Below are 54,968 nucleotides of genomic sequence, written 5' to 3'. Positions count from 1 at the left end.
CCACCAGCGAGGCGGTGTGGGCGGCGGCGAGCGTCGAGAGCACCGAGAGCCCGACCGCGCCGCCGATCTGGCGCGAGGTGGTGACGAGCCCACTGACCAGGCCCGCGAGCCCGCCGTCGACCCCGCTGGTCGCCGCCGTCGTGACCGCCGGGAAGACGAGGCCGATCCCGAGGGTCACCGCGATGCCGGGGCCGAGGATGCCGGCCGCCCAGCTCGTCGTCGGGGTGAGGAAGGCGAACCACACGTACCCCGCCGTGGTCAGGATCCCGCCGCCGACGAGCACCGCCCGGGGTCCGTAGCGGGGCAGCAGCCGGGACGAGATCTGCGAGCCGAGCACCACCGACGCCGACTGCGGCAGGAACGCCAGCCCCGCGGTGAGCGGGTCGAAGCCCAGCACGTCCTGCATGTGCAGCGAGACGAAGAACCACATCGAGAACATGGCCGACGTGATGAGCAGGATGACGACGTTGGCGGTCGACACCGAGCGCAGGCGGAACACCGACAGCGGCACCAGCGGGTTCCGCCCGCGCAGCTGGGTGAGCACGAACGCGGTGAGCAGGACCACCGCGACGGCCAGCGCGCCGAGCACCGGCAGCGAGGTCCAGGGCTCCGACTCGAGCGACACCACCCCGTAGACCAGCGCGACCAGGCCCGTCGTCACCAGCACGGCGCCCGTGACGTCGAGGCCGGGGCGCGCCTCGTCGCGGGTCTCGCGGACGACGGCGACGGTGAGCACGGCCGTCAGCACCACCACCGGCACGTTGACCAGGAAGATCCAGCGCCAGCTCAGCAGCCCGACGAGCAGCCCGCCCGCGAGCCCGCCCGCGGCGCCGCCGATGCCGCCCATCGCCGCCCACCACCCGAACGCCCGCGAGCGCGCCGCACCCTCGGGGTAGGTCGTCTGCAGGATCGCCAGCGAGGCGGGGGAGAGGACCGCCCCGCCCAGCCCCTGCACCGCGCGGGCGGCCAGCAGCAGCGCGGGGTGGTTCGCGAGGCCGCCGATGAGGCTGGCGAGCCCGAAGAGCCCCAGGCCCACGAGGAACACGCGGCGGCGCCCGAAGAGATCCGCCGCGCGGCCCCCGAGCAGCAGGAACCCCGCGAAGGCGAGCGTGTAGGCGTTCACCACCCAGGCCAGGCCCTCGGCGTCGAACCCGAGCGCGGTGCGCATCGAGGGCAGCGCCACGTTCACGATCGAGACGTCGAGCACGACCATGAACTGCGCGAGGCAGCTCGCGAACAGCACGAGCCCGGTCCGGCCCTCGGTGCGCACGACGGTCCAAGCTAGCCCGACGGGAAGTCGCGCGCCGGGTGGCTCCTAGGGTGGTCGCCCGTGGCACGCAGCGACGGCAGGGCGGACGACGAGCTCCGCGAGATCACCATCCAGCGGGGGTTCCAGCAGCACCCGGCCGGCTCGGTGCTCGTCTCCTTCGGGCAGACGACGGTGCTCTGCGCGGCGAGCGTCACCGAGGGCGTGCCGCGCTGGCGCCAGGGCAGCGGCCTGGGCTGGCTCACCGCGGAGTACGCGATGCTCCCGTCGGCGACGCACACCCGCAGCGACCGCGAGTCGGTCAAGGGGCGCGTCGGCGGGCGCACCCACGAGATCAGCCGCCTCGTCGGCCGCGCGCTGCGGGCCGCGATCGACCTGCGCGCGCTCGGGGAGAACACCATCCAGCTCGACTGCGACGTGCTCCAGGCCGACGGCGGCACCCGCACCGCGGCCATCACCGGTGCCTACGTCGCCCTCGCCGACGCCGTCACCTGGCTGCGCGCCCACAAGCGCCTCGCCGACCCCCAGCCGCTGTCGTGCTCGATCGCCGCGGTCTCCGTCGGCGTCGTCGACGGCCGGGTGCGCCTCGACCTGCCCTACGAGGAGGACTCGCGCGCCGAGGTCGACATGAACGTCGTCGCCACCGACACCGGTACCCTCGTCGAGGTCCAGGGCACCGGCGAGGGCGCCACCTACACCCGCGCCACCCTCGACGCGATGCTCGACAGCGCGCTCGCCGGCTGCGCCCGCCTCACCGAGCTGCAGACCGCCGCGCTCGCCGAGCCGTACCCCGGGGAGCTGCCGTGAAGGTCCTCCTCGCGACGAGGAGCGACGCCAAGCTCGCCGAGCTGCGCCGCCTGACCGGCGGCCTCGACGTGGTGGGGCTCGACGACGTCCCGGCGTTCCCCGAGGCCCCGGAGACCGGCGCGACGTTCGAGGAGAACGCCCGCGCCAAGGCCCGCGACGCGGCGTCGGCCACTGGACTGCTCGCCGTCGCCGACGACTCCGGGCTCGCCGTCGACGCGCTGAACGGGATGCCGGGCGTGCTCTCGGCGCGCTGGTCGGGACGCGGGGGCTCACGCGTCGAGCGGGACGCCGCGAACCTCGCGCTCGTGCTCGACCAGATGGCCGACGTCCCCGAGGAGCGCCGCGGCGCCGCGTTCGTGTGTGCCGCCGCCGCCGCGCACCCCGACGGCCGCGAGATCGTCGTGGTCGAGCGCTGGCCCGGGCGTCTCATCCGCCTCCCGCGGGGCACCCACGGCTTCGGCTACGACCCGGCGTTCGTGCCCGAGGGCGAGTCCCGCACGGCGGCCGAGATGGAGCCCGACGAGAAGGACGCGGTGTCCCACCGCTCGCGGGCGCTCCGGGCGCTGATCCCCCGCCTGTCCGAGGTGTCGTGACCGACCAGTACTTCTCCGAGCAGCCGACCTCGCCGTCCGACCCGCTCGGTTTCCGGCTCGAGATCGGCGGGGTCGCGCTGGACCTCACCACCGACTCCGGGGTGTTCTCCCGCGGGCGGCTCGACAAGGGCACGCGGGTGCTGCTCGAGAACGCCCCCGACCCGGTCGAGCGCGGCGACGTGCTCGACCTCGGCTGCGGCTACGGCCCCATCGCGCTCTGGATCGCCGCCCAGCGCCCCGCGGTGACGGTGTGGGCGGTGGACGTCAACGACCGCGCGCTGGACCTCGTGCGGGCCAACGCGGCGGCCGCCGGCCTGACGAACGTGCGGGCCTGCCGGCCCGACGAGGTGCCCGGGGACCTCCGTTTCGCCGAGCTGTGGTCCAACCCGCCGATCCGCTCGGGCAAGGCCGCGCTGCACGAGCTGCTGCTGCGCTGGCTGCCGCGCGTGGACGGGTCGTCCTACCTGGTCGTGAGCAAGAACCTGGGCTCGGACTCGCTGGCCCGCTGGCTCGGGGAGCAGGGCCACCCGGCGACCCGGCTGTCGTCGCACGCGGGATTCCGGGTACTCGGCGTCACGTGATCGCGTACGCGCACGAGGGCAACGGCGTCCCGGTGGTCTGCCTGCACGGCTGGCCCGGCGCCGCGTCCGACTACCGCGCCCTGCTGCCGCTGCTCGAGCGCGACGCCCAGGTCGTCGTCCCGGACCTCCTCGGGTTCGGCGCGTCCTTCCGCCCCGACGACGTCGAGCGCCCCGCCACCGACTTCGGCCGCGACGCCCAGGGCGCCGCGGTGCTCGAGCTGATGGACCACCTCGGGTTCGACGACGCCGTCCTCGTCGGCTACGACGTGGGATCCACGACGGCCACCCACCTCGCCCGGACCTCGCCGGAGCGGGTGCGGGCCCTGGTGCTCGGCAACGCGATCCACCCCGGGGCGGCCGCGGCGTCGCTCGACGACGACCACCGCGCCGAGTTCTGGTACCAGGACTTCCACCAGCTCGAGCTCGTCGAGAACCTGGTGGACGGGTCGGCGGCGAACGTGCGGGCGTACCTGGGGCACTTCTGGTCGCACTGGGGCCACCGGGGCATCGCCTCGGTCACCGACGAGCTCGTGGACGCCTACGCGCGGCCGGGCGCGTTCACCGTGTCGGTGAACTGGTACCGCTCCGGCTCGGCGACCCTGCGCACCGCGCTGGCCCTGCGCGGCCAGGACCCGCCGGCCCCGGTCACCGTGCCGACCACCGTCCTCTGGGGCGACCTGGACCCGCTCTTCCCGCCGCGGCTGGCGGAGGGCCTGGAGCGCGCGTTCACCGACCTGCGCGGGGTGCACCACCTCGAGGACGTCGGCCACTTCGTGCCCCTGGAAGCGGCGAACGAGGTCGCGGCGGCGGTCCGGGCGTTCCTGTAGCAGTTCTGCGAAACGACCCCTGTTCGAACACGCGTTCGACGACGATGGGGTCATGCCCCGAGCGCGATCCTGGACCGACGATCAACTCCGCGAGGCGGTCGCCGCCAGCACCACCCTCGCCGAGGTGCATCAGCGCCTCGGCCTCAAGCCCGGCAGGTACGCCGCGATGCTGAAGCACATCCAGCGCCTCGACCTGCCGCACGACCACCTCATGGCCACGGTGAACGGCAAGACGCTCCCTCGTCGCTCGAGGACGTGGTCGGATGAGGAACTCCTCGACCTCGTCGCCCGCTCCGACAGCCTGGCCTCGGTCATCCGTGCCGTCGGCCGCGAACCCAACGGGGGGTTCCACCGCTGGATGTCCGGTCGATTGAAGGCGATCGGCGCCGACACCTCGCACTTCACCGGCCGGGGGTGGGCGAAGGGCCGACGTTTCGGGGGTCGTGGCCTGCCCCTCGCCGAGGTCCTCGTCGTCGGATCGACGATCTCGTCGGGCAAGCTGCGCGCCCGGTTGATCAAGGAAGGGTTCAAGGAGGCTCGCTGCGAGGTGTGCGGCCTCGACGAGTGGCGAGGCAAGCCGCTGCCGCTCCAGCTCGACCACGTCAACGGCGACCACACGGACAACCGTCTCGAGAATCTCCGTATCCTCTGCGCCAACTGTCACTCGCAGACCGACACCTGGTGTCGGTCACGGTCGTAGAACGAGGCAGAGCCGGCGTAGCCCAAAGGCAGAGGCACACCTCTTAGGAGGGTGGCAGTGCGGGTTCGAATCCCGTCGCCGGTACAGCTCAGAGCTTCAGATCGCGCAGCAGCCGGCCCACGTGGCCGGTGGCCTTCACGCCGTACTGCGCCTCTTCGATCTTCCCGTCGGCGTCGACGAGGAAGGTCGACCGGATCACACCGGTCGTGGTCTTCCCGTACATCGTCTTCTCGCCGAAGGCGCCCCACGCCTGCATGACGGACTTGTCGGGGTCGGAGAGCAGCGGGAAGGTCAGCCCCTCCTTGTCGCGGAACTTCGCGAGCTTCTCCGGCTTGTCCGGCGAGATCCCCAGGACAGCGACGTCGGCGTCGTTGAACGTCGCCAGGTTGTCGCGGAAGTCGCAGGCCTCCTTCGTGCACCCCGGGGTCATCGCGGCGGGGTAGAAGTACACCAGGACGCGGTGCCCGCGGTGGTCGGCGAGCGACACCGTCTCCCCCTGATCGGAGGTCAGCGAGAAGTCCGGCGCGGGTTGACCGGGGGCCAGGCGGGTATCGGCGGTCACGGGCGGGCAGGATAGCCGCCGACCACCGGCCGGTCGCGAACAGAGCGACGGTCAGCGCGACCGACGACCACACGGGGAGGTGCCGTGGCACGGGACACGGACGCCATCGAGAAGGAGATCCAGCAGGCGCGCGAGGCGCTGGCCGGAGCGCTCGACGAGCTGTCGGAGCGGGCGAACCCGCAGCGGCTCTCGGAGCAGGGCAAGGAGATGGCGGCGCAGAAGTGGGCCGACCCCCGCGTCAAGTACGCCGTCTACGCCGCCGGCGCGCTCGTCGGGCTGATCATTCTGCGGAAGCTGTTCAGGTAGCGGGGGCCGACGCCGGTGGCGAGGTGGTAGAACCGCCTCGCCATCGGCGTCACGGAGGAGGTCACCGCAGTGCCCGAGCTCAGCAAGGCCGCGACGGAGTTCCGACGGGCGCGCGACGAGCTGCTCGAACGGCGCACCGACTACGACGCGGCGCTGCGTGACTTCCGCTGGCCGCAGCTCGACGAGTTCAACTGGGCGCTCGAGCACTTCGACGCCATCGGGGCCGACCCGGGCTCCGCGCAGCGGCCCGCGCTGTGGATCGTCGAGGAGGACGGTCGCGAGGCGAAGTACTCCTTCGCCGACATGAGCGAGCGGTCCAACCGCGTCGCCAACTGGCTGCGAGCGCAGGGCGTGCAGCGGGGCGACCGGATCATCCTCATGCTCGCCAACCAGGTGGAGCTCTGGGAGACGATCCTCGCCGCGATGAAGCTCGGCGCGGTCCTCATCCCCTCGACGCCGATGCTCGGCCCCGCCGACCTGCGCGACCGCATCGACCGCGGCAACGCGCGCCACGTCGTGGTGCGCGATGCCGACGTCGACAAGTTCGACGACGTGCCCGGCGACTACACCAGGATCGCCGTGGGTGACCGCCTCACCGAGCCCTGGCTCGACTTCGCCGCCGCCTACGACGCCCCCGCCGAGTTCACCGCGGACGGGCCCACCAAGGGCAGCGACACCCTGCTCCTGTACTTCACCTCGGGCACCACGGCCAAGCCGAAGCTCGTCGAGCACACGCACACGAGCTACCCGGTCGGGCACCTCTCGACGATGTACTGGATCGGCCTGCAGCCCGGGGACGTGCACCTCAACGTCGCCTCGCCGGGCTGGGCCAAGCACGCGTGGTCGAACGTCTTCGCGCCGTGGATCGCCGAGGCGACGATCTTCATCTACAACTACACGAAGTTCGACGCCGACAAGCTGCTCGACGTCATGGTCGAGAAGGGCGTCAGCACCTTCTGCGCGCCGCCCACGGTGTGGCGCATGCTCATCCAGGCCGACCTCACGCGCGTGCAGGTGCCGGTGCGCGAGCTCGTCGGCGCCGGCGAGCCGCTGAACCCCGAGGTGATCGAGCAGGTCCGCGAGTCCTGGGGCATGACGATCCGGGACGGCTTCGGCCAGACCGAGTCGACGCTGCAGATCGGCAACCCGCCCGGGCAGCCGGTGAAGGACGGCTCGATGGGCCGCCCGCTGCCCGGCTACCCGATCGTGCTGGTCGATCCGGTCACCGGCGAGCGCGGCGACGAGGGCGAGATCTGCATCGACCTCACCGACCGCCCGCTGGGCCTCATGATCGGTTACAAGGACGACCCGGAGCGCAACGACGAGGTCATGACCGGCGGGGTGTACCACACCGGCGACGTCGGCTCGCGCGACGAGGACGGCTACATCACCTACATCGGCCGCTCCGACGACGTGTTCAAGGCGTCCGACTACCGGATCAGCCCGTTCGAGCTCGAGAGCGTGCTGATCGAGCACGAGGCGGTCGCCGAGGCCGCGGTCGTCCCGTCGCCGGACCCGCTCCGGCTGGCCGTGCCGAAGGCGTACGTCGTGCTGTCGTCGCGCTACGAGCCCTCCCGCGACACGGCGCTGGCCATCCTGCGCCACGCGCGCGAGCACCTGCCGGCCTACAAGCGGGTGCGCCGCCTGGAGTTCGCCGACCTGCCCAAGACGATCTCCGGGAAGATCCGCCGGGTCGAGCTGCGGGGCCGCGAGGAGGAGCTGCGTCCCGGGACGGGCTCCGACGTCGCGCCCGAGGGTGAGTTCCGCGACGAGGACTTCCCGGAGCTGCGGCAGTGACCTACTCGTTCCCGGTCGTGCCGCGCTATGCGGAGGTCGACCAGCAGGGCGTGGTGTTCAACGGCCACTACCTGACGTGGTTCGACGAGGCCTTCACCGGCTTCCTCGACCACGTCGGGCTGACCTACCCCGACCTCATCGCCTCCGGGGTCGACGTGATGGTCGTGCACTCCGAGCTCGACTACGGCGGCTCGGTCCGGTGGCGCGACGACGCGCGCGTCGAGGTCGCGTGCGAGCGGCAGGGGACGACGAGCTTCACGCTCGGGTTCACCGTCTACCGCTCGGCGGAGGAGGTCGCGGTCACCGGCCGCAACGTCTACGTCGTGGTGGTCCAGGACCCGGAGACGAAGGCGTGGTCGAAGGCGCCGGGCATCCCGGAGAAGCTGTCGGCGGCGCTGTCCGCGGCGTAGGGAGCCGGTGGTCCCGGCGACCCGTGTCCCGAGGACACGGGTCGACGGCCGCGTCAGGGCGCCCGGAGCGCGAACGGCAGGATCGCGCCGCGGCGCAGGGCGTCGGCGTCGATCGAGGTCAGCGCCGGGAAGCGGCCGAGGCGCGAGATCTCGAGCTCGACCGGGTCGTCGACCGGGTCGACGCGGCCGGTGAGGTACGCCCACTCGTGCTCGTCGGAGCAGTACGGCAGGACGGTGGCGAAGACGTCGCCGAAGCGCCGGGTCATGCGGGCGAGCGTGTCGTTGCGCCACAGCGTCGGACAGCCCGCCTGCGAGCAGACGACGCCGCCGGGGGCCAGGACCTCCGCGCACCGCCGCAGGAACTCCTCGCCGTACAGGCGGGCGTGCTGGGCGGGGTCGGTGATCTCGACGGGCTCGTCGGGGAGGTCGACGATCACGACGTCCCACCGGTCGCCGCGGGCGGCGGCGTCGACGAGGAACTGCCAGCCGTCGGCGTAGTGCATGCGCACGGGGCCGCGGCCGGCCTCGGCGTCGGCGAGCTCGTCGGGGGTGTAGCCGTAGGGGAGCAGCTCGGCGCAGCGGCGGACGCACTCGGTGTCGATGTCGACGTGGTCGACGCGCGTGGCGCCCGCGGCGACCGCGATCTGGGAGACGACACCCTCCGACGAGCCGACGACCAGCACCGAGTCCAGGCGGTCGGCCAGCAGCATCGGGGGCACGGCGAGCGCCTCGTGGTAGACGAGCTGGCTCGCCTCGGTGGACTGCCGCTCGCCGTCGCAGAACAGCGAGATCCCCTGGGCCGTGCGGGCGACCATCATGTCCTGCCACTCCGTGCGGCCCCGCCAGAGCACCTCGTCGAGCCGCCAGCGCCGGCGCATGCCCGCGGCGAGGGGCTCGTCGACCTCGCGCCCGCCGGCGGCCGGGGCGAGCCCGGCGCCGCGCGCCACCACCTGCGCGCGCACCTCGTCCGCGCCGAGCTCGCGGCCGAGGGCGTCGACCACCAGCTCGGGGTCGGCGTGGACGCCGCAGGTGAAGACGTCGACGAACGCCGCCGAGGCCTCGGGGTAGGCGTGCACCGACGCGTGCGACTCGGCGAGCAGCGCCAGGACCGTGGTGCCCTGGGGCTCGAACCGGTGTGCCACGACGTCGAGGACGGTGGCGCCGCCGGCGTCGAGCGCGCGGCGCAGGGCGTCGCCGACCTGCTGCTCGTCGCCGAGCACGGCGGGGTCCACGCCGCGCAGTTCGGCGAGGACGTGGCGTCCGGCGAACGTCACGGGGTCAGTGCTGGGGGGTGTGGTGGTCAATTCCACCTTCCTCCGGGGTCTCGTGGGGGACGTGCTGGACCTGCCGGACGTGCGTCGGCAGGGGCGGCAGGCCGTTGAAGCCCACCGAGGCGTAGCTCGAGGTGTAGGCGCCGGCACCGAGGAACTCGACGACGTCGCCCGGCGCGAGGTCGAGCGGGAGACGGACGTCGGCGTCGCGGTAGAGGACGTCGTCGCCGTCGCAGGTCGGCCCGGCGAGCACGACCGGCCCGGTTTCCCCGTCGCGGCCGGGCGTACGCAGGCGGTACACGATCATCTCGCCCTCGGTCTCGGCGAGGCCCTGGTAGCGGCCCACGTCGAGGTAGACCCAGCGGCGCCCGGCGCGCTGCGCCACGAGGACGACCTCGGCGCGCAGCACCCCGGCGTCCGCGACGAGGGCCCGGCCGGGCTCGGCGAACGGGCGCGGGCGCCAGTGCGCTGCGTGGGCGGCGAGGGCGTGCCGGATCGCGGCGGCGCAGGCGTCGACGTCGGGGGTGGGGCCACCGGCGTGGGTGGTGGGGAAGCCGCCGCCGAGGTTCAGCTCGCGCGGGGCGTGTGCGCCGAGCCGGGCGGCCACCCGCGCCGCGGCGTCGACCGCGCGGGCCCAGGCGCGCGGGTCGCGCTGCTGGGAGCCGACGTGGAACCCGATGCCCGCGGCGTCGAGGCCCCCGGCCCGCGCCCGCTCGAGGAGCGCGACGGCCTCGTCCTCGCTCGCGCCGAACTTGCCGGCGAAGGGCGTCGCGGAGCCGTCGTCGCCGACGGCGAGCCGGACCCCGACGGTGGCGCCCGGGACCTCGCGCGCGAGGAGGTCGACGTCGGCCGGGGCGTCGGTGGTGAAGCGGGTGACGCCGGCGGCCCGGGCCGCGCGGACGTCGGTGACCTTCTTCACCGGATTCCCCCAGGACAGGCCCGCGGGACGCGCGCCGGCGAGCAGGCAGAGGTCGAGCTCGCCGACGCTCGCGAGGTCGAACGAGGCGCCCTCGGCGACGAGGAGGGCGAGGACGTCGGGGTGCGGGTTGGCCTTCACCGCGTAGCAGAGCTCGATCCCGGGCAGGACGTTGCGCATCGTGCGATAGGCGCGGCGCACGGTGGCCAGGTCGAGGTCGAGGTGAGGGGACGGCCGGTCCGCGGTCACGGGACGCGCGCCCTCACGACACCCACAGGCTCCATGGTGCCCGCCGATTTCTTCGCGGACACCACGAAACGGCTGACCCGGGACAGGGCGGCGGCGTACCGTACGGATCTCCGGGGCCGCCGGCGCCCGGGACCGCTGTCGGGGGCGGGCATGTTTCGAAGGGGGTTGCATGCCGTCCACCTCGTCCCGAGGCTGGAACCCGGCACCGCGTCCGCGACCGTGGCCGTTCCGCACACCGCGCAACATCGTGATCACGAGCCTGTTCACGGTGGCGCTGGTGGCGGCGCTGTTCGGCGTCGGGACCGCGGTGGTGCCGGGTGGCCCGCGGGACGACGCGACGGGGCTCACGGGCAACGCCAGCGACGTGCCGACCACCTCCGAGGAGGTCCCCTCGTCCGGGTCCTCGGAGCCCTCGGGCGACGACGACGAGGCGCCCCGGGTGCTGCCCCCGACCGACGCGGCAGCACCGGAGAGCTCCCTGCCCGACGACGTCGCGCCGCCGCTGACCCCGATCCCGCTGCCCGGGTCGCGGGCGCTGGGGCCCTCGCCGGCGGCGCCGGCCGCGCCCGGCGAGCCGGCGTACCCGGGCGCCGAGCAGCCGGCGACGCCGCCCCCGGGCTTCGACGAGCTGGTGCCCGGCCTCGACCCGGTGCCGCTGCCCGGCGCCGACAGCTCGCCCGGTCCGGCCCCGGCGCCCGAGCCGGCGCCCGAGCCGGTCACCCCGCCTGCCGTCCCGGAGTCCTCGGACCCGCCCCGCACGGCGACGACCGACGACGACCCGGGTCCGGTGCTCGACCTCCCGCTGCTGCCCGACCCCACGCGCGACGAGCCGACCGGGTCGCCCGGGGGCCGGGGCGGCAACGGCGGCAACGGGGGCGGGAACGCCGCGCGCGACGACGACGGGCCGGGACGCGGCGGGGGCGGGGGCCTGCTGCCCGACCTCCTGCCCGGGAACGGCGGCAACGGCGGCGCCGGGGGCGGGAACGCCGGCGGCGGGAACGCCGGTGGCGGAGCCGGACGTGGCGGCGACGCCGACCGGGGCGGCGAGGCCGGCCGCGGCGGCGGCAACGGCGGCGGCACGGATGGCGACCGTGGCGGCAACGGCAACGGCAACGGCAACGGCAACGGCAACGGCAACGGTGGCGGGGGCTACGGCGGCGCCGGCGGTGGCGGTCGTGACGGTGGTCGCGACACCGGCCGCGGCGACGAGGGCCGCGGCGGCGGCCTGGTCCCGGACCTCGTGCCCGACGCGGCCGGCGACGAGACCGCCGCGCGACGCACCGGCGAGGCGACGACGAGCGCCGCCCCGTCCGCTGGCGAGCCGACGCTGGAGCTGCCCACCGACGCCGCGACCCCGGAGGGGACGCCGGAGGGCTGGCCCACGTACGGCGCCCCCGGCGGCCCCGGCGATCTCGCCGAGGACACGACCCCCGGCAGCACCGCGCGCCGCACCGAGCCCGGCGCGCGGCCGAGCACCACGCCCGAGGGCTGGCCGCTGCCGACCGACGCCACGGAGGTCTCGGAGGAGGACCGCTCGGCGCCGGTGACCACCACCGACCCGTCGACCGGGGTCACCACCACCGTCGACCGCGAGGCGGGCACGACCACCACGGTCGACCCCACCACCGGGGCGTCGCTGACCACCCGCAACCGGACCACCACGGCGCCCGACGGGTCCGCGGAGCGGACCGCCGACCGGCGCTCCGGCGACGACGGGGACGACGGGGACGCCACCGCGGAGTCCACCCGCGCCCGGACGACCACCGGGTCGCCCGACGACGGCGACGAGACGTCGACCGCCCGCTCGCGGACCCGGTCGGCCACCGCGACCCCGACCAGGTCCTCGGAGTCGTCGTCGGAGTCGTCGTCGGACTCCTCGTCGGACTCCTCGTCGGACCCGAGCACCCGCCCGAGCGCGCGGTCCAGCTCGTCCACGGCGTCGGACGGCGACGACGGGACCTCCGATCCGACGACGCGGCGGTCGACCTCCCGGTCCACCGCGAGCAGCGACTCCGACTCGTCCGACTCGTCGTCCAGCTCCGGCCCGACCTCGCGGCGGAGCACCTCCTCCGGTGGGTCCGGCGGGTCGAACGTCGTCAACGAGTCGATCGACAACGGCGAGTCGTCCGGCGCCGCCGCGGTGGAGCCGCAGATGGCGATCCCGACGACGTCGCCGATGGACCCCCGCTTCTGGGCGTGGATCGCCACCGCCGTGACGCGCACCCCCGCCCCGGGCGGGTGATCACGGCGCGGGGCACCATCGCCGTATGTCCCCGACGCCGACCGTCACGCCGTCCGATCTGCGCGCCCGCGGCGAGGAGTTCGCGCAGTTCTGGCGCGACCACCGCGTCAGCACGATCACCACGCTGCGCCGCGACGGGTCGCCGCACGTCGTGCCCGTGAACTGCACCCTGGACCTCGACACGGCCATCGCCCGGGTCCTCACCTCGGGGCACAGCGCCAAGGCCCGTCACGTGCGTCTGGGCGGCGAGGAGGGCGCACGGGTGGCGCTCAGCCAGGTCGATCGCGGGCGGTGGTCGACGATCGAGGGGCTCGCGGTGGTGCGCGACGACCCCGAGTCGGTCGCGGACGGCGAGCGCCGCTACACCGAGCGCTACCACCCGCCGCGGGTCAACCCCGCCCGCGTGGTGCTCGAGATCGCGCTGACGCGGGTGCTCGCGAGCCGGGGCCTCTGACCCCTAGCCGACGATGCCCTGGGTCTCGAGCGGGACCAGGTGCTCGGCGAACTCGTCGAGGAACCCCGGCCACGAGGCCGGCGCCACGGCCGGGCGCACGACGAACTTGGTGATGCCCTCGTCCACGAAGCGGCCCACCCGGGCGCGGGCGTCGTCCCACCCGTCGGCGACGAGGTCGTGCGGGTCGAGCTCGGGGCGCCGGACGACCGAGGAGGCGCGGGCGCGGTCGGCGTCCTGCTCCGAGGTGCCGGGCGGCAGCACGAGGAGGTTGGTGCCGTAGTGGTCCTCCTCGACCTCGCGCCCGGTCTCGGCGGCGGCCGCGGCGATCTTCGCGCGGGCGGCGCCCGCCTCGGCCGGGGTCACGAACGAGGCGAGCCACCCGTCACCCAGGCGTCCGACGCGGTCCAGCGCCGCCGGCACCAGCCCGCCCAGCCACAGGTCGAGCGGGCGCGCCGGGCGGGGCTCGACCGTCGCCTCGTCGAGGGTGAAGAACTCCCCGTGGAACGTCACCGACTCCTCGGTGAGCAGCCGCCGCACGACGGTCAGGGCCTCCTCGAACACCAGGGCGCGCGGACCGGGCACGGGATAGGCGGTGCGCTCGCCGGCCGTGGCGGGCCGCAGGCCGAACACCGGCAGGATCCGCTTGGGCGCGAGGGCCGCCAGCGACGCGAGCTGGGCGGCGACGACCGCGGGGTTGCGGCCCGGCAGCACGATCACGCCGCTGCCGACCTTGAGCGACGTCGTGCGCCCGGCGGCCCAGCCCATGGCGACGACCGGCTCGACGGCCGGGGCCGCCATCCGGTCGGGGAACCACACCGAGTCGATGCCCCGCGCCTCGCAGCCGTCGACGAGCTCGAGCGTCGCCGCGGCGGGGTCGTGGCGCGACGGGCCGGCACCGATGCCGATGCGGACCTTCATGTCCGGGGCGGCCGTCATCGCACCGCGGGGTCGGGCAGGAGGCCGGCGCGCTCGGCGAACGCGTCGAAGAGCACCCAGCTCGCGGCGCGCGACTCCTCCGCGCGGGCGGCGGTCTCGGCGCGCAGCGCGTCCTGGTCGACGCCCACCTCGGGCAGGCGGGCCTCCAGCGGCGTCCCGCTCCATCGCGCGATCCACGTCTCGAGCTCGGCGGGGGTGACCTCGGGGTGGAACTGGACGCCCAGGTGCGCACCGAGGCGGAACGCCTGCGTGCAGCGCTCCGAGGTCGCGAGCACCTCGGCCTGCGGCGGCGGGGTGAACGTGTCGAAGTGGAACTCCATCCACGGGCCGGGCGACACGATCTCCGGCGCGGACGTGGTGATCTCCCGCCAGCCGTTCTCGTGGCGGCCGTCGGCAGCGTGCGCGGTGCCGCCGAGGACGCGCGCGAGCAGCTGCCCACCGAAGCAGAACCCGAGCAGCGGGACGCCGACGTCGACCGCCGCGTGCAGGTAGGCGATCTCGTCGGCGAGCCACGGGACGTCGTCGTCCCACGCGCCCTCCGCCGACCCGAGCACGGCGATCGCGTCGAGGGTCTCGGGAGCGGGCAGCGGCCCGCCGGCGACGCCCGGCACGATCTCCACCCCGTGCTCGGCCGCCCAGCCCACCAGCGTCCCGGCCTGCACGAGCGCCGTCTCGGGGGAGACCTCGTGGCCGATCACCAGCAACCTCGGTGCACCCATGTCCCCTCCAACGTCCGGGCCTCGCGGATACGTCCCGACGGTCGTGACAGGCTCGGCCCGTGCCTCCGCGCAAGACCAAGCCCTGCGCCTTCTGCGCGGTCGTCGCCGGCGACGGCCCGGCCGACATCGTGCACGACGGCCCGTCGACGATGGCGTTCCTCGACACCTCGCCGGTGTTCCACGGCCACGTCCTGCTCGTCCCGCGCACCCACGTCACCACGCTGGCCGACCTGCCGCCCGACGAGCTGCCGGGGTTCTTCGCGCTCGCCCAGCGCCTCGAGCGCGCGGTCGAGACCGCGATGGAGGCGCCGGGCTCCCTGATCATGATCAACAACGTGATCAGTCAGTCGGTGCCGCACCTGCACCTCCACGTCATCCCGCGGCGTCCGAAGGACGGCCTGCGCTTCTTCCTCGGTCCCCGCCATCCGTACGGCTCCCCGGACGAGTCGGCTGCGATCGCCGGCCGTATCGCCGCTGCCCTGGACGCCACCTGAGAACGCGTTCAGTCGAGCACCCGGAATCGCGGCGAACGGAGTATGACCGGCGACGAACGGCGGTGCCACGGCCGTCGACGGTCGTTCTGGCGCGGTGAGTGGTCGAAGTCGTGACGTCCGATCGAGTGAGAGCGGCCCCGCCGCCGCGTCCGGGATGTCATCCTCAGGGCAACGCACGCGGTGGGCTGCCGGGCACGCTCGGTCACCGCGGTCCGCCCCCCACCCCTCGGAGGTGCTCGTGCCGGTCCTCATGTGGGTCGCTGTGCTGGTGGTCGGCTGGTGCCTCGCCTCGGTCGCCACGGCGCTGGTGCTCGGCACCTGGCTGCGACGTCGCACCGAGGCCACCGACCCCGAGGGCGCGCTGCGTCCCCTCGACACCGGGCCGCTGCGCCTCTGGCTGGGCGAGCTGCCCGAGGTGCCGGCGACGCCCGGCGAGCTGGGCCGTCGCGCCGGGTGGGACGAGCTGGTCGACGAGCTCCCCGCGCCGCGCGGCCACGCCGAGGCGGACCGCGCCACGACGTCGCGCTAGGACGCCTCAGACCTCCACGCCGACGGCGCGCCGCACGCCCCGCAGCGTCCGCGCGGCCTGCTCGCGGGCGATCTCGCCGCCGCGGGCGAGGATCGCGTCCAGCTCGCTGCCGGGCGCGACGAGCTCCTCGTAGCGGGCGCGCAGCGGCCCGAGCTGCGCCTCGAGCACGTCGGCGAGCTGGTTCTTCAGATCACCCCAGCCCACTCCGCCGGCCTCGAGCCGCTTGCGGGTGTCCGCCACGACGTCGGGCTCGGCGAACTGCGCCAGGATCTGGAAGACCGCCGACGAGTCCGGGTCCTTCGGCGCGTCGACCGGCGTGGAGTCGGTCGGGATGCGGCGCACCAGCTTCTTGAGCTTCGGCGCGGGCAGGAAGAGCGGGATGTAGTTGTCGTACGACTTGCTCATCTTGCGGCCGTCGAGCCCCGGCAGCGTGTGGCCGGTCGTCTCGGGCGGCACGACGGCCTCGGGAATGCGCAGCCGGAAGCCCGCGCCGTAGCGGTGGTTGAAGCTGCCCGCGACGTCCGCGGCGATCTCCACGTGCTGGAGCTGGTCGCGGCCCACCGGCACGAGGTCCGACTCCATGATCAGGATGTCGGCGGCCATGAGCACCGGGTACTCGTAGAGACCCATGGTGACGCCCGCGTCCGGGTCCTCGCCGGCGGCGACGTTGCGGTCGCGGGCCGCCTTGTAGGCGTGGGCCCGGTTCATCAGGCCCTTGCCGGTGACGCAGGACAGGATCCACGTCAGCTCGAACGTCTCGGGGACGTCGGACTGCTTGTAGAAGACGGTGCGCTCCGGGTCGAGGCCGGCGGCGATCCAGGTCGCGGCGACCGAGCGGGTCCACGCGGCGATGTCGCCGGCCGCGGGCGTGCCGGTGAGCGCGTGGTGGTCGGCGATGAAGTACCGCGACTCGAAGTCCGACGTCCGCGCCAGCTCGAGCGCGGGCCGGATCGCGCCCACGAAGTTGCCCAGGTGCGGCTCGCCGCTGGGCTTGATCCCGGTCAGGGCGATCTTGCGCCGTTCCGTCTCCGCCACACGCCGAGCCTATCCGCCGCCGTCCAGCGCCTTCGGGGCCAGCGCCGGGCGGGTCCGGCTCGATGGTCGAGCTCCGCTGCGCTGCGTCTCCGGCACACTGCCCGGTGTGTCGAGCTTTCCGCGCCGCCAGGCCGCCACCCGCCGGTTCACCCTCGGCGCGCCGCGACGTCCGACGGTCTCGCCGGACGGCGCGCGGGTCGTGCTGCTGCGCAGCCGCGGCGGCGACGACCCGCTGACCTGCCTGTGGCTGCTCGACGTCGCGACCGGCGAGGAGCACCTGCTCGTCGACCCGCGCGACCTCGACGTCCCCGGCGAGGAGGACCTCCCGCCCGAGGAGCGCGCGCGTCGGGAGCGCGTGCGCGAGCAGTCCGGCGGCGTCGTGGAGTACGCCCTCGACGCGGCCGCCCGCCTGGCCGTGTTCGTGCTCTCCGGGCGGGCGTTCACGGTCGAGCTCGTCCCCGGCGCGCAGGCCGCGCCCCTGCCCGTCGAGGGCCCGGTCGTCGACCCGCGCCCCGACCCGACGGGCGCCCGCGTCGCCTTCGTCCGCGCGGGCACGCTGCACGTGCACGAGCTCTCGACGGGCACCACGCACGTCGTCGCCGGCCCGGCCGACGACGACGGGCCGGGGGTGAGCTGGGGGCTCGCCGAGTTCGTCGCGGCCGAGGAGATGAACCGCTACCGCGGGTACTGGTGGTCGCCCGACGGCTCGCAGCTCGCCGTCGCCCGCGTCGACGACGACCCGGTGACGCGCTGGTGGATCGCCGACCCGGCGCACCCCGACCGCGCCCCCGTCGAGAACGCCTACCCGGCCGCCGGCACCGCGAACGCCGACGTGACGCTCGCGCTGGTCGACCTCGACGGCACGCGGGTCCCCGTCGACCTGGGGGAGGGCGCCGAGTACCTCGCCGCCGTCACCTGGGACACCCACGACCTGCTGGTCACCGTCTCGACCCGCGACCAGCGCCGCGTCGACCACCGCCGCGTCGACCCCGACACCGGCGAGTCCACGGTGCTGGTCACCGACACCGACGACGTCTGGGTCGACCTCGTGCCCGGCGTCCCCGCCCACCTCGGCGACGGCGCGCTCGTGCGCTGCGTCGACAGCGACGACACGCGACGGCTGGTGGTCGGGGACGAGGTCGTGACCCCGCTCGGCCTGCAGGTGCGCGCGGTGGCCGACGTCGACGGCGACACGGTCCTGTTCACCGCCTCCGAGCGCGCCGAGGACGTGACCCTGTGGGCCTGGTCGCGGCACGGGGGAGCGGCGCGCGTCGGCCCGCAGTACGGGGTCTGGGCGGGTCGCCGCGCGGGCGGGGTGACGGTGCTCGCGGGCGGCGACCTCGACAACGACGGCGTCCGCACGTGGGTGCTCCGCGGTGACGGGCGCACGGTCGGCGTCACGTCGCACGCGGAGTCACCGGGTCTCCAGCCCGCGGTCCGCCGCATCGCGACCGACCGGGGCGGCCCGTCGGTCGCCGTCCTGCTGCCCACCGGGCACGTGCCGGGCTCGCGCAGGCTCCCGGTGCTGCTCGACCCCTACGGCGGGCCGCACGCCCAGCGGGTCCTCGCGACGCGGGCGATGTTCCTGACCTCGCAGTGGTTCGCCGACCAGGGCTTCGCGGTCGTGGTCGCCGACGGCCGCGGCACCCCGGGGAAGGGGCCGGCCTACGAGCGGGCGGTGTGGGGCGACCTGGCCGGGCCGGTGCTCGACGACCAGGTGGCGGCCCTGCACACGGCGGCGGAGCAGGTCGGCGACCTCGACCTCGACCGCGTCGGCATCCGCGGCTGGTCGTTCGGCGGGTACCTCGCGGCGCTCGCGGTGATGCGCCGCCCCGACGTCTTCCACGCCGCGGTGGCCGGCGCGCCGGTGACCGACTGGCGCCTCTACGACACGCACTACACCGAGCGCTACCTCGGCCACCCCGACGCGTACCCGGAGGCGTACGCCCGCTCCTCGATCACCGAGGACCCGGGTGCCGCATCGCCCGCGCGCCCGCTGATGCTCGTGCACGGGCTCGCCGACGACAACGTCGTCGCCGCCCACACCCTGCGGCTCTCGTCGTCCCTGCTCGCGACCGGGCACCCGCACACGGTGCTGCCGCTCTCGGGCGTCACGCACATGACGCCGCAGGAGGTCGTCGCCGAGAACCTGCTCCTGCTGCAGGTCGCGTTCCTGCGCGACGCCCTGGGCTAGCGGGGGGTGTGTCAGCGGGGCGGCCACGCTGACGTCCAACGTCAGGATCGCCACCAGCTCGCGGGCGCGACACGCCGGGCCGACGTTTGCGATCGGGAACAGTTCGCCGACTTCTCGCGAACCGCACCCACGCCCCGCGGTGCTCGCCTTAGCTGACCGGGCGAGGGCGACCCGGCCGTGTTCCCGAGACCGGCCGGGCCCGCCCCGCCCCGGTCACGGCCGGGCCGCGGCGGTGGAGGGCGAGGCATGGGGCGCTCGGTGCGGGGCGGTGGCGTGTGAGTGCCACGGAGCGGGTCGTCGACCGGTTCGGCCGGCCGGTGCCCCCGACGCCCGTGGTGCACCTGCGGGTCGACCGCGCGGCCGGGCGCGTGCCCCTGCACGTCGACGGTGCCGCGGTGGCGCTCCCGCGCGGCGCCGACCCCCACCGTGAGGGTCTGGCCTTCGCCGCGAGCCGGGCCGCGCGCCTCGGACGGCCGGTCCGGGTGGAGCTGGCGAGCCCCTGGAGCTCCTGGCCGCTCGTCGTCCACCCCGACGGCGAGGTCGACGACGGGCGTGCCCCGCGGCCGGGCGGCGGCTGGGAGCAGCGCGGACGCCGTCGGCCGCTCCGGGCGTCGCGACGGCGGGCCCCGGTGCTGGCCGGTGTCGCCGAGCGCCCCCGGCGCCGCCCGGTCGGCGTCCTCGCCGTCGCGGCGGCGCTGGCCGCCACACTGATGGTGGGCGCCGTGGGCACGGGCGTCGTGACGGTGGCGGCGCCGGGTGATCCGGCGCCCGCGGAGTGCCGCGACGTCACGCTGTTCTCGGTCAACGGCAGCGGGGCGGGCGGGGGCGAGACCCTCGCGGCCCTCACCGACCCCCTCGTCCAGCGGGTCGGGCCGCGGCTGGCCGTCGTGGCGGTGCCCGGACCCGAGGACGGCGCCGGCGAGCAGCAGGCCGTCTCGGCGCTCACCGGGCAGGTGTCCGCGCAGCTCGCCGGGTGCCCCGACAGCCGCGTCATGCTGTTCGGCTACTCCCAGGGCGCCCAGGTGGCGGGCGACGTCGCCGCGCGCATCGGGACCGGTCAGGAGCCGGGGGTCGCCGCCGACCGGATCGTCGCCGTCGGCCTCTTCGGCGACCCCGCCCGCGACCCGGACGCCCGCACGGTGCCCGCCGGGGTCACCGGCCAGGGCGTGCTGCCGGCCCGCGAGGGCGGCTTCGGCTCGCTCGCGTCGCGCACCATCCAGGTCTGCGCCCCCGAGGACCCGGTGTGCGCCTCCCCGCCGGGCACCACCCCGCCCTCGCTGGAGCAGGCCGTCGCGTCGCCGGCGCACGCCGGGTACGACCAGCTCGAGGTCGCCCCCGACACGCCGGCCACGCGCTGGGCGTCCGACTCGCTGGGGCGCCTCATCACCTCGCTCCCGGCGTCCGGCGGTGCCACGGCGGATCCGGCCGGCGCACCCGCGTCGTCCGGCGCTCCGGCGACCTCGTCGCGCGCGCCGGGCGGCGGGTACGACACCGGCGCGCCCGGCGGTGGCGCGCCGGGTGGGTCGACATCGGCGACGACATCGACGACGACGCCGGGGACCGCGGCGCCGGGCGGTCCGGCGTACGAGACGACCGCGCCGGGCGGTGCGGCGCCGGACGGGACGGCAGCCGGTGGTTCGGAGTACGAGACGACCGCGCCGGGCGGTTCGACGTCGGGTAGCTCGGCGTACGAGACGGCGGAGCCCGACGCCGCGGATCCCGGCGCCGCTCCGGGTGGCGCCGCGCCCGACGGGAGGGCGCCGGGCGGCACGGCCCCGCGCACGACGGCGCCGGAGACAGCCGCACCGGGCGCGTCGGAGCTGCCGGGCAGCACGGAGCTCCCCGGGTCCGGGTCGACGACCGGTGGGACCCCGCCCGGCGGCGAGGACTATCCGGCCGGCACCGGCGGCGCGGCGGGCACCGGCGACGACGCCCGGGTACCCGCGACCACCACCGCACCCGGAGCGGGGACCGCAGCCCCGACGACGGTGCCGCCGACGGGCTCCGGTGGGTCGACCAGAACCGTGGACCCGGGCGCCGGGTACGAGCCACGGTCGACCGCGGCGCCGGGTGGGAGCACCGGCACGGGCTCGCAGCCACGCTCCACCACGCCTCCCGACGGGTCGGGCACGGGCACCGGCTCGGGCTCGGGCTCGCAGCCGCGCTCCACCACGGCACCCGGCGGCGGCGCGGGGACCAGCAGCGACAGCACCTGCGCACCCGGCCGGACCGGCGGCTCGACCGGCGGCTCGACCGGCGGCTCGACCGGCGGCTCGACCGGCTCCACGCCGCGGTCCACGACGCCGCCCGACGAGGCCGCCGGCATCGGCGGTGCGGGCACCCCGGACACCGGCGACCGCGACTGCGCCGACACCACGGGCGACGACGGCGCCACCGGCACCGGCAGCACCGACACCGGCAGCACCGACACCGGCAGCACCGACAACGGCACCGGCTCCGCCGGCGCGAACACCGGCGCGTTGTGGGCCCTGACGTCCGGGCTCGCGGGCTTCCAGGACTCGAACGGTGGCAACGTCGAGGGCGGCGGGCTGGCCCCCGAGGAGGTCGAGAGCCCGAACGTGCCCGGGCGCCGGGTGGTGAAGCTCGAGGTGCCCGGCGGCGCCAAGCGCTCGGAGGTGCGCCCGGAGGAGGCGCAGAACATCCGCGAGGGTCAGCGCCTCTTCTTCGGCTACAGCGCCTTCCTGCCGGCCGACTTCCCCGTCGACACGCAGGACTGGCAGGTCATCTGGCAGCTGCACGACGGCGGCAGCAACACCTCGCCGCCGGTGGCGCTCGAGGTCGTCGACGGCCGCCTCTGGCTCGCCAACGTCGGCGACCGCGTGCGCGACCTCGGCCCGGTGCAGGCCGGTCAGAACCTGGCCGTGCAGATGGACATCCGCTTCGAGATCGGCGGCGGGTCCGTGTCGGTCCACCGCGACGGGCAGCAGGTCCTGCAGGACTTCCGTCCGCCGCGCGGCACCATGATCGACTCGTTCGACTACCTCAAGACCGGCATCTACCGCCACACCGGCGGCCCGGCCGAGCCCGCGACGCTCTTCCTCAACGACCTCAAGATCGGCGACACGCTCGAGTCCGTCTCCGACCTGGCCGGCTCCGAGCAGGGCGGCGCGGGCACCCTCGAGCTGGCCGGCGCGCCCCGGGGCGGCGGCACCGACGCGTCCAACACCGGCGCCGGCACGGGCACCAGCACGCGCGCCCGGCCACGCTGAACCGCCGGATGAGCAGTCCGGGGTGTGCCCAGCCGTCCTCATGGGCATCAGTCCCTGGTCCGACGGCGCACCGATCTCCGGGGAGTGGGACCGACACATGAGGGCGAGCGACCTGTTCCTGCGGTGTCTCGAGGCAGAAGGCGTCGAGTACGTCTTCGGGGTTCCCGGTGAGGAGAACGCCGATCTCCTCATGTCCATGCGCGAGTCCTCGGTGCGCTTCGTGCCCACCCACCACGAGGCCGGCGCGGCGTTCATGGCCGACGTCTACGGGCGGCTCACCGGCCGGCCCGGCGTCTGCCTCTCCACGCTCGGGCCGGGCGCGTCCAACCTCGTCACCGGCGTGGCCAACGCCAACATGGACAACTCGCCGGTCGTCGCGATCACCGGGCAGGGCGCGACGACGCGCCTGCACAAGGAGTCGCACCAGGCGATGAACGTGGTCAACATGTTCTCGCCGATCACCAAGTGGACGACCTCGCTGCGCGACGAGTCGACGATCCCCGAGGTGCTGCGCAAGGCGTTCAAGCTGGCCGTGGCCGAGAAGCCGGGCGCGACGCACGTCGAGCTGCCCGAGGACATCGCGAAGCACGAGGTCGAGGCCGCGCCGATCGTGCCGCCGGAGAAGGTCCGCCGCCCGGTACCGGACGAGAAGTCGGTCGAGGCCGCGCTCGACCTCATCGCGCGCGCCGAGCGCCCGGTGCTGCTGGTCGGGCAGGGCTGCGTGCGCACGCGCGTCAGCCGCCAGCTGCAGCGCTTCGTCGAGGCCACCGGCATCTACGCCGGCATGACGTTCATGGGCAAGGGCGCCCTGTCCGACCGCCACGAGCGCAGCCTCTATGCCGTCGGCCTGGGATCGCGCGACTACGTCACCGAGGTCTTCGAGGCCGCCGACCTCGTCATCGCCGTCGGCTACGACATGGTCGAGTGGCCGCCCGCGCGCTGGAACATCGGCCGCACCAAGCGCCTGCTGCACATCGACTTCGACCCCGCCGAGGTCGACGACGCCTACCGGCCCACCGTCGAGATCGTCGGGGACGTCGCCGCGACCCTGTGGGCGATCAACGAGGGCCTCACCGCCGAGCACCACTACGAGGACGTCCACCTGCACCACCGGGTGCGCGAGTCGCTCACCGAGGAGATCACCGAGGCGGGGGCGGCGGCCGAGGCCGAGACCGGCGACTTCCCGATGAAGCCGCAGCGCATCCTCGCCGAGCTGCGCGCCGAGATGGACGACGAGGACATCCTCATCAGCGACGTCGGGGCCCACAAGATGTGGATCGCGCGCCACTACCCGACCTACGCGCCGAACTCCTGCATCATCTCCAACGGCTTCTGCTCGATGGGGATCGCCGTGCCCGGCGGCGTCTCCGCCGCGCTGGTGGAGCCCGAGCGCCGCGTGGTGGCCCTCTCCGGCGACGGCGGCTTCATGATGAACATGGCGGAGCTGGCCACGGCCACGCGCCTGGGCGTCGCGCCGGTGAACGTGGTCTGGGAGGACAACGACTACGGGCTGATCTCCTGGAAGCAGGAGGTGGAGTTCGGGCACCACTTCGGCACCGAGTTCACGACGCCCGACCTGGTCGCCGTCTCGCAGGGCCTCGGCTGCCACGCGCGTCGCATCGAGTCGGCCGACGAGTTCCGCCCCGCCCTCAAGGAGGCGTTCGACCGGCGCGACAAGCCGTCGGTGATCGTCGTGCCGGTCGACTACCGCGAGAACGTGAAGCTCACCAAGCGCCTGGGGCAGCTGATCGCCCGGTAGCCCGGCGTGTGACCCGCGGCCCACGGCGGGGCCTGCGCGTAACGGGACCGACACGGTCACGGATATCCTCCGGAGCCGTCCTGTCCCTGCGCGACCGAAGGTGCACCAGCCATGACCGTCGACAGCACGTCGGAGCCCGGCGCCATCGACGGGGGCCTCGTCGATGCGTTCGTGTCCCTCGCCGACTCGCTGTTCGCCGTGCCCGCCGAGAGCGGGGTCGTCGGCGTGGTCGAGCGGGTCGTCGAGGCCGCCCACGCGATCGTGCCCGGCGCCGACGTCGTCTCCGTCGTGCTGCGCAACCCCGACGGCCGCCTCGACACCGTGGTCGCGAGCCACCCCGTCGCGCAGAAGGCCGACGCCCTGCAGGACGAGGTCGGCGAGGGCCCGAGCCACACCGCGATGCACAGCACCGGCGTCGGCGCGGCCCTCGACCGGCTGGTCGGACCGGACGTCACCTGGCCGACGTTCGGTCCCCGCGCCGCCGGGGACCTCGAGCTCGGCGCCGTCCTCGCCACCGGCATGTTCCCCGGCGGCGCGCCGCCGCGCTTCGGGGCCCTGAACTTCTACTCGTGGTCGCCCGACGGGCTCGACGCCGTCGACCGCGACCTCGCCCTCGTCCTCGCCGCCCACGCGGCGACGGCGATCAACGCGGTCCAGGGCCGGACGGCCTCCGAGCTGCGCGAGGCCCAGCTGCTCGAGGCGCTGCGCAGCCGCGACGTCATCGGCCAGGCCAAGGGCGTGCTCATGGAGCGCCGTGGACTGACCGCCGACGAGGCGTTCGACGTGCTGCGGCGAACCTCGCAGGACCTCAACGTCAAGCTCCGCGACGTCGCCGAGACCCTCGTGACGCGCCGCGAGGAGCTCTAGGCGAGCCGCACCGGCAGCGTGTCCAGCCCGCCGGTGAGGCGCTCGGTGTGCAGGGTCAGCGACTCGGGGTCGACCGCCAGCGCCAGCCCGGGCAGGCGCCGGAACAGCGTCGTCAGACCGACCCGCAGCTCGGTGCGCGCGAGGCTCGCGCCGATGCAGAAGTGCGGCCCGTGCCCGAACGACAGGTGCGGGTTGGGGCTGCGGTCGGGGTCGAACGCGGCGGCGTCGTCGAAGGCGCCCTCGTCGCGGTTGGCGGCGCTGGTGACGATGACGACGCCGTCGCCGCGGGCGATCGTGACCTCCTGCTCGCCGTCCGACACCACCACGTCCTCGTGCGCGTAGCGCAGCAGCCCCATGCCGCCGGGCTCGGCGAGGCGCAGGACCTCCTCGACGACCGCGTCGACCGAGCCCTCCGGGTCGGCGACGACCCGGTCGCGCACCTCGGGGTTGACCAGCAGCAGCACGACACCCAGCGAGAGCCGGTTGACCGTCGTCTCGTGGCCGGCGAACAGCAGCCCCACGACGAGCTCGGCCAGCCGGGCGTCGGTCAGGCGCGGGTCGTGCTCCTGCGCGGCGACGAGGTCGGAGATGACGTCCTCGCCGGGCTCGTCCCGCTTGGCCTGCGCGAGCCCCGCCGTGTAGCGCTCGAACTCGGCGCGGGCCACCGCCGGGTCGTCCCCGGTGAGGGTCGCCATGCGCTCGGAGAGGCCCTTGAAGTAGACGCGGTCCGCCACCGGCACGCCGAGCAGCTCGCAGATCACGAAGATGGGCAGCGGCACGGAGAACCCGGTGTGCAGGTCGACCACGCCGTCGTCGTCCGGCACGAGGCCGTCGACCAGGCCCTCGGCGAGCTCGGCGACCCGGTCGTGCAGGCGGCGCATCCGCTTCGCCGAGAACGCGGGGGTGAGCAGGCGCCGCATGCTCGTGTGGTCCTCGTCCTCGTGCTCGTGCTCCCCGGACGGGCCGGCCATCACCCCGGCGTCGGAGACGCGCGCGGCCTCCTCGGGCTTCGGGTGGGAGCGCCCGAGGCGGCGGTCGGCGAAGAGGGCCTTGGCCTCCTCGTAGCGCGTCACCAGCCACACGACGTCGCCGGCGGGCGTCCGGACGCGCGTGATCGGGCCGGCCGCCCGGAGGCGCTCGTAGAGCGGGGAGATCGCCAGCACGCCCTCGCGCGGGAAGGGCAGCTGCGGCAGGTCCGGAGCGTCGTCGTGCGCGGTCGAGCTGGTGATGGTGGTGGTCACGTCGTCTCCTCGCTCGGGTGGTCGCTGGGGTCGTGTGTCGGGTCGTCGGTGCGCAGGACGAGCCGGTCGAGCCACGCCTGCTCCTCGCGCAGGCGGCGCAGGACCTCGTCGAGCACGAGGCCGGCCCAGGGGTCGTCGGCCGCCTCGGCGAGCCCGGCGAGCCGCGTGCGGCGCTCGGCCAGCACCCGGGCCCGCGCCGCGAGCACGCCGCGCCGCTCGTCGGGGGTGAGCCGCCCGAAGCCGGCGAGGCGGGCCAGGAACTCGGCCTCGTCGCCCGCGAGCTCCTCGGGCAGGTCGGCCAGCTGGTCGTGGAGCAGCTCGCGGCCGACGTCGGTGAGCGTGTAGACGTGCCGCGGCGGGCGGCCCTCCTGTGGCTCGAGGGTGCGGGTGACCGCGCCCGCCTCCCCGAAGCGCCGCAGCGCCGGGTAGAGCGAGTTGTTGTGCAGCTTGATCCCCGTGGCCCCCTCGACGCGCCGGCGCAGCTCGTAGCCGTGCGACGGGCGCCGGGCCAGCTGGCTCAGCAGCAGTACGTCCACGTACACATAGGTCAGCGTGACCTAGGTGCCGCCGTCCCGCCACCTGAGGTGACCTTCTCGACACGACGGGTGACGCGCCGGGCCGCGGGTAGCCAGCCGGACCAACCACCTGAGGAGGCTTCGTGGCCGAGGGCCGCTCCACCGGGAAAGTCGTGGTCGTGACCGGCGGCGGGTCGGGCATCGGCGCCGCCACCGCCCACCGCTTCGGCGCCGAGGGCGCCACGGTCGTGATCACCGGGCGCACGCAGGAGAAGCTCGACAAGGTCGTCGCCGACGCCCCGTCCGGCACCACGCTGATCGCGCGGGTCGCCGACACGTCCGACGAGCAGGCGGTGTCGCAGCTGATCGGCGACGTGGTCGCCGAGCACGGCCGGCTCGACACGCTGGTCAACAACGCCGCGGTCGCCGAGCCGGGCACGGTCGAGGACGTGGACGCCGACGCCTGGCGCCGCGTCATGGCCACCGACCTCGACGGCGTCTTCTACGCCTCGCGCGCCGCGCTGCCCGCCCTGCGCGAGACCGGCGGCAGCATCGTCAACGTCGGCTCGGTGTCCGGGCTCGGCGGCGACTGGTCGATGGCCGCCTACAACGCCGCGAAGGGCGCGGTCACCAACCTGACCAACGCGATGGCCCTCGACCACGGCGGCCAGGGCGTGCGCGTCAACGCCGTGCACCCGAGCCTCACGGCGACCGAGATGTCGGAGGGCGCCCGCTCGGACGACGACACCATGGCCGCGTTCCGGCAGCGCATCCCGATGGGGCGCGCGGCCGAGCCGGCGGAGGTCGCCGACGTCATCGCCTTCCTGGCGAGCCACGACGCGCGCTTCGTCAACGGCGCGCACGTCCCCGTCGACGGGGGACTGGGGGCCTCGAACGGTCAGCCGAACATGGGCTGAGCCGCTACACGTCCAGGAGCGTGCGCCACACGCGCCCGGCGCCCCGGCCCTGCAGCACGGTGTGCACGGTGACGCCGTTGCTGCGCTCGACGCCGGGCTCCGAGCGCGAGGCGTCCAGCAGGCGCGTCGCCGGGAACGCGGACCCCTTGGGGCGGGTCAGCGTGACCCGGTGGCGCCGCCCGCCCACGGTGATCCGCAGCCCGCTCGAGCCGTGGTACCAGGGGAAGGCCAGCCGCTCGACCGCGCCGAGCGGCGCGTCGAACACCACGCCCGTGCTGGTCGTCAGCCGCAGCCGCCCCGCGTAGAGGCTCAGCACCCCCGGCTCGTTGGTGAGCCCGCGCAGGAGCCAGGCCGGCGTCGCGTACGAGGGCGCGAGATGGGTGGGGCTGGCGGGCGTCAGGCGGGTGGTCACGGCGACCTCGGGGGCACGGCGGGAGTAGTGACCCGGTTCACTGTAGGTGAAGCGACCGGACCTCCGCTGGTACGGACGGGTGATAGTCACGGGACGACCGTGACCGGCCACTTCCCGGCGCGCACGAGCCGTCCGGCGAGCGAGCCGACGATGCGGTGCCCGGCGCTGGTCGAGGCGCCGACGACGACGAGGTCGACCCGCCGCTCGTCGGCCAGCCGGACGATCTCGTGGTAAGGGTCGCCCGCGACCCGCACGAGCTCGCCGGTCAGCGCGAGGTCCTCGAGGTAGCGCCTGGCCTCGCCCTGCACCTCCGCGGCGAGCTGCTCGGCGGTGTCGCTGAGCACCGCGAGCGCGCCGGGGGCCATGGCGGCCAGCGACGACGTCGTCGCGACCGTGACCACCAGCAGGTGCGCGTGCTGCCGGCGCGCCACACCGGCCGCGTACGCGCCGGCGCGCAGCGAGGTGATCGACCCGTCGACCCCGACCAGGATGGTGCCGGGGCCGTCGGTCCCGAGCTCGAAGCCCGTCATGGCCCCGATCGTGCGCCTGCGGCGATCAGCCCGCGAACTGCACGGCCGTGCGCTGTCCCACACGGTGCGCGATCTGCTCGTCGATGATCCGCCGGTGCTCGGGGTCGTCGCGGTAGACGGCGTAGGAGTCGACGTCGTCGAACACGGCCACCACCGCGAAGTCGGCGTTGTTCCCGGCGAGACCGGCGTCGCGCCCGCACGTCCAGGACCGCAGCCCCGGGAGGTCGGTGTCCGCGATCCACCGGCGCAGGCTCTCGGCGATCCCGTCGACCACGGCGGGGTCGTCCGCCGCGTCGCCGGTCCAGGTGAACGTGACGACGTGCGTGAAGCTCATGGCCCCATCCTGATCGGGTTCGGCAGGTCGAGGTACACCGGGTCCTCGCCGCGTCCGGCCGCCCAGCTGCGCAGATGGGCCTTGGCGGGCAGCGTCGGGCTGGTCAGCAGGTCCTCGGCCCACGGGCCGCCGAGCTCCGCCAGCACCCCCGCGACCGTCGCCCAGAGCGCCTCCTCGCCGGCGGTGTGCCGGCCGAGGACGGCGACGAGCAGGGCGAGGTGGTTGACCACCGCGTGGTAGCGCAGGCGCCGCCACGCCTCCTCGGGCGGGTAGACGAGCGCGGAGTCGGCGGCCAGGCCGTCCGGGAGGTGGTCGCGGCGCACGTGGGCGCCCTCGAGGTCGCGCACCCAGCAGGCCGCCGGCCACCCGTCGGCGTCGGTGGCCACCAGCGTGTTCTGCGGGTGGGCCTCGAACCCCAGGCCCGCCGACCCGAAGAGCTCCAGCAGCGGCACCAGCGACACCGCCAGCCAGCGCCGCAGCCACGCGTGCACGTCGCCGGCGGCGCGCACCTCGCCCACCAGCGGCGGCTCCTCGCCGTGCGGCCCGTCCTCGAGCAGCGCGGCGAGCACCCGGGGCCGGCCGGGCGGGAACGGCGCGCGGGTGACGACGGTCAGGTCGGCGGCCAGGCGCTCACCCCCGACCGCCGGGTCCAGCGTCGCGAAGCCGCGGTCGGCGATCACGCCGAAGCCCGGCGGCAGCGGCCCGATCCCGGCCACCACCGCGGCGGCGTCGACCGCGCGGCGGGCCTGCTCGAGCGGGGTGGTGCGCACGAAGTGGGTGAGGCGCGCGCGCAGCGGGAGCTTCCACGACGCCCCGGTGACCCCGTCGACGACCGTGCGCACCGACGACGTCGGCCACACCGCGTCGCCGAGCGGGCCGAGCCACCGCACGGCGCCCTCGGCCCCGAGCAGCGCGAGCGTGGGGTCGCGGGCCAGCAGGCCGGCCTGGAACGGGTGCATCGGCAGCGCGGTCCACCCCGGGGGCAGGCGCGCCGCCACCGCGGGCGGCGGGTCGCCCGGCGTCCCGCCGGTGCGGACGAGGTCCGAGCGCACCGCGAGGTGGTGCAGGACGAACGACGCGCCGAGCTCGGGCATCCACGCGGGCAGGTCCCCGTCGTCGAGCCCCTCGGCGCTCTTCGGGGTGGGGTGGAACGGGTGGCCGAGGCGCAGCGACTGCTCGGCGTCGCGGGTCGGGTCGCCGCCCGGACACGCCGGGGCCCCGTCCGCGTGCGCCAGGTAGCGGGCCGTGCGGTCGACGCTGTTCGCGACCAGCCCGGCGAGGTGGTCCACCGGCTCGCCCCCGCCGACGGTGTCGAGGACCGCGGCGACGACCTCGTCGTGGGTCGCCGGCCGGCCGTCGAGGGTGACCTCGCCGGTCAGGCGGTGGTGCCCCGTCGGCGACCAGGTCGCCACGCCCACCGCGAGCGCGCCCGCGGGCAGCGCCAGCAGGAGGGTGTCCCCGTCCAGCACCGCGGGCGGGTCGAGCTCGCGCAGCAGCGAGGCGACCAGCCGCTCGCGCGCGGCGCGCTCGGCCCGGACGCGCGGGCCCACCTCCCGGCCGGTGGTCACCGGCGCCAGTCTGCCCGTCACCCCGCGCCGGTGACGGCTCCCTCGGCCGGCGAGCTGGTGTCGCGGCGGAAGCGGCGCTTGTACCGGCGCCAGTCGAAGTGCTCGAGGAACTCGGCGGCCTGCGCGTACCCGCTCTCGTAGAGCGCGCGGGCGCGCTCCGGGCTGATCCCGAAGTCGAGCAGGCCGACCGCGCCGGCGTCGACGTGGATCGTGCGCGCGGCGACCCACGGCTGGTTGAGGACGGCCTGGTCGCGCCCGAGGATCATCGTGGTGATCAGCTGCTCGAGCAGGCGCAGCGGCGCCGGCTGGGGGATGTCGAACCAGCGCGAGTGGAACAGCGCGACGCGGTCGCCGATCCCGGGCTTCGGCGCGGTGGTGATCGTGACCCCGAACGTCGGCCATCCCGGCTCGCGGCCGTCGGTGCGGTCGAGCGAGTCGATCGGGAAGTTCGACAGCAGCCCGCCGTCGACCAGCGTGGACGTCAGGCCCGTCCGCGGGTTCGTCAGCGTGGTCGGCTTGAACAGGAACGGGATGGCCATCGAGGCGCGGACCGCGTCGGCCACCGGCTGGGTGTCGGGGTCGAGGCCGTACACCGTCCGGTAGTCCCAGGGCAGCCGCACCAGCTGGCCGAGCGTGAGGTCCGAGCACGTCACGACCAGTCGGTAGCGCTGGTCGCGCGGCAGCGACTCGTCCCCGATGCGCAGGTCGCCGAACGTGCGCACGCCGAGCGCGGCGAGCTCGTCGGCCACCCACGAGTGCAGCCGTTCGCCCTGGTAGAGCCCCTGGCCGCCGAGGAACGCGAGCGCGGGCCCGGCGAGCGGGAGGCGCCCGATGCCGCTGCGGTCGGCGACCTCGCGGAAGTTCAGCCGCGCGGTGATCTCGCCGAGCTGCTCGCCCGCGGCGCCCGCGGCGGCCATGGCCCCGACGAGCGCGCCCGCCGACGTGCCCGAGATGCGGTGCGGCGTCCAGCCCCGGTCGGTCATCGCCGCGACCGCGCCGGCGAGCCCGATCCCCTTGACCCCGCCGCCCTCGAGCACGAGGTCGGCCGGGCGGGGGCGAGCGCGCCGGCGGGGGGTGGTGGCGCCGGAGGTGGCCGTGGTGGCGGTGGCCATGGAGGTCATGTTCCCCCCGACGTGCCCGGCCACCGGGCACGTGGTGGGGTGAATCCGTGAGCGCGCCCACCGACGTGACGGCCCTCGGCGACGAGGAGTTCGTGTCCCTGACGACGTTCCGCCGCTCGGGCGAACCGGTGCCGACCGCGGTGTGGGCGGCGCGCGACGGCGACTCGCTCGTCGTCATCACGTCCGCGACCAGCGGGAAGGTCAAGCGCATCCGCCGCGACCCCCGCATCGTCCTGCGCCCGTGCGATCAGCGCGGCACCGTCACGCCCGGGGCACCCACGGCGGAGGGGCGGGCGGAGATCGTCGCGGACGCGGCCGCGCAGGAGGGTCCGCGGCGCGCGCTCGCCGCCAAGTACGGCGTCCGGTTCCGGGTCGTCGACCTGATGGCGCTGGCCGGGAAGGTCGCGAGGCTGCTGGGCCGCGCGCCGGGCGAGCGGATCATCCTGCGGTTGCGCGACTGACACCGGTCAGCCCTCGCCGCGCAGGCGGTCCAGGTCGTCGTGGGCCCGCTCGAGGTCCGCGCGGGCCTCGTCGCGCTCGCTGCGGGCCTCGTCGCGCTCGGCGCGGGCGGTCTCGAGGTCACGCCGGGCGTCGGCGAGGTCGCCGCGCAGGGTGAGGATCGACGCCGCGCCCGCGATGGTGTGCCCCTCGTCGGAGAGCTCGCGCACCCGCGCGGCGAAGTCGACCTGGCGCCGCGAGTACCGGCGCTGGCCCCCGGCCGAGCGCTCGGGATGCAGCAGGTCGGCGGTGTCGAGGCTGCGCAGGAAGGCCGGCGCGACGCCGATGAGCTCGGCGGCCTGGCCGATGGTCAGCGACGGGTAGTCGTGGTCGTCGAGGCGTTCGACGCCCATGGGCCCTCCTCTCGCGGGGTCGGTGCGGGGTCGATCGGGTGTCGGTGCGGGAGCATGCGTGAGCACCCGCCGGGCCTCGCCCGGCGGGTGCTCACGTCTCGGAGATGGTCGGTGTGTCAGGCGTGCTGGATGTCAGGACGTCGGCGCCTCCTTCTCCTCGTGCCGGGTGCCCTCGATGCTGGTCGGGGAGCTGCCGTGCTCGATCTCGATGCGCCGGGGCTTCGCCTTCTCGACCACCGGGATCGTCAACGTCAGCACGCCGTCGGTGTACGACGCGTGCAACCGGTCGGAGTCGAGATCGCGTCCGAGCACGAGCTGGCGGCTGTAGCGTCCGCGGGGCCGCTCGGCGACCAGGTAGTCGCCGTCCCCGCTCGGCGCGGTGCGGGCCGCGGTGACCGTCAGGGCGTTCCCCTCCACCGAGACGTCGATCGACCCCGGGTCGACCCCCGGCAGGTCGAACGAGGCGACGAAGTGGTCGCCCGCCCGGTACGCGTCCATCGGCATGCCGCTCGCCGCCTGCTGGCGCGCCGCGCCGGTGAGGCGCTCGAGGGCGCGGAAGGTGTCGAAGGGGTCGTGGTTCAGCAGCACGATCGGTCATCTCCTCTCGTCGACGTACTGCATTCCTGCTGACTGCTGTGCACATAGTTATAGCTGGAGCTGTAGCTTCCTGCAAGTGCTCGTCGGAGGAATTCCCCGGCGTCGGTCCGGCGTGCGAACGTGTGTTCGTGTCCGGCGAGCCGACGATCCTGCACGCGGATCTCGACGCCTTCTACGCCTCGGTCGAGCAGCGTGACGACCCCGCGCTGCGCGGGCGGCCGGTGATCGTCGGCGGCGGCGTGGTGCTCGCCTGCAGCTACGAGGCCAAGGCCCGCGGGGTGCGCACCGCGATGGGCGGGCGGATGGCGCGGGCCCTGTGCCCGGACGCGATCGTGGTCCCGCCGCGCATGGAGGCCTACAGCGGCGCCAGCCGGGCGGTGTTCTCGGTGTTCGATTCGGTGACACCGCTGGTGGAGCCGATCTCGATCGACGAGGCGTTCCTCGACGTCGGCGGTCTGCGGCGGATCGCGGGCCCGCCCAGTGGGATCGCGGCGCGGCTGCGGCGCGAGGTCGCCGACGACGTCGGGCTGCCGATCACGGTCGGGGTGGCCACCACGAAGTTCCTGGCCAAGGTCGCGAGCCGCGTCGCCAAGCCCGACGGCCTGCTCGTCGTCGAGCCCGGCGGCGAGCTGGAGTTCCTGCACCCGCTGCCCATCGAGGTGCTCTGGGGCGTCGGCGAGGTGACCTCGCGCAAGCTGCACGGGCAGGGCATCCGGACCGTCGGTGACCTCGCGGCCGTGGGCGGGTCGGGCCTGACGTCGCTGCTCGGGCCGGCCGCCGGCCGCCACCTCGACGCCCTCGCCCACGGCCGCGACCCGCGCCGGGTGCAGGTGGGGCGGCGCCGGCGCTCGATCGGCGCCCAGCGGGCGCTCGGCAACCGGCCGATCCCGCCCGAACGTATCGACGCCGTGCTCATGGGCCTGGTCGACCGGGTCACGCGCCGCATGCGCCGCGCGGGGCGCACCGGGCGGACGGTGACGCTGCGGCTGCGCTTCGGCGACTTCGGCCGGGCGACCCGCTCGCACACCCTCGCGGCCGCCACCGCCGAGACCGACGCGATCCTCGCGGCGATCCGCCTGCTCGCCGAGGCGGCCGCACCGCTGATCCGCGAGCGCGGGCTCACCATGCTCGGCGTGAACGTCGGCAACCTCGACGACGCGGGCGGCGCCCAGCTCGAGCTGCCCTTCGCCGGCGAGGCGCACCCGATCCAGCTCGACACCGCCGTCGACGAGGTCCGCGAGCGCTACGGGCTCTCCGCGGTCACCCGCGCGACCCTGCTCGGGCGCGACCAGGGCCTGGAGATGCCGATGTTGCCGGATTGAGGACCGGACCTGTCCGCCCCACCGCGCAGGCTGCGGTCATGGACGTCCTCTCCGGCCCCGCCCTCCCGCCCGGCTACGGCACCGTCAACCCGTTCGTCGCCGTGCGCGGCGCCGCCGCGTTCCTGCGGTTCGTGGCCGACGTCCTCGGCGGGCGGGAGACCCGCGCGGCCCACACCGTCGACGCCGACGGGCTGCTGATCCACGCCGAGGTGCGCGTCGGCTCCTCGACGATCATGGTGTGCGACGCCAAGCCGCACTGGGCGTCCACCCCGGCGCTGCTGCAGGTCTACGTCGGCGACGTCGACGCGGTCGTCGCGCGCGCCCGGGCGGCGGGCGCCGAGATCGTCACCGCCCCGACCCCGTTCCACGGCGGCCAGCGCCTGGCCCGCGTCCGCGACCCGTGGTCGACGCTGTGGTGGTTCTTCGAGTACGGGCCGGCGAGCACCGCCCCGTCCGAGGCGCCGGACGAGCTCCCCTCGTGGCGCCCCGACCCCGCCGCGCCGCCGAGCTACGTGCACCGGACGATCGACGGGGCGATGACCCGCCGGTGAGCAGGCCCTACTTCTTCTCCCGCCAGGCACGCTCGAACGGCAGGCGCCAGGCGTTGGGCGCGATGAGCTGGTGGATCGCGTTCGGGCCCCACGAGCCCACCGGGTAGGGCTTGACCGGCGGCGGGTCGGCGAGCAGGGGGATCGAGCGCTCCCACAGCGACTCGATGCCCTCCGAGGTGGTGAACAGCGTGTGGTCGCCGCGCATCGCGTCGAGGATCAGGCGCTCGTAGGCCTCGAGGACGTCGGAGGCCTCGCCGGTCTCCTGGGTGGAGAACTGCATCGAGAGCTTCTGCAGCCGCATCCCGGGGCCGGGGCGCTTGCCGTAGAACGACAGCGAGACCCGCGACGAGTCGGCGAGGTCGAACGTCAGGTGGTCCGGGCCCTGGGTGCCGACGCCCGAGCCCTGCGGGAACATCGTGCGCGGCGCCTCCTTGAACGCGATCGAGATGATCCGCTGGCCCTCCGCGAGGCGCTTGCCGGTGCGCAGGTAGAACGGGACGCCCGCCCAGCGCCAGTTGTCGAGACCGACCCGCAGGGCGATGAACGTCTCGGTGTCCGAGTCGTTCGCGACGTCCGGGTGGTCGCGGTAGCCGCCGAACTGGCCGCGCACCACGTCGTGGGGGTGGATCGGCAGCAGCGAGCGGAAGACCTTGTTCTTCTCCTCGCTGATCGACCGCGGCTCGAGGGCCGTGGGCGGCTCCATCGCCACGAACGCCATCACCTGCATGAGGTGGGTGACGACCATGTCCTTGTACGCGCCCGTCGCCTCGTAGAACGAGGCGCGCGTGTCCAGCCCCAGCTCCTCGGGGATGTCGATCTGGATGTGGTCGATGAAGTTCCGGTTCCAGATCGGCTCGAAGAGGCCGTTCGCGAAGCGGAACGCGAGGATGTTCTGCGCGGCCTCCTTGCCCAGGAAGTGGTCGATGCGGAAGACCTGCGACTCGTCGAAGACCTTGTGGACGAAGTCGTTCAGCTTCACCGCGCTCTCGAAGTCGTGGCCGAACGGCTTCTCCATGATCACGCGGGCGCCCGTGGTGAGGTCGGCGTCGCGCAGCATCTCCACCACCGCCTGCGCGGCCCTCGGGGGCACCGACAGGTAGTGCAGCAGGCGCGCGTCGTCGCCGAGCTGCGACTGCGCCTCCTTCACCGCCGAGGTCAGTCCTTCGGGACCGGCGCCCTGCGGGACGTAGGAGAGGCGGTTCGCGAAGTCCTCCCAGTCGTCCTCCGCGAGCCGGTGCATCCCGTAGTTCTGCACCGCGTCGTGGGCCAGGTCGCGGAAGGCCTCGGTGTCGAGGTCCTCCATCGCGGTGCCGACGATGCGGATCTGGGGGGCGAGCTCCGACTCGGCGAGGTAGGCCAGCCCCGGCAGGAGCTTGCGCTTGGCGAGGTCGCCCGTGCAGCCGAACAGCACGATGACGTGCGGGGCGATCGGGTCGAGATCGCGCCGGAAGGGGCGCGACCCGGGGCCGGGGTAGGCGACGGACTCCACCTCGCGCTCGGTCATGTGAAGTGACCGTAGTCCCCGGACGTGACGATGGCGGGTCGGCGATCAGGCGTCCTCGAGGATGCGGCGCAGCGTCTCGAGGTCCGTCGCGACGGCCTCGGCGTCGGCGGCGAACTCGTCGTCGCTCATCCCGTCGCGGCGCCGGACGTGGAACACCACCTCCGCGCCGTCGTCGAGGGGGACCACCCGCAGCGGGTTGGGGACCTCGGTGCCGTCGGGCAGGAGCACGAGGTGGTCGAGGACGCCGAACTCGTTCTCCGGGGCGAAGGTGACCTCGACGCGCCCCATCGGCGAGCTGGCGATCCACGTGCCGGGACGGTCGGGGGCCGGCTCGACCTGGGCGCGTGCCAGCCCGGCGGCCCAGTCGGCGAGGTGGCGCGGGTCGGCGGCGTAGGCGTAGACGTCCCGCCACGGCCGGTCGATCACGGTGCTCACCAGTCGGGTCTGCGTCGTCATGGTGGTGATCCTGGTGTGCGGCGCCGACGTGGTCGTGGACGGATCGGACACGGCGCTACCGTGCCGGCGTGGAGCTCCGGACCACCGCCGGCACCGCGCGGGGTCTCGACCGCGACGGGCTCGGGCTGTTCCTCGGCCTGCCCTACGCCCACGCGCCGGCTGGGGAGCGGCGGTTCGCCGCGCCCGACCCGGTGCGCCGCTGGGACGGCGTCCGCGACGCGACCCGCTTCGGCCCCGCGGTCCCGCAGGGCCCGCCCGCGCCGGGAGCGCCGTCGCCGTGGGACCCGCAGGACGGGCTCGGCGAGCTGACGCTCAACGTGTTCACGCCCGACCCGGGCGGGGCGGGGCTGCCCGTGATCGTGTGGCTGCACGGCGGCGCGTGGGTCCGGGGCTCGCCGCGCATGCCGCTGCACGACGGCGGGGCGCTGGCGGCGGCGGGCGCGGTGGTCGTCACCGTCGGGTTCCGGATCGGCGCCGAGGGCTTCCTGTCCCTGCCCGGCGCTCCGGACGACCGGGGCCTGCGCGACCAGGTCGCCGCGCTGACCTGGGTGCACGACCACATCGCCTCCTTCGGCGGCGACCCCGGCCGCGTCACCGTCGCCGGCCAGTCCGGGGGCGCGGCGTCGGTCGCGGTGCTGCTCGCGGCGCCCGCCACCGAGGGCCTGCTGCACCGCGCGATCGCCCAGAGCGTCCACGGCGGCTTCCGCTCGCCCGGCGAGGCGGCCGGGGTGACCGCGCGCCTCGCCGCGGCACTGGGCGTGGAGCCCACGCCGGACGGCGTCGCGGGGGTGGACCCGGAGCGGCTCGTCGCTGCGCAGGACGCCCCGCTGCGCGGACCGGCCGACGGGGTCAGCGCGTTCGGGCCGGTGATCGACGGCGATGTCGTCGTCGGGCAGCCGTGGGAGGGGCTCGCGCGGCGACCGCGCCCCGGGGTGCCGCTGCTCGCGACGTGGACGGCGCAGGAGGCCCGCGCGTTCCCGCTCCCGCCCGCCGGCAGCGACCCCGCCGACGTCGCCGCGGCGTTCGGGCTGGACCGCGCGGCGGGTGCGGCCTACGCGGCGCTCGCGGACGACCCTGTCGAGCTCCTGGTGTCCGACGCCCTGCACCGGCTCCCGACGCGGTGGACGGCGCGGGCGCACGGCGGTCCCACCTGGACCGCCGAGCTCGCCTGGCGCAGCCCGCTGCTCGGTGCGTGCCACGGGCTCGACGTGCCGCTGCTGCTCGGCACGCTCGGCACCCGGCCGGCGGCCCGGATGCTCGGCGCGCCGCCCCCGGAGGAGGCCGCCGTGGTCGGCGCGCAGCTGCGGCGCGCCTGGGTCGCCTTCGCCGCGACCGGCGACCCGGGGTGGCCGCGCCACGACCTCGCCGGCACGACGCGGCGGTTCGACGTCACCCCGTCCGACGTCGACGACCCGCTCGCCGCCTCTGACGCGATCTGGGCTCAGGCCAGGGACCGCGGTGTGTCGTAGGTGCCGACGAACGCCCCGTCGCGCATCTCCATGCCGGTGAACCCGGACGTCGGCCCCGTGTAGTGATAGAGGCGCAGCACGGTGCCGTCGGGGTCGGGGATGTCGAGGTGGGCGCCGTCGGGCGTGCCCTGGATGCCCGAGTGCTCCACGCCGAGATCGGCGCACCGGGCGGCCAGCACCTCGAGCGCGGCGTAGGACGTCGGGCGGAGCGCGACGACGTCGAAGCCGCGCAGGTGCGGCGCGCTGACGGTGGCCCGGCGGTCCCGCAGGGCCAGGCCGAAGCCGGCCTCGTCGTCGATGAGGCCCGCCCCGCACAGCTCGCCGTCCTCGACGAACTCGATCCACAGCCGCAGGCCGAGCACCGCGCAGTACCAGGGCACCGAGCGGGCGAGGTCGGTGACGGGCAGCTTGACCTGCAGGATCCCGTCGATCTGAGCGGACATCGGCCGGCCCCCTCCCGCCGCACCCGGTGCGGTGGGGACCACCCTGGCCAGGGGGTGACGGCAGGTCAATCGACGGGAGCATGATCTCCGGGAGGAGCGGGGAGGCGATGTGGCGCGGTGGCCGGGGTTCGCGGCGGGCGCGGCGGTGGCGGCGGCGCTGCTGGTCCCGGAGCTGCGGGGGCGCGAGCGCCGGGCGCCGTGGCCGATCCTGCTCGCCGCCCGGCCCGCGCTCGCCGGCGGCGTCGGCGCGCTCGCCGCGCTGGCGGCCCTGGCCCCGCCCCTGCGTCCGGTCGCGCTGGGCGCCGCGGGCGTCGCCGGCGCGGTGGTCGCCGTCCCGCGACGCCGCCGGCGGACCACGCCGGGCCCCACGACCCTCACCGTGCTCGTCGCCAACGTCTGGCAGGGCCGCGCCGACCCGGCCGCGCTCGCCGCGGTCCTGCGCGCCGAGCGCCCCGACCTCGTCGTGCTCCCCGAGGCCGGGACGCGGTTCCTCGCGCGGCTGGAGGAGCACGTCACCGACCTCGACCACCGCGCCTGGTCCGCGCCGCCGCCGCGCCCGCACCGCCGGGTGCCCGACGATCCCGACGGCCCGTGGACGACGGTGCTCGCGGTGCCGCGGCTCGGCGACGTGCGCGTCGTGCCCGTCCTGGCCGGCGGGCTCTACGGCTGGCTCGAGGTCTCCGGCGGCGCGCTCGACGGCGTGCGGGTGCTGGCCGCGCACCCCCGTGGCGCCGACCCCCGGCTTCGTCGAGCGCTGGTCCGACGAGCTCGACGCCCTCGCCACGTGGCGCGCCGCGGCCGGCGGCCCGACGGTGATCGCGGGCGACCTCAACACCACCACCGAGCACCGTGCGCTCGCGCCGCTGGGCGACGCCCGGGCCCCCGGCTCGCCGCCGACCTGGCCGACCCGCTGGCCGCGATGGCTCGGCTTCCGGATCGACCACGTGCTGGCCGGCGGCGGGATCGCCGTGCGGGCCACGCGCGTGCTCGACCTGCCCGGCAGCGACCACCGGGCGGTCCTGGCCCACCTGGGGTGACCGTCAGGCGACCTCGAAGGTCGCCCCGCTGCCCATGCCCGTGATCCACTCCGGCACCGGGTCGTAGCTCGTCCACCGCAGCGGGGCGCCCACCGCGGCCAGGCCGACGAGCCACGTGCGGATCTCGTGCCCGCCGGTGCCCGCCTCCTTCTCGAGCCCCTCGTGGCCGAGCTCGGTGATCGCGTCGAGGTCGCCGGCGGTGAGGCGCCCGAGGAACCACCGGTCCCAGGCGTCGTTGACCCGCGCCGCCGGGTCGCCGCCCATCGCCCGCACCTTCGGCTCCCGGGCGGCGGCGAACGCCTGCGCGTCCCGGCGCCCGTGGATCAGCGCGTCGCGCTTCTCGCCCACCACCGCCGGGTCCCGCGGGTCGTTCGACGGCAGCCAGTGCGACAGCCCGCCGCTCGCGACGAGCAGCACGCGACCGGGCGGGCCCGCGGCCAGCGCCGCGCCGAGCGCCCGGCCGAGCGCGACGCAGCGCCCGAGCGTGGGCAGGGGCGGCGCGGCGGTGTTCACCACGAGCGGGACCAGCGGGATCGTCGTGCCGCCGGTGACCATCTCGTAGCCCTGCACGATGCCGTGGTCGACGGTCAGCGAGTACGACAGCGCGAGGTCGAAGCCGGCGTCGGTGAGCCCGTCGTACACCGACCAGGCCAGCTCGCCCGCCAGCGGCAGCGGTCCGGACGTGCTGCCGAAGTCGCCGAAGCCGACCGCTTCCTCGACGCCGAGCACGAACGGGGGCATGACGTCGTAGAAGTTGCCGTGGAAGTGGTCGGGGCCCACCACGACGACGGCGTCGGGCGCCAGGCGCGTCACGGCGTCGCGCACGCGGGCGGCGTCGGCGAGGAACGGCGCGCCGGGGTCCCGCGGGCCCGCGGGCGGCAGGAGCGTCGCGAACGGCGAGTGGGACATGCCCACGAAACCGACGATGTCGCTCACGCGCGCACCGCCGTGACCGGCGTGTGCACCGGCAGCAGGAACGTCTCGTGCTGCTCGACGAACTCGTCCGGCTTCTCCCACTGCGGCCAGTGCCCGGCGCCGGTGATCACGTGCAGGCGCGCGTCGGGGAGCCAGTCGAGCAGCATCTGCGCCTCGTCGAGCCCGCCGGTGGGGTCGTGGTCGGTCCAGAGCAGCAGCGTCGGCGCGGTGATCCGCCCGACCCAGGACGGGTCCCAGCTGAAGCGCGCGCGGGTGACCGGGTCCTGCAGCACGAGGATGTTGTCGACGGCGCGCCGGAAGCCGTCGCGGGTGTAGACGCGCCGACGCAGGTCCACCAGCTCGTCGGTGACCATCTCCTTGTCGTGGAACAGCCAGGCGACGCGGGCGCGCACGTTCGCGTCGCTCGGGTCGGACACCGCGGTCGTCGTGCTCGCGACCAGCCGGGCCATGACCTCGGGCTTGTTGGCGATGTTGCCCGGGGTGTTGAGCACGATCCGCCGGACGCGCCCCGGGTGGTGCGCCGCGGTCCAGGCGACCACCCAGCCGCCCAGCGACTCGCCGGACAGGTGCGCCGAGGCGATGCCGAGCGCGTTCATGAGCCCGAGCAGGTGGTCGGAGAGGACGTCGACGGTGAAGGGCACGTCGGGCAGGTCGCTCCAGCCGTGGCCGACCATGTCGTAGGCGGTGACGCGGAAGTTCCGCGCGAGCCCGGCGATGTCGCGCGCGTAGGCCTCGAGGTGCCCGCCCGTGCCGTGCAGCAGGACGAGGTCGGGTCCCGTGCCGGCGCGCAGCACGCGCGTACGGACACCCGCCACGTCGAGGTGGCGCAGCTCGTGGTCGACGTCGCCGAGCTCGCCCCAGATGCTGATGTGGTCGCTCATGCCGGTTCTCCCTTGAACATCGCCCGCGCCTCCGCGACCGTCACCAGCCCCGCGCTCTGGCGGCGGTTGACGCCCAGCGCGCCGAGCAGCCGCGAGTTCTCGATGGTCAGGAACTCGACCGGGTGCTCGGTCGAGGCGTTGTAGTGGCGGTGCCAGGTCCACGGCGGCGTGTAGACGAAGCTGCCTCGCGCCCACTCGACCGTCTCGTCCTCGATCTCGCTGTATCCCTCGCCGCTGATGACGAAGTGCACGGTCTCGTGGTGGTGGCGCTGCATGTCCGAGCTCCGCGCCGCCGGGATCGTCTGGCGGAACAGCTCGAACGTCGCGGTCGGGAGGTTCCCGACCACCGACAGCGCGGTCGGGTTGTGCACCTCGCCCGCGGGCAGGGGCGTCAGCTCGTCGGCGTGCACGACCAGGGGGCGCGCCCCGCCCGGCGGCACCTCGGGGGTGAGGCCGGCGAGGAAGGCCGCCATGTCGAATCCGCTCACCAGGTCGTCTCCGTTCGTCCGCCGTCCACGGTCAGCACGGTCCCGGTCACGTAGGCCGCACCGGCCGACGCGAGGAAGGAGATCGCCGCGGCGATCTCCGCGGGCTCGGCGCTGCGGCCCGCCGGCACGAGCGCGAGGTCGTCGGCGTCCACCTGCTCGGCGCTCGCCCCGGTCGCGGCGGCCCGGTTCGCCAGGATCTGCGCGCGCCGCCCGGTCGCCACCGGTCCGGGCGCCACGCAGTTGACGGTGACGCCGTCGGCCGCGACCTCGCCCGCGAGCAGCTTCGCCGCGGCGGTCATCGCCGAGCGCAGCACGGTCGACAGGGCCAGGTCGGGCATCGGCTGGCGGACCGCGGTCGAGGTGACGACCACGACGCGCCCGGATCCCCGCTCCTGCATGCCGGCGACGACGTTGCGGGCCACGGCCATCGGGCCGATCAGCAGGAGGTCGGCGGCGTCGCGCCAGTCGTCCGCGTCCACGTCGAGGATGCGCGCCGGAGGCGGCCCGCCGGTGTTGAGGACCAGGACGGCGATCTCGCCGAACCGGTCCTCGACGTCGGCGACCAGGTCGTCGGCGCCGTCCGGGTCGCCGAGGTCCGCGACGGCCCACCGGACCTCGCGCCCCGTCGCCGGGGTCAGCTCGGACGCGGTGGCCCGCAGGGTCTCCTCGGTGCGCCCGGCCAGGACGACGTCCCACCCGTCGTGGGCGAGCCGCTCGGCGGTCGCGCGCCCGATCCCGCTCGCGCCGCCGCCGACCAGCGCCGTGGTTGCCCCGATGACGTCCTCCCTGGATGCTCCCGACGAGACCCGAGCGTCGCTGCCGGAGGGAGGGGACGGCGATGGCCGGTCCCACTGATTGGGACAGGAGGGCGCGGGACGGCACGGAGCCGGCCGGCGGCCTCGACCGGGCCGCCGCGATCCTCGACGCCTTCGACGCCACCCACCGCGAGCTGACACTGGCGTCGCTGGTGCACCGCTGCGGGCTCCCGCGCTCGACGACCCACCGCACCGCCGACCGGATGCTGCGCCTGGGCTGGCTGGACAAGCCCGACGACCGCTACCGCATCGGCCAGCGTCTCTTCGAGCTCTCCGGCCTGGTGCCGATCCGCCACGAACTGCGCGAGGCGGTGCTGCCGTTCCTGCACGACCTGCACGCGGCGGTGAAGGTCGCCGTGCAGCTCGGGGTGCTGCACGGCACCGAGGTCCTCGTGGTCGAGAAGATCACCGGGCACCGTCCGATGCCGATGCTCTCGCAGGTGGGCGGCACGATCCCGGCGTACTGCTCGGCGCTCGGGCGGGCGATCATGGCCTGGTCGCCCGGGGAGGCGGTCGAGGCCGCCCTCGCCGGGCCGATGCCGGCGCGGACGCCGCGCACGCTGACCGACGCCGACGCGGTGCGCCGCGAGCTCGCCGCGATCCCCGACCGCGGCTGGGCGGTGGAGCGCGAGGAGGGCAACATCGGCGTCTCCTGTGTCGCCGCGCCGATCTTCGGCCCGCTGGGCGAGGTGGTGGCGGCGCTGTCGGTGACCGGCCCGTCGGCGGCGGTGCGCTCCGAGCGCGCGGGCCCGCCGGTGCAGCTCGCGGCCGCCGCCGCGTCGCGGGCGTACTCGCGGCGGTAGTCGTCCGACCCCGCTGCGTGACCGGTCCCACTGACCGGGACCGGGAGTGGCCGCACCGCTGTCCGTTTCCGACGCTGTGACCCCACCCACAGCGAGGAGGCACGGATGTCACTGGGCGGCGGGTACATGCTCTCGTCCCGGGAGGGCCGGCAGATCCCGGCGATCGGGATCGGCATCACGGCGAAGGCCACCGGCGAGAACACCCGGGACGCGTACTCGCTGTTCGAGTACGCGGTCCCCGGCGGGGTCGACGGGCCGCCGCCGCACGTGCACACCCGCGAGGACGAGTCGTTCATCTGCCTCGCCGGCAAGCTCGACGTGATGCTGGGCGGCGAGGACTTCACGCTCGGCGCGGGCGACTACCTGCTGCTGCCCCGCGACGTCGTGCACACCTTCCGCAACCCGTACGACGACGAGGCCCGCGTGATCTCCGTGGTGTCGCCGGCGGGGCTCGAGGCCTACTACCAGGCCCTCGCCGACCTGCCGCCGGGCAAGAAGGACATCGCGGTGATGCAGGCGATCATGGCCGACTTCGGCATCGAGCTGCGCCTGCCCGCGGGGAGCCCCTCGTGAGGATCGGCATCGTCGGCGCCGGCGTCGCCGGGCTCGTCACCGCGAAGGTCCTCACCGAGGTCGGCCACGACGTCGTCGTCTACGACCGCACCCCCGACGTGGGCGGCGTCTGGAGCGCGACCCGCCGCTACCCGGGCCTGTGCACGCAGAGCCCGCGCGACACCTACGCGTTCTCCGACTTCCCGATGCCCCGCGACCTGCCCGAGTGGCCGTCCGGGGAGCAGGTGCAGGCCTACCTCGAGGCCTACGCCGCGCACACGGGCGTCGACCGGCTGCTGCGCCTGGACACCGAGGTGACCGCCGCCGTGCCGCACGACGCCGGCTGGACGCTGACGATTTCTGGTCCGCACGGGGCCGGCACCGACACCGTCGACCACCTCGTCGTCGCCAACGGCGTGTTCTGCGAGCCGTCGGTGCCGACGTTCCCGGGCGTCGACGAGTTCACCGCCGCCGGCGGGCGGGTGCTGCCCGCGACCGAGCTGCACGACGCCGAGCAGGTCCGCGACCGCCATGTCGTCGTCCTCGGCTACGGCAAGACCGCGTGCGACGTCGCGGTCGCGGTCGGCGGCACGGCCGCGGCGACGACGGTGGTGGCGCGCCAGCTCGTGTGGAAGGTGCCGCGCTTCGTCGGCGGCTTCCTCAACTTCAAGCACCTGCTGCTCACCCGGCTCGGGGAGTCGCTGTTCCGCTACCGCTCCCTGCGGGGGATCGAGAAGTTCCTGCACGGCCCCGCGAACGGGCTGCGCAGCCGGATCCTCGACTCGCTGGGCCCGGTCTCGGCGCGCCAGTTCGGGCTGCGCGAGCTCGACCTCGTGCCCACCGGGTGCTTCGAGGACATCGTGCGCGGCGCGATCGGCCTGACCACCGACGGCTTCTACGAGGCCGTGCGTGCCGGCGAGGTCGCGGTGCGCCGCGACCGGACGATCGTGCGGCTGCTCGAGAAGGACGGCGCCCCGCACGTCGAGCTCGACGACGGCGCGGTGGTGCGCGCCGACACCCTCGTCTGCGCCACCGGCTTCCGGCAGGGCGTGCCGTTCCTGCCCGACGACGTCGTCGCGCGCCTGCACGACGAGCGCGGCAACTTCCTGCTGTACCGCCAGATCCTGCCCACCGACGTCGACCGGCTGACCTTCGCGGGCTACAACTCCTCGTTCTTCAGCCCGCTGAACGCCGAGATGGCGGCGGCCTGGATCGCCGCGCACCTCGCCGGCCGGGTCGACCTGCCCGCAGCGGCGGCGATGCGGCGCCACGTCGACGAGCAGATCGCGTTCATGGACGCCGCCACCGACGGCCACCACGCCCGCGGCACGAAGATCATCCCGTTCTCGCTGCACAACGTCGACGAGGTGCTCGGCGACCTCGACCTCGACATCTCCCGCGGCGCGCGGGTCAAGCAGTACCTCAACCCCGTCGACCCCGCGGCCTACGCGGGCGTGGCGCCGCGACTGCGGGCGCGGCTGGCGGCCGAGGCGCCGAGCCAGGAGCCCGTGGCCCAGACCTGAAGATCGCCGTCTCGGTGACGCCCGCTGTCAGATGTGCGAGCGATCGTCACCAGGACGGCGATCACGGAGAAGTGCCCGCCCGGTGACGGCGAGCCCGCCGAGGTAGGCCACCGCGCACGCCGCGAGCACCGCCAGCGCCGGGGCGCCGAGGGCGTCGAGCGGCAGCATCCGGAAGGCGTGGGCGAGCAGCACCGCGAGCGCGACGACGACCGCGCCGACCATCGTCGCCACCGGGGCGAGGCGGTCGCGCCGCGCGGTGCCGGCGAGCAGGACCGCGGGCACCGCGAGCAGGAGCAGGCCGTGCACGCCGATGGCGTGGGGGAGCACGAGGTCGCCGCCGGCGGTGGCCGGGCGGAACCCGGCGAGGTCGGGGCCGACGGTGGCGGCGTCGGGGCCGAGGTACGCGCCGGTGCGACCGAACCCGCTGCCGATGCCGCCGCGGTAGACGCCGCTGTTCGTGGAGATCATCACCATGCCGACCGCGCAGCCGGCGAGCAGCACCCCGATCCCGCCGGCGACGCCCAGCCGGAGCGCCGGGGTCGCGGGCGACCGCAGCGCCGCCACCAGCAGCACCGCCATCCCGGCCACGAACACCGCCGCCGTCCCGGCCGCGCCGCCGCGCATGAGGACGGTGTCGAGCGGGGTCGTGACGTTGTAGTGGCTGGGCACCCCGCGCCAGGCCTGGAACCCGATGATCGCGGTCTCGCCCAGCGCGAACGCGAGCACCGTCGCCCCGACGACGCGGCGCTGCCGGGCGCGGGTGCGCAGCGCGGGCAGGACGACCGCGACCGACCAGCACAGCAGCCAGCCGGTCTCGGCGAACGTCGCCGGCTTGCGCAGCGACACCGGGCCGCCGACCGGACCGCCGAGCAGCACCAGGGCGACGACGTGCACGACCATCGCGACCAGCAGCACGGCGCCGGCGCCCCACAGCACGCGCGGCCAGCTGAGCTCCCGGGGCCGCGCCGCCGGCACGGTCACGGCGCGGTCCCCGGCAGCGGGCCGCTGAGGTGCGCGCTGCGCAGCCGCCAGCCCGCGTCCTCGCGGCCGGCCACGAAGGTCACCCGGAAGCGCCCGGCCATCGTGTGCCCCTGGTACGACGCCGACTGGGTCTGGGTCGCGATCGCCACCGCCTGGTCGCCGTGCTCGCGCACGTCGACGTCGTCGATCGCGAGCTCGGCGTAGGACAGGCCGTCGGCGAACCGGCGCAGCCACGCCTCCCGGTCGAGGACGAAGCCGAGCGGGCCGACGAGCCGGAGGTCCTCGGTGGCGAGGTCGGCGAGCGTCGCCGCGTCCTGCGCCGCCTCGGCGGCGGTGTAGCGCTCGACGAGCTCGTGGACCGTGGAGGGGAGGGTGGTGGGCATGGCGGTTCTTCCTCGCGGTAAACGATGACAACTTGTAACGGTCATCGTGACGACACCGTTTGTCAAGAGCTATCGTTCTCGCCGTGCCGTCGCGTGATCCTGATCGGTCCGAGCTCCCACCCGCGGGCGGTGCGTTCCTGCTCACCCAGCTCGGGACGCACGCCGCGCAGGCGTTCGCGCAGCGCATCGGCGAGCTCGACCTGACCCCGCCGCAGACCGGGCTGCTGCGCGCGATCGCGGGCGCGCCCGGCAGCAGCCAGCAGGCGCTCGCCGAGCTGCTCGGCACCCCGGCGACCCGGCTCGTCGCGCTCGTCGACGGTCTGGAGGAGCGCGGGCTCGTCGAGCGCCGCCGCAATCCGTCGGACCGGCGGCTGCACGCGGTGCACCTCACCGACGCCGGCACGGCGCTGCTCGCCGAGATCGGGCGGGTCGCCCGCGAGCACGACGACGCCGTGCTCGCCGCCCTGGACCCCGACGAGCGGGCCCGCCTGCGCGAGCTGCTCGCGAAGGTCGCCGCCGACCGGGGCCTCACCCCCGGCGTCCACCCCGGGTACCGGAACCTGCGCTGAGACGGGTTGCGCCCCGCCCGCCGCCGGGCACCACGCCGCATGGCCACGACAGCGACCGGGCGCTCCGTCCTCGCCGGCGTCCTCATCGGGGTGGGCGTCGCGGCCTTCCTCGACGAGACGGTGTTCCACCAGCTGCTGCACTGGCACCACTTCTACGACGGCGCGGGACTCGAGGCCGGGCTGGTCTCGGACGGCCTGTTCCACGCCGGCGGCTGGATCGCGATCGTCGTCGGGCTCTTCCTGTTCGCCGACCTGCAGCGCCGCCGCGTCACCGTCCCGAAGCGCGTGTGGGCCGGCGGCCTGCTGGGCTGGGGCGTGTTCCAGCTCTACGACGGGCTGTTCCAGCACAAGGTGCTGGGGCTGCACCAGATCCGCTACGAGGTCGACCTCCTGCCCTACGACCTGGCCTGGAACATCAGCGGGGCGATCGGCGCCGTGGCCGGCGCAGTGCTGCTGACGGGGCGGGCGCGTCAGGTGGCCGACCGGTGACGATGCACCACGACACCGGGGCCACCGGGTGGCCCGCCCTCGCGGTGCTGGTGGTCGCCGTGGGATACCTCGCCGGCGGCCTGCGCCTGCACCGGCGCGGCGACCGCTGGCCGGCGGCGCGCTGGGCCGCCGCCGCGGGCGGGGTCGCCGCGCTGGCCACGGCCCTCGCGCTGCCCGGCGCCCCGTTCGCCGTGCACGTCGTCGCGCACCTGCTGCTGGCGATGCTCGCGCCGCTGCTCCTCGCGCTCGCCGCCCCCGTCACGCTGGCGCTGCGGGCCCTGCCCACGACCGGTCGCCGGCGCCTGCTGCGCGTCCTGCACAGCCGGGCCGCGCGGGTGCTCGTCGCGCCGCCCGTGGTGCTCGTCCTCGAGCTCGGCGGCATGGTCGCCTTCTACCTCACCGACCTCTTCACCCTCGCCCACGAGCACCCGCTGCTCATGGCCCTGGTCGACCTGCACATGGTGCTCGCGGGCCTGCTGCTCGCCGTCGTGCTCGTCGGCGCCGACCCGCTGCCGCGCCGGCCCGGGCTGGTCGGGTCCCTGCTCACGCTCCTGGTCGCCGCGGCGGGCCACGACGTGCTCGCCAAGCTGATGTACGCACGCACCCTGCCCGCGCGCGGCGGCACCCCCGCGGAGATCCGGCTCGGCGCGCAGGTCATGTACTACGGCGGCACCGCGGTCGAGGTCGCGGTCGCCGTCGCGCTCATGGCCGGCTGGTACGCCCGCGGCGGGCGGGAGCTGCGGCGCGGCCTCAGGAGGTCGGCGCGGGCTCCGGAGCCGGCCGCGAGCCCAGCACGCGGGTGAGGGCGGCGAGCAGGTCCGGGACGTCGTCGCGCGGGACGACGGCCTGCACGAGGGTCACCCGCGCGGGGTCGGCGTCTGCGTCCGCGAAGGCCCGGCGCAGCTCGCCGACGGTCGTGGCGCGCGTGGCCAGGAGGTGCTCGCCGCCGCCGAGGGCGCGGGCCAGCGCCGGCCAGTCCCACGGCGTGATGTCGTTGTACGGCTCGTCGGGCCCGTGGATGGCGCGCTCGACGGTGTAGCCGTCGTTGTCGACCACGACGATCACGGCGGGGATCCGCTCGCGCAGCACGGTGGCGAGCTCGGTCGCGGTCATCTGCGCGGCACCGTCGCCGATGAGCAGCACGCCGCGCTGCCCGGGCAGCGCCGTGCACGTGCCGAGCAGGGCGGGCAGCGTGTAGCCGATCGAGGCCCACAACGGTTGGCCGACGAACGTGACACCCGCGGGCAGGCGGTGCGGCGCCATCCCGTAGAAGCTCGTGCCCTGGTCGGCGAGCACGATGTCGCCGCCGCGCAGGAAGCCGCTCACCTCGGCCCACAGCGTGTCCTGGCGCAGCGCCTCGTCCTCGGGGGCGGCGCCCGCGGCGGGCGTGGGGGCGGCGAGCGGCTCCGAGGGCGCGGGCCCTGCGCGGCGCGCGGCGACCTCGGCGACCAGCGGTTCGAGCGCCGCGAGCGCGGTCGGCAGCTCCACCGGGGCGAACGTGGCCGCCCCGACCGCCGCGGTCCGCGGGCCGACGTCGATGGTGCGGTTCCGCGTGATCCGCTGGGTGAACATGCCGCTGTCGAGGTCGGTGAACACGACCCCGGCGACGACCAGCACCGCGGCGTCCTCGACCGCCGTGCGCGTGGCGGGCGGGCTGGCGGCGCCGGTGTAGGTGCCGGCGAACCGGGGGCCGGACTCGTCGACCAGGCTCTTCGCCCACGGCGTCACCGCGTGCGGCAGCGGCCCGGCGGCCAGCAGCCGGGCGAGGGTCGCGCTCGCGCCGAGCCGGTGGACGGTCAGCCCGGCGAGCAGCGCGACGTCGTCGGGCGTCGACGCCGACTCCAGCAGGCGCCGCGCGGCGTCGACGAACCCCGCGAGCGCCTCCGGGTCGGTGGTGTCGACCGGCGCGGGCAGCGCCGCGCGCGTGCTCGCGGCGGGCCCGGCGGCCACGTCGGCCGGGACCACGAGGTAGCCGGGCAGGCGCCGGTCGCGGACCTCGCGCAGCACCCGGTCGATCTCGGCCACCGCGTTCTCGTGGGTCAGCGACGCCCGCGCGCACGTGATGTCGGCGTGCATCGCGGTGAAGTGCCCGAACACCCCGTCGCCGAGGGTGTGGTGCACCGGCCGGTGCTGCGCCTGCGCGGTCAGCGCCGGCGCGCCGACGATGTGCACGACGGGGACGTGCTCGGCGTAGGCCCCGGCGATCGCGTTGATCGCGCTGAGCTCGCCGACGCCGAACGTCGTGCACAGCGCGGCGATGCCGCGCAGGCGCCCGTAGCCGTCGGCGGCGTAGCCGGCGTTGAGCTCGTTGGTGCAGCCGGTCCAGCGCACCGTCGGGTGGTGGGTGACGTGGTCGAGCATGGCGAGGCTGTAGTCGCCGGGGACCCCGAAGACGCGGTCCACCCCCAGCTCCGCCAGCCGGTCGACGAGGTGGTCGGCGACGGTGTATCCGGTCACGGGGGCAGACGCTGCCATCACGACGGGGCCCGGGCCAGGATCGCGGCGCGATCGGGTTTGCCCTGCTCGGTGAGCGGGACGTCGTCGAGCCCGACGACCACGAGCGTCGCCGCCACGTCCTCCCCGTGCTCGCCGGCCACCGCGGCCCGGCAGGTCTGCGGGTCGACGCGGGCGTCCCAGGGCACCACCGCCGCCACCCGGCGCTCGCCGTCGGCCACCACCACCGCGTAGCGCACGCCGGGCACGCGCATCAGCGTGTCCTCGACGCCGGTCGGCGTGACCAGCCGACCGTCGACGACCGCGCAGTCGGCGGCGCGCCCGAGGATGTGCAGGTGGCCGTCGGCGCCGAGCCGGCCGAGGTCGCCGGTGCGGTACCAGCCGTCGACGAAGTGCTCGGCCTGCTCGACGGGCCGGTTCCGGTAGCCGTGGGCCATGGCGGCGGAGCGCACCTCGATGCTGCCGAACTCCGGGTCGAGCGCACCGTCGGCGCCGCGGAACCGCACCTCGACGCCGGGCAGGATGCGGCCCGCGCTGGTGGCGCGCCCGGGGTCGTCGGGGTCGTACTCGGCGGGGCGCAGCGCGCTGACGATGCCCATCTCGCTGGCGCCGTAGGTGTGCTGGAGGACCGGGCCGAGCCGCTCGCGGGCGCGGCGGCGCAGCGCCGGCGGCGCGGAGGCCCCGATGTGCGTGAGCGTCCGCAGCGTCGAGAGGTCGCGGCGCGCGACGTCGGGGTGGTCCATGAGGGCGACCAGCTGGGGCTCGACGAGGAACAGGTCGGTGATGCGCTCGCTCTCGATCGCGGCGAGCAGCGCGGCGGGCTCGGAGTCGTCGCGCAGCACCACGGTGCCGCCGCCGATGATCGTCTGGGCGACGAGGATCTGCGTCAGGTAGGCCTCGGCGCCCGACGCGAGCTGGCGGCGCTCCGGACGGTGCGGCGTCGCGACCGCCGCGGCCCAGGCGGCGACGTCGCGAACGCTCGCCTTGGGGATGCCGGTGGTCCCGCCCGAGGACAGCACCGTGCCCAGGTCACCGAGCCGCGACCGGGACGCGAACGGCTCCGGCGACTGGGCGGCGGCCAGCTCGTCGAGACGCCGCGGGACACCCTCGACCGGCCCGACGGCGACCACCGGGGCGGTCGTGACGGGCAGCAGGTGGGCGGTCTCCGGGAACACGACGACCAGCGCCGGGTCGATCTGCTCGAGCTGGCGGGCCCGCCGGTCGGCCCCGGGCGGCGCCGACAGGTACACCGCACCGGCGTCGGCGAGGTGCGTCGCGTAGCGCACCGCGAGCGCGTCGGGGCGGTTCGGCGCGTACTGGGCGACGAGGTCGCCGGGGCCGATGCCGAGGCTCGCCAGCGCCCACGCGTAGCGGTGGACGAGCGCCAGGAGCTCCGCGCCGGTGGTCTCGCCGTCGGGGTGGCGCAGCACCACGCGCTCGCCGGCGGCGTGCAGGGCACCCACGATCTGGTCGACCGAGGGGTGGACACCGGTGTCGGGTGCCGCCGTGTTCGTCACCCTCCGTACCGTTCCGTCCGAGCCGGTCATGATCCAGCGGCCGTTCGAGTGAGGAGAGACCATGTCCGCGGTGGTGCGCGTGGCCGACGAGGTGCGCGCGGCGGTCGACGCCGGCCGGCCCGTCGTCGCGCTCGAGACGACGATCCTCACCCACGGCCTGCCGCGGCCCCGCAACCTCGAGGTCGCGCGGGAGGCCGAGGCGTTGCTGCGGGCGGCGGGCGTCGTGCCCGCGACGGTGGGCGTGGTCGCGGGCCGGCCCGTCGTCGGGCTGACCGACGCCGAGATGGCGGCGCTCGCCACCGGCGACGGGGTCGAGAAGGTCAGCGTCCGCGATCTCCCGGTGGCCGTGGCCCGTGGCGCCGACGGGGGCACGACGGTGGCGGCGACCGCGCTGCTCGCCCACCGCGCGGGCGTCCCGGTGTTCGCGACCGGGGGCCTCGGCGGCGTGCACCGCGGGGCGTCGACGACGTTCGACGAGTCGGCGGACCTCGTCGCGCTCGCCGCCGTGCCGATCCTCGTGGTGTCGGCGGGGGTCAAGTCGATCCTCGACGTGCCGGCGACGCTCGAGCGCCTCGAGACGCTGAACGTCACGGTGCTGGGGTACCGGACCGACGCGTTCCCGGGCTTCTACGTCCACGACGCCGGGGTCCCGGTGCCGGCGCGGGTCGACGCGCCGGGGGAGGCGGCCGCCGTCGTCCGCGCCCGCGACGCCCTGGGCCTGTCCGGCGCGGTGCTGCTGGCCAACCCGGTCGCGGCGGCGGCGCAGCTCGACGTCGCCGAGCACCGCGCGGTGCTCGACGCGGCGCTCGCGGAGGCCGCCGAGCGCGGGATCACCGGCCACGACACCACGCCGTTCCTGCTCGACCACGTCCACCGCGCGACCGCGGGACGCAGCCTCGACGTCAACGTCGCGGTGTACCGCGGCAACGTCGCCCTCGCCGGGGAGGTCGCGGCCGCGCTCACCGCGGGGTAGGGGGTGGTGTAGTCGACGGTGCCCACGGGTACGCGCCGGGCGCCCGATCCGGGCACGATGGGCAGCGACGACCGCGACGAGGCGAGGGGAGACGCGGTGACCAGGCAGGGCAGCGAGGTCGACTGGGACGCCGAGCGCTCGGCCTTCGTGGCCGAGGACGCCGCCGAGCGCGCCCGGGGCCGGGACGGCTACCCGCAGAACGGGTCGGGGCCCGCCGGCGGCCCGCAGATCGGCCTGCTGGCGAGCGCCGTCGGCGACCTCACCCGCGAGCTGCTCGCCGCCCCCGGCACCGGCGGGATGGACGCGGTCCTCGACCGTGTCGTCACCGTCGGCCGCCGCGTCGTCCCCGGGGCCGACGTCGTCAGCGTGACCCTGCGCCGCGGCGGCCACGAGGGCTACGCGACGCCGGCCTTCTCCGACGAGCTCGCGGTGCGGCTCGACGCGGTGCAGTACGAGCACGACGAGGGGCCCTGCGTGCGCGCGCTCGAGGCCGGCGGGCTCGGGGTGGCCGGCAGCGAGGACCTCGCCCGCGACGGCACCTTCCCGCGCTTCGGCCCGGCCGCCGCGGAGATCGGGGCCGGCAGCGTGTTCGCGGTCGGGCTCTTCCCGGTCGGCGAGAAGCGCCCGTTGCGGGGCGCGCTGAACTTCTACCGCCGCGCCACCGGGGGCTTCGGGCGCTCCGAGCGGGAGGCCGCGCTGCTGCTCGCCGCGCACGTGTCCACGGCGCTCGCCTACGTCACGGTCACCGAGGCCGCCGAGCTGCACGACGTGCAGTTTCAGACCGCGCTCGACTCCCGCGACGTCATCGGCCAGGCCAAGGGCATCCTCATGGAGCGCCGTGGCCTGGACGCCGGCGCCGCGTTCGACGTGCTGCGCCGGGCGTCGCAGGACCTGAACGTCAAGCTGCGCGACGTCGCGGCCACGCTCGCGGAGCGCCGCGCTGAACTCTGACGGGAGCGCGGATCCTCGCGTGCAGGAGGATCACCGCATGGCCGACGAGGACGGGACCGGGACGCGCGCGCAGCGGGCCCGCGAGGCGCTGGGGCGCGCGGGGCGCCGGGCGCGCGACCTCGACCGCTCGGAGGGGCTGCGGACGGCGGTGCAGCGGGTGCGCCGCGCGCTGCCCGGCGACGCGCACTTCGGCGACCCGCTCTCGCTCGGCGGCGCCCGGCACGCCGAGTTCGCGGGGCGGGCGGTGGTCGGGCTCACCGGCGACCGGCCCGGCGTGACGCGCGAGGTCGGGCTCGGCGGGCTGCAGCTGTGGCAGGCGGTGCTCGAGCGCTTCGGCGGCGGCGTCGGCGAGCGCGAGGTCGTGCTGGTGTTCACCGACCTCGTCGAGTTCTCGCGCTGGGCCCTGGCGGCCGGCGACGACGAGGTGCAGCGCGTGCTGCGGGCGGTCAGCGAGGCGTGGGAGAAGCCGGTGACCGACCGGGCGGGCACGGTGGTCAAGCGCCTCGGCGACGGCATGATGGCCGCGCTCGCCGACCCCACCTCGGCCGTCGAGGCCGTGTTCGAGGCCCGCGACCGGCTGGCGGACGTCCACGCGGACGGCTGGACACCGCGGATGCGTGCGGGGCTGCACCTCGGGCGGCCGCGGCGCGTGGGCGGGGACTACCTCGGCGTCGCCGTCAACACCGCGGCGCGCCTCGGCGACCGGGCGGGGACCGGCGAGGTGCTCGTCAGCGGCGACCTGCTGGCCTGACTCGACACCTCGAGGCTGTCGGTGCGCCGCAAGCGCTGGCACACCAGGCTCAAGGGCACCCCCGACGACTTGCAGATCTTCGCCGTCGACCGGGCCTAGACATGCCGATGTGAGCGAACTTCGGGGCTATGGCCCCGAAGTTCGCTCACATGGGGGTCAGGGTCAGGCGAAGCCGTCGGCGTCGGTGCGGACGGTCTCGTAGGTGCCGTCGGCGTCGGTGTCGATGGCGGCGGTGTCGAAGTCGCCGTCGTCGTCGGTGTCCATCATGATCGTCTCGCCGTAGCCGTCG

Annotated in this window: 58 protein-coding genes and 1 tRNA gene (1 of these 59 running past the window's edge); 32 read left to right on the top strand and 27 right to left on the bottom strand. The window is 75.3% G+C overall.

The window, feature by feature from the left end; genetic code table 11:
* Nucleotides 1-1,270 carry the 5' portion of an MFS transporter gene (locus ACFPK1_RS30880; protein ID WP_378024783.1) on the bottom strand. Its footprint begins 149 nt before the window's first position, so only the first 1,270 of its 1,419 coding nucleotides appear in the window; the start codon lies at nt 1,268-1,270; the stop codon falls past the left edge of the window.
* A gap of 60 nt (nt 1,271-1,330) precedes the next feature.
* Here ACFPK1_RS30880 and rph point away from each other — a divergent pair, with 60 nt between their 5' ends.
* From rph to ACFPK1_RS30850, 6 genes are all read left to right on the top strand, one after another.
* The gene (gene rph, locus ACFPK1_RS30875) at nt 1,331-2,074 is read left to right on the top strand and encodes a ribonuclease PH (protein WP_378024782.1); all 744 of its coding nucleotides are present in this window, start codon (nt 1,331-1,333) and stop codon (nt 2,072-2,074) included.
* Nucleotides 2,071-2,667 (top strand): non-canonical purine NTP pyrophosphatase, encoded by a 597-nt coding sequence (locus ACFPK1_RS30870; RefSeq protein WP_378024781.1) that lies wholly within the window; start codon nt 2,071-2,073, stop codon nt 2,665-2,667. Before rph ends, ACFPK1_RS30870 begins: the two co-directional genes overlap by 4 nt.
* Nucleotides 2,664-3,248: a class I SAM-dependent methyltransferase gene (locus tag ACFPK1_RS30865; RefSeq protein ID WP_378024780.1), complete on the top strand. Its 585-nt coding sequence runs from the start codon at nt 2,664-2,666 to the stop codon at nt 3,246-3,248. Before ACFPK1_RS30870 ends, ACFPK1_RS30865 begins: the two co-directional genes overlap by 4 nt.
* The gene (locus ACFPK1_RS30860; RefSeq protein ID WP_378024779.1) at nt 3,245-4,075 is read left to right on the top strand and encodes an alpha/beta fold hydrolase; all 831 of its coding nucleotides are present in this window, start codon (nt 3,245-3,247) and stop codon (nt 4,073-4,075) included. The genes ACFPK1_RS30865 and ACFPK1_RS30860 overlap by 4 nt, the downstream gene beginning before the upstream one ends.
* A 52-nt stretch (nt 4,076-4,127) precedes the next feature.
* Nucleotides 4,128-4,775, top strand: a complete 648-nt coding sequence (locus ACFPK1_RS30855) for a hypothetical protein (RefSeq protein ID WP_378024778.1) — start codon at nt 4,128-4,130, stop codon at nt 4,773-4,775.
* Nucleotides 4,776-4,786: 11 nt separating this feature from the next.
* A tRNA-Leu gene (locus ACFPK1_RS30850) sits at nt 4,787-4,859 on the top strand.
* 4 nt (nt 4,860-4,863) lie between these two features.
* Here the strand turns inward: ACFPK1_RS30850 and bcp are convergent.
* The gene (bcp, locus tag ACFPK1_RS30845; protein WP_378024777.1) at nt 4,864-5,337 is read right to left on the bottom strand and encodes a thioredoxin-dependent thiol peroxidase; all 474 of its coding nucleotides are present in this window, start codon (nt 5,335-5,337) and stop codon (nt 4,864-4,866) included.
* Between the two features lie 84 nt (nt 5,338-5,421).
* On the opposite strand from bcp, the gene ACFPK1_RS30840 reads away from it, so the two are divergent.
* The 3 genes from ACFPK1_RS30840 (at nt 5,422) to ACFPK1_RS30830 (ending at nt 7,850) form a co-directional block, all read left to right on the top strand.
* Nucleotides 5,422-5,643 (top strand): DUF3618 domain-containing protein, encoded by a 222-nt coding sequence (locus ACFPK1_RS30840; RefSeq protein ID WP_274279976.1) that lies wholly within the window; start codon nt 5,422-5,424, stop codon nt 5,641-5,643.
* Between the two features lie 69 nt (nt 5,644-5,712).
* On the top strand, nt 5,713-7,440 hold the full coding sequence (locus ACFPK1_RS30835; protein ID WP_378024776.1) for an AMP-binding protein: 1,728 nt from the start codon (nt 5,713-5,715) through the stop codon (nt 7,438-7,440).
* Nucleotides 7,437-7,850 carry an acyl-CoA thioesterase gene (locus ACFPK1_RS30830; RefSeq protein ID WP_378024775.1) on the top strand — a complete coding sequence of 138 codons (414 nt, stop codon included), beginning with the start codon at nt 7,437-7,439 and terminating at the stop codon, nt 7,848-7,850. Before ACFPK1_RS30835 ends, ACFPK1_RS30830 begins: the two co-directional genes overlap by 4 nt.
* Nucleotides 7,851-7,903: 53 nt before the next feature.
* Here the strand turns inward: ACFPK1_RS30830 and speD are convergent, their stop codons facing one another.
* Nucleotides 7,904-9,124 carry an adenosylmethionine decarboxylase gene (gene speD / locus ACFPK1_RS30825; protein WP_378024774.1) on the bottom strand — a complete coding sequence of 407 codons (1,221 nt, stop codon included), beginning with the start codon at nt 9,122-9,124 and terminating at the stop codon, nt 7,904-7,906.
* 4 nt (nt 9,125-9,128) lie between these two features.
* On the bottom strand, nt 9,129-10,286 hold the full coding sequence (locus ACFPK1_RS30820) for a type III PLP-dependent enzyme (protein ID WP_378024773.1): 1,158 nt from the start codon (nt 10,284-10,286) through the stop codon (nt 9,129-9,131).
* Nucleotides 10,287-10,533: 247 nt separating this feature from the next.
* Between ACFPK1_RS30820 and ACFPK1_RS30815 the strand changes: the two genes are divergently transcribed.
* Both ACFPK1_RS30815 and ACFPK1_RS30810 read left to right on the top strand, forming a co-directional pair.
* The gene (locus ACFPK1_RS30815; protein ID WP_378024772.1) at nt 10,534-12,528 is read left to right on the top strand and encodes a hypothetical protein; all 1,995 of its coding nucleotides are present in this window, start codon (nt 10,534-10,536) and stop codon (nt 12,526-12,528) included.
* 25 nt (nt 12,529-12,553) lie between these two features.
* Complete coding sequence (locus tag ACFPK1_RS30810; RefSeq protein ID WP_378024771.1) at nt 12,554-12,982, top strand: pyridoxamine 5'-phosphate oxidase family protein; 429 nt, start codon at nt 12,554-12,556, stop codon at nt 12,980-12,982.
* Nucleotides 12,983-12,985: 3 nt separating this feature from the next.
* On the opposite strand, the gene ACFPK1_RS30805 is transcribed toward ACFPK1_RS30810, so the two are convergent.
* Together ACFPK1_RS30805 and ACFPK1_RS30800 are read right to left on the bottom strand one after the other, a co-directional pair.
* Nucleotides 12,986-13,918 carry a TIGR03854 family LLM class F420-dependent oxidoreductase gene (locus ACFPK1_RS30805; RefSeq protein WP_378024770.1) on the bottom strand — a complete coding sequence of 311 codons (933 nt, stop codon included), beginning with the start codon at nt 13,916-13,918 and terminating at the stop codon, nt 12,986-12,988.
* A complete protein-coding gene (locus tag ACFPK1_RS30800) occupies nt 13,915-14,637 on the bottom strand; it encodes a type 1 glutamine amidotransferase (RefSeq protein WP_378024769.1) in 723 nt (240 codons plus the stop codon). Before ACFPK1_RS30800 ends, ACFPK1_RS30805 begins: the two co-directional genes overlap by 4 nt.
* A gap of 59 nt (nt 14,638-14,696) precedes the next feature.
* Between ACFPK1_RS30800 and ACFPK1_RS30795 the strand changes: the two genes are divergently transcribed.
* Together ACFPK1_RS30795 and ACFPK1_RS30790 are read left to right on the top strand one after the other, a co-directional pair.
* Complete coding sequence (locus ACFPK1_RS30795) at nt 14,697-15,131, top strand: HIT family protein (RefSeq protein ID WP_378024768.1); 435 nt, start codon at nt 14,697-14,699, stop codon at nt 15,129-15,131.
* 238 nt (nt 15,132-15,369) lie between these two features.
* Nucleotides 15,370-15,660: a hypothetical protein gene (locus ACFPK1_RS30790; protein ID WP_378024767.1), complete on the top strand. Its 291-nt coding sequence runs from the start codon at nt 15,370-15,372 to the stop codon at nt 15,658-15,660.
* A 6-nt stretch (nt 15,661-15,666) separates the two neighbouring features.
* Here ACFPK1_RS30790 and ACFPK1_RS30785 read toward each other — a convergent pair whose 3' ends face one another.
* Complete coding sequence (locus ACFPK1_RS30785; RefSeq protein ID WP_378024766.1) at nt 15,667-16,695, bottom strand: tryptophan--tRNA ligase; 1,029 nt, start codon at nt 16,693-16,695, stop codon at nt 15,667-15,669.
* A gap of 106 nt (nt 16,696-16,801) precedes the next feature.
* Here ACFPK1_RS30785 and ACFPK1_RS30780 point away from each other — a divergent pair, with 106 nt between their 5' ends.
* The 4 genes from ACFPK1_RS30780 (at nt 16,802) to ACFPK1_RS30765 (ending at nt 24,745) form a co-directional block, all read left to right on the top strand.
* Nucleotides 16,802-18,889: a S9 family peptidase gene (locus ACFPK1_RS30780; RefSeq protein ID WP_378024765.1), complete on the top strand. Its 2,088-nt coding sequence runs from the start codon at nt 16,802-16,804 to the stop codon at nt 18,887-18,889.
* A 275-nt stretch (nt 18,890-19,164) separates the two neighbouring features.
* Complete coding sequence (locus tag ACFPK1_RS30775; protein WP_378024764.1) at nt 19,165-22,119, top strand: heparin lyase I family protein; 2,955 nt, start codon at nt 19,165-19,167, stop codon at nt 22,117-22,119.
* 97 nt (nt 22,120-22,216) lie between these two features.
* On the top strand, nt 22,217-23,878 hold the full coding sequence (locus tag ACFPK1_RS30770; RefSeq protein ID WP_378024763.1) for an acetolactate synthase large subunit: 1,662 nt from the start codon (nt 22,217-22,219) through the stop codon (nt 23,876-23,878).
* 111 nt (nt 23,879-23,989) lie between these two features.
* The gene (locus ACFPK1_RS30765) at nt 23,990-24,745 is read left to right on the top strand and encodes an ANTAR domain-containing protein (protein WP_378024762.1); all 756 of its coding nucleotides are present in this window, start codon (nt 23,990-23,992) and stop codon (nt 24,743-24,745) included.
* Here ACFPK1_RS30765 and ACFPK1_RS30760 read toward each other — a convergent pair.
* Together ACFPK1_RS30760 and ACFPK1_RS30755 are read right to left on the bottom strand one after the other, a co-directional pair.
* Nucleotides 24,742-25,986 carry a cytochrome P450 gene (locus ACFPK1_RS30760; protein ID WP_378024761.1) on the bottom strand — a complete coding sequence of 415 codons (1,245 nt, stop codon included), beginning with the start codon at nt 25,984-25,986 and terminating at the stop codon, nt 24,742-24,744. The genes ACFPK1_RS30765 and ACFPK1_RS30760 overlap by 4 nt on opposite strands.
* Nucleotides 25,983-26,528: a helix-turn-helix transcriptional regulator gene (locus tag ACFPK1_RS30755; protein WP_378024760.1), complete on the bottom strand. Its 546-nt coding sequence runs from the start codon at nt 26,526-26,528 to the stop codon at nt 25,983-25,985. Before ACFPK1_RS30755 ends, ACFPK1_RS30760 begins: the two co-directional genes overlap by 4 nt.
* 116 nt (nt 26,529-26,644) lie before the next feature.
* Here ACFPK1_RS30755 and budC point away from each other — a divergent pair, with 116 nt between their 5' ends.
* The gene (budC, locus tag ACFPK1_RS30750; RefSeq protein WP_378024759.1) at nt 26,645-27,418 is read left to right on the top strand and encodes a meso-2,3-butanediol dehydrogenase; all 774 of its coding nucleotides are present in this window, start codon (nt 26,645-26,647) and stop codon (nt 27,416-27,418) included.
* Nucleotides 27,419-27,422: 4 nt separating this feature from the next.
* Here the strand turns inward: budC and ACFPK1_RS30745 are convergent, their stop codons facing one another.
* From ACFPK1_RS30745 to ACFPK1_RS30725, 5 genes are all read right to left on the bottom strand, one after another.
* The gene (locus ACFPK1_RS30745) at nt 27,423-27,830 is read right to left on the bottom strand and encodes a hypothetical protein (protein ID WP_378024758.1); all 408 of its coding nucleotides are present in this window, start codon (nt 27,828-27,830) and stop codon (nt 27,423-27,425) included.
* 86 nt (nt 27,831-27,916) lie between these two features.
* Nucleotides 27,917-28,360: a universal stress protein gene (locus tag ACFPK1_RS30740; RefSeq protein WP_378024757.1), complete on the bottom strand. Its 444-nt coding sequence runs from the start codon at nt 28,358-28,360 to the stop codon at nt 27,917-27,919.
* Nucleotides 28,361-28,385: 25 nt separating this feature from the next.
* A complete protein-coding gene (locus ACFPK1_RS30735) occupies nt 28,386-28,694 on the bottom strand; it encodes a Dabb family protein (RefSeq protein ID WP_378024756.1) in 309 nt (102 codons plus the stop codon).
* Nucleotides 28,691-30,262 (bottom strand): IucA/IucC family protein, encoded by a 1,572-nt coding sequence (locus ACFPK1_RS30730; protein ID WP_378024755.1) that lies wholly within the window; start codon nt 30,260-30,262, stop codon nt 28,691-28,693. Before ACFPK1_RS30730 ends, ACFPK1_RS30735 begins: the two co-directional genes overlap by 4 nt.
* 17 nt (nt 30,263-30,279) lie before the next feature.
* Nucleotides 30,280-31,374, bottom strand: coding sequence for a patatin-like phospholipase family protein (locus ACFPK1_RS30725; protein ID WP_378024754.1), 1,095 nt, complete (start codon nt 31,372-31,374; stop codon nt 30,280-30,282).
* 56 nt (nt 31,375-31,430) lie between these two features.
* On the opposite strand from ACFPK1_RS30725, the gene ACFPK1_RS30720 reads away from it, so the two are divergent.
* Complete coding sequence (locus ACFPK1_RS30720; protein ID WP_378024753.1) at nt 31,431-31,844, top strand: PPOX class F420-dependent oxidoreductase; 414 nt, start codon at nt 31,431-31,433, stop codon at nt 31,842-31,844.
* Between the two features lie 6 nt (nt 31,845-31,850).
* Here ACFPK1_RS30720 and ACFPK1_RS30715 read toward each other — a convergent pair whose 3' ends face one another.
* Together ACFPK1_RS30715 and ACFPK1_RS30710 are read right to left on the bottom strand one after the other, a co-directional pair.
* The gene (locus tag ACFPK1_RS30715) at nt 31,851-32,234 is read right to left on the bottom strand and encodes a MerR family transcriptional regulator (protein WP_378024752.1); all 384 of its coding nucleotides are present in this window, start codon (nt 32,232-32,234) and stop codon (nt 31,851-31,853) included.
* A 132-nt stretch (nt 32,235-32,366) separates the two neighbouring features.
* Entirely contained in the window at nt 32,367-32,822 is a 456-nt protein-coding gene (locus tag ACFPK1_RS30710; RefSeq protein WP_378024751.1) for an Hsp20/alpha crystallin family protein, read from the bottom strand.
* A gap of 131 nt (nt 32,823-32,953) precedes the next feature.
* Here ACFPK1_RS30710 and dinB point away from each other — a divergent pair, with 131 nt between their 5' ends.
* Nucleotides 32,954-34,153 (top strand): DNA polymerase IV, encoded by a 1,200-nt coding sequence (gene dinB, locus ACFPK1_RS30705; protein WP_378024750.1) that lies wholly within the window; start codon nt 32,954-32,956, stop codon nt 34,151-34,153.
* Between the two features lie 38 nt (nt 34,154-34,191).
* A complete protein-coding gene (locus tag ACFPK1_RS30700) occupies nt 34,192-34,704 on the top strand; it encodes a VOC family protein (protein ID WP_378024749.1) in 513 nt (170 codons plus the stop codon).
* A 7-nt stretch (nt 34,705-34,711) separates the two neighbouring features.
* Here the strand turns inward: ACFPK1_RS30700 and zwf are convergent, their stop codons facing one another.
* Together zwf and ACFPK1_RS30690 are read right to left on the bottom strand one after the other, a co-directional pair.
* Complete coding sequence (gene zwf, locus ACFPK1_RS30695) at nt 34,712-36,208, bottom strand: glucose-6-phosphate dehydrogenase (RefSeq protein ID WP_378024748.1); 1,497 nt, start codon at nt 36,206-36,208, stop codon at nt 34,712-34,714.
* A gap of 45 nt (nt 36,209-36,253) precedes the next feature.
* Entirely contained in the window at nt 36,254-36,664 is a 411-nt protein-coding gene (locus ACFPK1_RS30690) for an SRPBCC family protein (RefSeq protein WP_378024747.1), read from the bottom strand.
* A gap of 68 nt (nt 36,665-36,732) precedes the next feature.
* Between ACFPK1_RS30690 and ACFPK1_RS30685 the strand changes: the two genes are divergently transcribed.
* The gene (locus tag ACFPK1_RS30685) at nt 36,733-38,133 is read left to right on the top strand and encodes a carboxylesterase family protein (protein ID WP_378024746.1); all 1,401 of its coding nucleotides are present in this window, start codon (nt 36,733-36,735) and stop codon (nt 38,131-38,133) included.
* Here the strand turns inward: ACFPK1_RS30685 and ACFPK1_RS30680 are convergent.
* Nucleotides 38,106-38,576, bottom strand: coding sequence for a VOC family protein (locus ACFPK1_RS30680; protein WP_378024745.1), 471 nt, complete (start codon nt 38,574-38,576; stop codon nt 38,106-38,108). The genes ACFPK1_RS30685 and ACFPK1_RS30680 overlap by 28 nt on opposite strands.
* A gap of 80 nt (nt 38,577-38,656) precedes the next feature.
* On the opposite strand from ACFPK1_RS30680, the gene ACFPK1_RS30675 reads away from it, so the two are divergent.
* The gene (locus tag ACFPK1_RS30675; protein ID WP_378024744.1) at nt 38,657-39,613 is read left to right on the top strand and encodes an endonuclease/exonuclease/phosphatase family protein; all 957 of its coding nucleotides are present in this window, start codon (nt 38,657-38,659) and stop codon (nt 39,611-39,613) included.
* Between the two features lie 3 nt (nt 39,614-39,616).
* Here ACFPK1_RS30675 and ACFPK1_RS30670 read toward each other — a convergent pair whose 3' ends face one another.
* Genes ACFPK1_RS30670 through ACFPK1_RS30655 form a run of 4 tightly spaced genes read right to left on the bottom strand, consistent with a single transcriptional unit; the run spans nt 39,617 to nt 42,874 of the window.
* A complete protein-coding gene (locus ACFPK1_RS30670; RefSeq protein WP_378024743.1) occupies nt 39,617-40,549 on the bottom strand; it encodes a DODA-type extradiol aromatic ring-opening family dioxygenase in 933 nt (310 codons plus the stop codon).
* Nucleotides 40,546-41,430 carry an alpha/beta fold hydrolase gene (locus ACFPK1_RS30665; protein WP_378024742.1) on the bottom strand — a complete coding sequence of 295 codons (885 nt, stop codon included), beginning with the start codon at nt 41,428-41,430 and terminating at the stop codon, nt 40,546-40,548. The genes ACFPK1_RS30670 and ACFPK1_RS30665 overlap by 4 nt, the downstream gene beginning before the upstream one ends.
* Nucleotides 41,427-41,918, bottom strand: coding sequence for a cupin domain-containing protein (locus tag ACFPK1_RS30660; RefSeq protein WP_378024741.1), 492 nt, complete (start codon nt 41,916-41,918; stop codon nt 41,427-41,429). Before ACFPK1_RS30660 ends, ACFPK1_RS30665 begins: the two co-directional genes overlap by 4 nt.
* Nucleotides 41,915-42,874: an SDR family oxidoreductase gene (locus tag ACFPK1_RS30655; RefSeq protein WP_378024740.1), complete on the bottom strand. Its 960-nt coding sequence runs from the start codon at nt 42,872-42,874 to the stop codon at nt 41,915-41,917. The genes ACFPK1_RS30660 and ACFPK1_RS30655 overlap by 4 nt, the downstream gene beginning before the upstream one ends.
* Here ACFPK1_RS30655 and ACFPK1_RS30650 point away from each other — a divergent pair.
* From ACFPK1_RS30650 to ACFPK1_RS30640, 3 genes are all read left to right on the top strand, one after another.
* On the top strand, nt 42,757-43,536 hold the full coding sequence (locus ACFPK1_RS30650) for an IclR family transcriptional regulator (RefSeq protein WP_378024739.1): 780 nt from the start codon (nt 42,757-42,759) through the stop codon (nt 43,534-43,536). The genes ACFPK1_RS30655 and ACFPK1_RS30650 overlap by 118 nt on opposite strands.
* Before the next feature lie 105 nt (nt 43,537-43,641).
* Nucleotides 43,642-44,109 (top strand): cupin domain-containing protein, encoded by a 468-nt coding sequence (locus tag ACFPK1_RS30645; protein ID WP_378024738.1) that lies wholly within the window; start codon nt 43,642-43,644, stop codon nt 44,107-44,109.
* Nucleotides 44,106-45,611, top strand: coding sequence for a flavin-containing monooxygenase (locus ACFPK1_RS30640; RefSeq protein WP_378024737.1), 1,506 nt, complete (start codon nt 44,106-44,108; stop codon nt 45,609-45,611). Before ACFPK1_RS30645 ends, ACFPK1_RS30640 begins: the two co-directional genes overlap by 4 nt.
* Before the next feature lie 27 nt (nt 45,612-45,638).
* Here the strand turns inward: ACFPK1_RS30640 and ACFPK1_RS30635 are convergent, their stop codons facing one another.
* Complete coding sequence (locus ACFPK1_RS30635) at nt 45,639-46,592, bottom strand: hypothetical protein (protein WP_378024736.1); 954 nt, start codon at nt 46,590-46,592, stop codon at nt 45,639-45,641.
* Entirely contained in the window at nt 46,589-46,975 is a 387-nt protein-coding gene (locus ACFPK1_RS30630) for a nuclear transport factor 2 family protein (protein WP_378024735.1), read from the bottom strand. The genes ACFPK1_RS30635 and ACFPK1_RS30630 overlap by 4 nt, the downstream gene beginning before the upstream one ends.
* 83 nt (nt 46,976-47,058) lie before the next feature.
* Between ACFPK1_RS30630 and ACFPK1_RS30625 the strand changes: the two genes are divergently transcribed.
* The 3 genes from ACFPK1_RS30625 to ACFPK1_RS30615 are packed head-to-tail and all read left to right on the top strand — an operon-like array spanning nt 47,059 to nt 48,836.
* Nucleotides 47,059-47,544 carry a MarR family winged helix-turn-helix transcriptional regulator gene (locus ACFPK1_RS30625; protein ID WP_378024734.1) on the top strand — a complete coding sequence of 162 codons (486 nt, stop codon included), beginning with the start codon at nt 47,059-47,061 and terminating at the stop codon, nt 47,542-47,544.
* Between the two features lie 39 nt (nt 47,545-47,583).
* Complete coding sequence (locus ACFPK1_RS30620; protein WP_378024733.1) at nt 47,584-48,033, top strand: DUF2243 domain-containing protein; 450 nt, start codon at nt 47,584-47,586, stop codon at nt 48,031-48,033.
* 2 nt (nt 48,034-48,035) lie between these two features.
* The gene (locus ACFPK1_RS30615) at nt 48,036-48,836 is read left to right on the top strand and encodes a cytochrome c oxidase assembly protein (RefSeq protein WP_378024799.1); all 801 of its coding nucleotides are present in this window, start codon (nt 48,036-48,038) and stop codon (nt 48,834-48,836) included.
* Here ACFPK1_RS30615 and ACFPK1_RS30610 read toward each other — a convergent pair.
* Together ACFPK1_RS30610 and ACFPK1_RS30605 are read right to left on the bottom strand one after the other, a co-directional pair.
* The gene (locus ACFPK1_RS30610; RefSeq protein ID WP_378024732.1) at nt 48,784-50,490 is read right to left on the bottom strand and encodes an alpha-keto acid decarboxylase family protein; all 1,707 of its coding nucleotides are present in this window, start codon (nt 50,488-50,490) and stop codon (nt 48,784-48,786) included. The genes ACFPK1_RS30615 and ACFPK1_RS30610 overlap by 53 nt on opposite strands.
* Nucleotides 50,491-50,507: 17 nt before the next feature.
* The gene (locus ACFPK1_RS30605) at nt 50,508-52,004 is read right to left on the bottom strand and encodes a class I adenylate-forming enzyme family protein (protein WP_378024731.1); all 1,497 of its coding nucleotides are present in this window, start codon (nt 52,002-52,004) and stop codon (nt 50,508-50,510) included.
* A gap of 61 nt (nt 52,005-52,065) precedes the next feature.
* Here ACFPK1_RS30605 and ACFPK1_RS30600 point away from each other — a divergent pair, with 61 nt between their 5' ends.
* From ACFPK1_RS30600 to ACFPK1_RS30590, 3 genes are all read left to right on the top strand, one after another.
* Nucleotides 52,066-52,977, top strand: a complete 912-nt coding sequence (locus tag ACFPK1_RS30600) for a pseudouridine-5'-phosphate glycosidase (protein ID WP_378024730.1) — start codon at nt 52,066-52,068, stop codon at nt 52,975-52,977.
* A 96-nt stretch (nt 52,978-53,073) separates the two neighbouring features.
* Nucleotides 53,074-53,928 (top strand): ANTAR domain-containing protein, encoded by an 855-nt coding sequence (locus tag ACFPK1_RS30595; protein WP_378024729.1) that lies wholly within the window; start codon nt 53,074-53,076, stop codon nt 53,926-53,928.
* 37 nt (nt 53,929-53,965) lie between these two features.
* Nucleotides 53,966-54,679 carry an adenylate/guanylate cyclase domain-containing protein gene (locus ACFPK1_RS30590; protein ID WP_378024728.1) on the top strand — a complete coding sequence of 238 codons (714 nt, stop codon included), beginning with the start codon at nt 53,966-53,968 and terminating at the stop codon, nt 54,677-54,679.
* Nucleotides 54,680-54,968 lie beyond the last annotated feature (289 nt).

It is taken from the genome of Actinomycetospora rhizophila (genome assembly GCF_042657905.1).
GTDB lineage: Bacteria > Actinomycetota > Actinomycetes > Mycobacteriales > Pseudonocardiaceae > Actinomycetospora > Actinomycetospora rhizophila.
The sequence above is the reverse complement of the archived record's forward strand: the minus strand, read 5'-3'. Positions and strand labels throughout refer to the sequence as shown.

What these genes read in the sequence shown, in the direction of transcription:
- ACFPK1_RS30690 (WP_378024747.1), bottom strand. Translation starts at nt 36,664, where the DNA reads ATGACGACGCAGACCCGACTGGTGAGCACCGTGATCGACCGGCCGTGG.
- ACFPK1_RS30740 (WP_378024757.1), bottom strand. Translation starts at nt 28,360, where the DNA reads ATGACGGGCTTCGAGCTCGGGACCGACGGCCCCGGCACCATCCTGGTC.
- ACFPK1_RS30715 (WP_378024752.1), bottom strand. Translation starts at nt 32,234, where the DNA reads ATGGGCGTCGAACGCCTCGACGACCACGACTACCCGTCGCTGACCATC.
- zwf (WP_378024748.1), bottom strand. Translation starts at nt 36,208, where the DNA reads ATGACCGAGCGCGAGGTGGAGTCCGTCGCCTACCCCGGCCCCGGGTCG.
- ACFPK1_RS30675 (WP_378024744.1), top strand. Translation starts at nt 38,657, where the DNA reads ATGATCTCCGGGAGGAGCGGGGAGGCGATGTGGCGCGGTGGCCGGGGT.
- ACFPK1_RS30680 (WP_378024745.1), bottom strand. Translation starts at nt 38,576, where the DNA reads ATGTCCGCTCAGATCGACGGGATCCTGCAGGTCAAGCTGCCCGTCACC.
- ACFPK1_RS30805 (WP_378024770.1), bottom strand. Translation starts at nt 13,918, where the DNA reads ATGACGGCCGCCCCGGACATGAAGGTCCGCATCGGCATCGGTGCCGGC.
- ACFPK1_RS30590 (WP_378024728.1), top strand. Translation starts at nt 53,966, where the DNA reads ATGGCCGACGAGGACGGGACCGGGACGCGCGCGCAGCGGGCCCGCGAG.
- ACFPK1_RS30620 (WP_378024733.1), top strand. Translation starts at nt 47,584, where the DNA reads ATGGCCACGACAGCGACCGGGCGCTCCGTCCTCGCCGGCGTCCTCATC.
- ACFPK1_RS30700 (WP_378024749.1), top strand. Translation starts at nt 34,192, where the DNA reads ATGGACGTCCTCTCCGGCCCCGCCCTCCCGCCCGGCTACGGCACCGTC.
- ACFPK1_RS30770 (WP_378024763.1), top strand. Translation starts at nt 22,217, where the DNA reads ATGAGGGCGAGCGACCTGTTCCTGCGGTGTCTCGAGGCAGAAGGCGTC.
- ACFPK1_RS30600 (WP_378024730.1), top strand. Translation starts at nt 52,066, where the DNA reads ATGTCCGCGGTGGTGCGCGTGGCCGACGAGGTGCGCGCGGCGGTCGAC.
- ACFPK1_RS30735 (WP_378024756.1), bottom strand. Translation starts at nt 28,694, where the DNA reads ATGAGCTTCACGCACGTCGTCACGTTCACCTGGACCGGCGACGCGGCG.
- ACFPK1_RS30810 (WP_378024771.1), top strand. Translation starts at nt 12,554, where the DNA reads ATGTCCCCGACGCCGACCGTCACGCCGTCCGATCTGCGCGCCCGCGGC.
- ACFPK1_RS30645 (WP_378024738.1), top strand. Translation starts at nt 43,642, where the DNA reads ATGTCACTGGGCGGCGGGTACATGCTCTCGTCCCGGGAGGGCCGGCAG.
- ACFPK1_RS30665 (WP_378024742.1), bottom strand. Translation starts at nt 41,430, where the DNA reads ATGAGCGACCACATCAGCATCTGGGGCGAGCTCGGCGACGTCGACCAC.
- ACFPK1_RS30725 (WP_378024754.1), bottom strand. Translation starts at nt 31,374, where the DNA reads ATGGCCACCGCCACCACGGCCACCTCCGGCGCCACCACCCCCCGCCGG.
- ACFPK1_RS30615 (WP_378024799.1), top strand. Translation starts at nt 48,036, where the DNA reads ATGCACCACGACACCGGGGCCACCGGGTGGCCCGCCCTCGCGGTGCTG.
- ACFPK1_RS30800 (WP_378024769.1), bottom strand. Translation starts at nt 14,637, where the DNA reads ATGGGTGCACCGAGGTTGCTGGTGATCGGCCACGAGGTCTCCCCCGAG.
- ACFPK1_RS30855 (WP_378024778.1), top strand. Translation starts at nt 4,128, where the DNA reads ATGCCCCGAGCGCGATCCTGGACCGACGATCAACTCCGCGAGGCGGTC.
- ACFPK1_RS30630 (WP_378024735.1), bottom strand. Translation starts at nt 46,975, where the DNA reads ATGCCCACCACCCTCCCCTCCACGGTCCACGAGCTCGTCGAGCGCTAC.
- ACFPK1_RS30765 (WP_378024762.1), top strand. Translation starts at nt 23,990, where the DNA reads ATGACCGTCGACAGCACGTCGGAGCCCGGCGCCATCGACGGGGGCCTC.
- ACFPK1_RS30650 (WP_378024739.1), top strand. Translation starts at nt 42,757, where the DNA reads ATGGCCGGTCCCACTGATTGGGACAGGAGGGCGCGGGACGGCACGGAG.